Raw genomic sequence first — 57,279 nt, forward strand, 5'->3', positions numbered from 1 at the left:
CCGGCGAGCGCGCGGCCACCCCCTGCCCGGCACCCACGCCCCGGACAGCCGTCCCCCGCGGGGACGCCACACACAGAGCAGCGACACCGCCACCCGGCGAGCGCGCGGCCACCCCCTGCCCGGCACCCACGCCCCGGACAGCCGTCCCCCGCGGGGACGCCACACACAGAGCAGCGACACCGCCACCCGGCACGCGCGCGGCCGACCCGTGCCCGACCGACGCCGCCCGGTCGGCCGTTCGTGAAACCGGGGCGGTCATGGGCGTTCGGGGTGGCAGCGGTCCGTGGCGGGTCGGGCGTGCGGGGACGTGGTCGGCGTGAGTCTCGTCGTTTATCTGGCGGCTGGGATCTTCGGACTGTCCGCGACCGTGTTGCTGCGGCGGCCGCGTACCGCGGTGCGGAATCCGCTGACCATGTCCACGTGTGCGGCGATCGTCCTCGGCTCGCTGGTGTTCGTCTGCTCGGCGCCGCTGACGCTGGCCACCGTCAACGACCTCACGGGCATCCCCAACTTCGGTGCCCCGCTGACCTACGGGATGCTCTCCGCGTACAGCTGCTCACTGCTCATCCTGCTGATCAACTGGCGGGGCGGCCCGCGCGAGCGGGTGCGGCGCACGGTGCTGCGGAGCATCGCCGCCTACGCTCCGCTGATCGTCGTCATCGTCGCGCTGTTCATGCTGGGCGACGCCCGCACCGAGCGGCTGACCGACCTGGACACCTACTACGCCAACACGCCGTACCTGCGCGAGATGATCCTGCTCTACCTGCTCGGGCACAGCGCCGCGACACTGGCGGCGTGCGCGCTGTGCGTCAAGTGGAGCCGCGAGGTCACCGGGCTGCTGCGGGCCGGGCTGCGGCTGATCCTGGCCGGCTCGGCGCTGGACGTGGTGGGCTTCCAGCTGACCAAGTACACGGCGATCGTGGCACGTTGGACGGGCCACGACCTGGACGTGCTGTCCACGAAGGTCGCCCCGCCGATGGCCTCGCTCGGCGCGCTGCTGTGCTCGGCCGGCTTCGTGCTGCCCAGGCTGCTCCCGGTGGTCCTCGCCCAGGCGCGCGGCCTGCGCGACCACCGGCGGCTGGGCCCGCTGTGGTCGCGGGTGCGGTTCGTGTCCACCGCGCCCAAGCCGCCGAGCCCGTGGTGGCAACTGCCGCTCGCGCGCCTCCAGTGGCGGGAGGTGTCCATCCACGACGCGCTGCTGGGCCTCGCCCCGTACTTCGACGACGAGGTCCGCGAGCGGGCGCTGGCCGCCGCCCGGCGCGCGGGCCACGGCGCCCACGAGGCGCGGATCGCGGCGGAGGCGGCGATGCTCGCCGACGCCGCGCGCCGCGCCGCCGCCCGCGAGGAGCCGCTCGCGGCGCCGAGCGGATACCGCCTCCACGCCACGGAGGTGTCCGGAACCAGCGGTCTCGTGGAACTGGCGCAGGCGCTGGTCCCCACGCCCGCCGAAACCGCCGTACGAGCAGGAACGGTGAGGACCTCCCATGGCTGAGGCCATGGCCGACTCCGAGGAGCCCCATGCCCCGTAGAGCTGTCGTCATCGGTGCCGGACTGGCCGGCATGCTGGCCGCCGCCGTGCTCTCCGACGTCGTGGACGACGTGGTCGTAGTGGACCGCGACGACCTGCCCGAGGGGCCGGAGCACCGCCGGGGGCTGCCACAGGGGCGCCACGCCCATCTGCTCCTGGCCGGTGGCCTGGCCGCCATGGAGGAGCTGATGCCGGGCGGGAGCATCCGGGCGCGGCTGCTGGCCGCGGGCGCCCGGGAGATACCGCTGGGCCACGGCATGGTGGCCCTGACCCCCGAGGGCTGGCTGCGGCGCTGGCGGCACGACGGACCGCGGATGCTCAGCTGCACCCGCGCCCTGCTGGACTTCACGGTCCGCTCCACCGTCCTCGCCCACACCGGGACGGTGATCCGCAAGGCGCAGGCGGTCGGCCTGGTGGGCGACGCGCGGCGCGTGCGCGGTGTCCGCGTCGCCACCCCCGCCGCGGAGGAGGTGCTGGCCGCGGACTTCGTGGTCGACGCCGGCGGGCGCGGATCGCGGGTGGTGACCTGGCTCCGCGAGCTCGGGCTCTCCGGGGTGCGGGAGCGCGGCGTGGACGCCGGGCTGGTCAACGCCACACGCGTGTACCGCACGCCCGCCGGGGCCGAGCAGTTCCCGCTGACGATGGTGCAGGCGAACCCGTACGTGGGCCGGCCGGGCCGCAGCGGCATGGTGCTGCCGATCGAGGGCGACCGCTGGATGGTCAGCCTCGCCGGCTCGCGGGGCGGTGAGCCGCCGGCGGACCCCGACGGGTTCCTGCGCTACGCCCTCGATCTGCCGTCCCCCATCGTCGGCCGGCTCGTCTCCGGCGCCGAACCCCTCACCGACGTGTACATCAGCCGCAGCACCAGCAACACTCGCCGTTACCTGGAGAAGCTGCCGCGGTGGCCGGAGGGCTTCGTGGCGCTCGGCGACGCGGTGGCCACCTACAACCCGGCCTACGGGCAGGGCATGTCGGTGGCCGCGCTCGGTGCGCGGCTGCTGCGCGACGAACTGCGCCGCTCCGGCCCGGACGCGCCCGGTCTCGCCCGCCGTGTGCAGCGCGGCGCCGCCCGTCCGGTCGACGCGGCCTGGGCGGCCGCGGTCGGCCAGGACGTCTGGTACCCGAACAGCCGCGGTGCCTCGCCCGGAGCCGCCGACCGCCTGGTCACCTCCTACAGTCGCCGTCTGACACGGGCGGCCACCGGCTCCTACCGGGCCGCGGCCGCCCTCTGGGAGGTCACCAGTCTGCGCACCGGGCCGCAGCGCCTCCTCCGCCCCGACACCCTCCTCGACGTACTGAACGGCCCTCTACTCCCCCCGCTGGCGGGTCCCCCGCTGACCCCGGCCGAGCGCAAGATCCTGGAGGGTCTGGACCGGACGAACACCTGACCAGGCCCGACCGCCGAAGCGGGCCGACGGTGTCAGCCCGCGAAGGCGGGTTGGACCAGGCCCTGGCCCGCGTCGGGGACGACGAGGAGTGAGCCCGCCAGGGGATGGGGGGCGGCCAGGCCCGTACGGGCCGTGGTGACGTAGAGGTCGGTCAGGCCGGGGCCGGCGAAGGCACAGGCCGTCGGGCGGGAGACGGGGAGGGCGAGCACGCGGTCCAGGGTGCCGGCGGGGGTGTAGCGGCGGATCGCGGCCCCGTCCCACAGGGCCACCCAGACACAGCCGTCGGCGTCGACCGTGAGGCCGTCCGGGAAGCCGGCGCCCTCCTCCACCAGGGCCAACTGCCGCCTGCCCGTGATCCGTTGGCCGTCGAAGTCGAAGACGTCGACACGGCGGGTCGGTGAGTCGACGTAGTACATCAGGCGGCCGTCGGGGCTCCAGCCGGTGCCGTTGCTCACCGCCACGGCGGGCAGCACCACCTCGGCCGTGCCGTCGCCGGTCAGGCGGGACAGGGTGCCGCCGCCGGGGGCCTCGTCGTAGCGCATGGTGCCGGCCCACAGGGAGCCGTCGGGTGCCACGGCGGCGTCGTTGCCGCGCCGGCCGGGAACCGGGTCGCGGTGCAGCCAGCGGAAGGCGCCGTCGGGGTCCACCAGGCCCACCCCGTCCCGGAGGTTGAGGACGAGCCCGCCGCCCGCGCGGGGCTTCGCCGCGCCCACGTGCTGCCCGGTCGTACGGACCGTGCACCGGCCCGAGGAGGGGTCGTAGCCGTGCACCCGGGAGGAGAGGATGTCGACCCAGATCAGCCGCCCGGCCTCCGGGTCCCAGGTCGGGCCCTCGCCCAGTTCCGCCCGTGCGCGGACGGCGACCTCGTACCCCGTCATGCCGTGCCCCGGTGGCCGAGCCGCTCCGACAGCTCGGCGGCGCCCTTCACGGCGAGCCGCTCCAGCTCCGCCCGCCGCTCCTCGCTCCAGCGGATCATGGGCACCGAGATGGACAGGGCCGCGACCACCTGCCCGGTGCGGTCGCGCACCGGCGCGGCCACACAACTGACGTCCGGGTTGGATTCACGGCGCTCCACCGCCATGCCCCGCCGCCGGATCTCGCGCAGGGCCTCGCGCAGCGCGGCCGGGTCGGTGATGCTGTTCGGCGTCATCGCGACCAGTTCGGCGTCGTCCGGGACGCGCGCGCCCAGCTCCTCCTCGGGCAGGGAGGCGAGCAGCATCTTGCCGACCGAGGTGCAGTGCGCCGGGAGGCGGCGACCGGCCGCGGAGACCATGCGCACCGCGTGCGTGGAGTCCACCTTGGCGATGTAGATGACGTCGGTGTCCTCCAGGATCGCCACGTGCACGGTCTCGTCGCAGGTCTCGGCGACCGAGCGGGCGACCTGCCGGCCCTCGGCGGCGAGGTCCAACTGCTCGGCGTAGCGGCTGCCGAGCTGGTAGGGGCGTACACCCAGCCGGTAGCGTCCGGGCTGCCCGGTCACGGGGACGATGTACTGGCGGGCGGCGAGCGTGGTGACCAGCTCGTGCACCGTGGTGCGCGGCAGTCCCAGCCTGCGCACGATGTCGGGGGCGGAGAGCGTCCCGTCCCCGTCGAGGAAGAGCTCGAGAATGTCCAGAGCCCGGGTCACGGCAGGTACGAGACGTCCCACGACCGGCCCCCTCCCTTGATCCGAGTGATCCGATTGATCCGAGTGATCCAAGCCTGTGTTCGAAATATCAAAAGACGGTCGGAATGACGAACACAGGCTAGTCACAGCGGAATGCGCGGGCAATGGGCGGGCGCACGGGCATGAGGTGGGCGCACGGGCATGAGGTGGGAAAGGGCCGGGCGGAACGGGGTGGGCGACGATGGATCCCATGACCACGCCCTCCGGAAGGCGCCCCGTCGGCCCCTTCACCCCGCTGGACTTCCAGTTGGTGCTGCTGCGCCGCATGGCCGACCACAACCCGGACCTGGTGGAGGACGCCCGTCGCACGCTGGGCGCCTCCCGCGCGCAGATGCGCGAGGCCAACAAGCGCTGGCAGGCGATGGCCCGCACACCACGGTCCCGCTCGGCGGCGTCCCGGTACCGCTCGATCCTCGGCGAGCCCGAGTCGACGACCGTCCGCCGCATCGGCGACCTGGACTGCGAGGCCCGCAGCTGGCCCGTCCCGCTCTGGCCCGACCTGCGCCTGGAGGTGCTGGCCGCCCCGGACGGCCGGGTCTGGAACGAGTGGCTGGTGCGCGCCCCGGGGGCCGAGGCACCCGACCTGCGGACCGTGGCCGACCTGACCCCCTGGTCCTGCACGGTCGACGAGGCCGCCCGCGCCTTCGCCCCGGCCCGCCCCCTGGAGGGCACCGCCCCGACCCGCTGGGGCCTGTCCTTCCAGGCCCCGGACGGGGAGGGCGTCCGCCGGGAGGTCGTGGCCGAGTTCACCTGGGGCCTGCTGCAACGGATACGGACCGGCGGGTGACTCCGCGGGGGCGGCCGCCCGGCAGCGGCTCAGCCCGCGGCGGCCAGGATCGCCTCCGTCACCGCCGCCACCGACTCCGGATGCAGCCACAGGAACAGGTTCGGTTCCACCAGCTCCAGCTCCATGAGACAGGGGTCGCCGTCCTCCCCGTCCACCAGGTCGACCCGGGCGAAGAGCAGCTCGGGGGCGCCTGGAACGGCGGCCAACGCACGCTCGGCGACGGAGAGTTCGGCCGGGGTCGGGGTCCAGGGCGCGATGCCCGGGTGGGCGGACTTGCGCTCGTCGTAGGCGATGCCGGGGGCGAGGACGGCACCCTTGCGGCCGGCGTGCAGCAGGCGTCCGCCGAAGAACTGGAGCGCCCGCTCCCCGCCCGCGTCGATGCGCCGCATGTACGGCTGCACCATGGCCGTGAGCCCTTCGGCGTGCATCCGCGCGAGCTGCCGTACGGCGGTGTCACGCTCGTCGGGCGTGTACCGGGCGGCGAAACGCGCTCCGGCCCCGGACGCCGGTTTGATCACGTACTCGTGGTCGTCGGGCAGGTCGGCCGGGTCTCCGGGAGCCAGGTACCGGGTCGGTACGACGGGCACACCGGACGCCCCGAGCTGCCCGAGGTACCGCTTGTCGACGTTCCACCGCACGACCTCGACGGGATTGGCCAGCCGCGTCGCCTTCGCGCACCGCTCGGCCCACTCCGTGAACTCCCCCACGCGCCAGCTGTAGTCCCACGTCGACCGGATCACGGCGAGATCGAACCCGCCCCAGTCGGCCGCGGGGTCGTCCCACGCCACGACCCGTGCCTCGGCCCCGGCCGCCTCCAGCGCCTCCACCAGCACCGGAAGGTCCGGGTCGTCGCTGATACCGGGCGCGGGCCGGCAGGTGACGAGCGCGATGCGGGGCACGGCGGAGCTCCATCCTCGTAGTCCCTCGTAGATCCGCGAAGATCCGCGAAGATCCTGGTACGAGGCTTCGAACAGTGACGGGCCCGCAGGCTAACAACCTCCCGCGTCGGCGCGTACGGTCGCCCCTGGTGTAGGAACGGAGTCACCGGTCCCGGCCAGTCGGTCCGTACGAGAGTCGCAGAGTCGCAAGGAGTCCCTTACGTGTCCTCCCTCTTCCCCGCCCTGACGAAGGACCCCGGTGAGCGGCCGGCGCTGCGGTTCGGTGACCGTTCGTCGACGTACACGGAGCTCGCGGCGGCGGCCGGCGCCGTCGCCGGCCGGGTGCGCGGCAGGACGCGGGTCGCGGTGTGGGCGACTCCGGGGTTGGAGACGGCCGTGGCGGTCGTGGGCACGCTACTGGCCGGCGTGGCCGCCGTGCCGCTCAACCCGAGGTCGGGCGAGAAGGAGCTGGGGCACATCCTGGCCGACAGCGCGCCGCCCGTGGTGCTCGCCGCACCCGGGGACGAACTGCCCGCCGCGCTCGCCGGGTTGGAACGGCTCGACGTCGATGTGCGGGACACGGGTCCCGTTCCCGAGGACCGGGCCGGCGACGGCGACCCGGCGCTCGTCGTCTACACCTCCGGTACGACCGGTCCGCCCAAGGGCGCCGTCCTCCCCCGCCGGGCGCTCGCCGCCACCCTGGACGCGCTGGCCGACGCCTGGCAGTGGACGGGTGACGACGTGCTGGTGCACGGGCTGCCGCTGTTCCATGTGCACGGGCTGGTGCTGGGCGTCCTCGGGCCGCTGCGGCGCGGCGGGGCGGTACGGCACCTGGGGCGGTTCACGACGGACGGCGTGGCGCGCGAGCTGAACGGCGGGGCGACCATGCTGTTCGGCGTGCCGACCATGTACCACCGGATCGCGGAGGCGCTGCCCGGCGACCCGGAGCTGGTGAAGGCCCTCGCCGGGGCCCGGCTGCTGGTCTCCGGGTCGGCCGCGCTGCCCGTGCACGACCACGAGCGGATCACGGCCGCGACCGGGCGGCGGGTGATCGAGCGGTACGGCATGACCGAGACGCTGATGAACACCAGTGTGCGGGCCGACGGCGAGTCCCGCGCCGGGACGGTCGGGGTGCCGCTGCCGGGCGTGGGGCTGCGGCTCGTGGAGGAGGACGGTACGGAGATCACGGCGTACGACGGGGAGACGGTCGGCGAGATCCAGGTGCGCGGGCCGAATCTGTTCACCGAGTACCTCAACCGGCCCGACGCGACGGCCGCCGCGTTCACCGCCGACGGCTTCTTCCGCACCGGGGACATGGCGGTGCGCGACCCCGACGGCCAGGTCCGCATCGTCGGCCGCAAGGCCACCGACCTGATCAAGAGCGGCGGTTACAAGATCGGCGCGGGCGAGATCGAGAACGCGCTCCTGGAGCACCCGGGGGTCCGCGAGGCCGCCGTCACCGGGGAGCCGGACGCCGACCTCGGTGAGCGGATCGTCGCCTGGATCGTCCCGTCCGATCCGCAGTCCCCGCCGGACGCCGAGGAGTTGGCCGATCACGTGACCCGGCGGCTGGCCCCGCACAAGCGGCCCCGGGTCGTCCGTCTCCTCGACGCCCTGCCCCGCAACGACATGGGGAAGATCATGAAGCGGGCGCTGGCGCGGGACTGAACGGCGGCCGGGAGGGCCCTGCCCCCGCCGGCCCCTCGCGGGCTCTTCTCCCGCCTGCCGTCCCCCGGCCCGATCAGGACGGGGGACGGTCCTCCTGCCCGACCCCCACCGCCCGGACGACCTCCTGCCGTACCGAACCGCCCCGGTCGTCGCCCGCGGTAGCCCGCAGCGAGACGGACGCGGCGCCGCGCGGCACCGACAGGGTGCCGTGCCAGGAGGCGTGCCCGCCGGTGAGCGGGACCGGCCGCCAGGTCGCGCCCTCGTCGTAGGACACCTCGAGGCTGCCGTCGCCGATGGTGCCGGTGCCGGTCGCGCCCGCCACGTACCGCGCGCGGACGCCGACCGGCACCCGGCCGCCGCCCCGCAGGTCGCCCGCGAGGTCGGTGCCGACGTCGAAGGCGAGGTTGATCAGGGGCAGGGTGGTCCAGTGGTCCTCGGGGGTGGCCGACGAGCGGAACGTCCACTCGGCGTGCCCCCGCGTGGCGAGCCGCCACCTGCCGGCGTCCAGCGCGGTGTCCGTGACGAGCCGGTACGTGTGCTCGGCCGGGGGCGCGTCCGTCACGTACACGGCCGCGCCCGTGCGCCGGTCGGCCAACTGCCCGTCCAGGTGGACCGCCGTCGTCTGGGACATGCCGCTGTCCGCGCTCCACACGTCCCCGAAGCCGGTGTGGTCGGGCCCGGAGTCGCCCCAGCCGGGCACGTTGAACTGGAGCCGGCCGCCGGCCCGTTGCTGTCCCCAGTCGAGTCCGGTGCCGAGCCACGGGTGCCAGACCGGCTTGAACCAGTCGAGCACGGGGTGCGTTCCGCCCTCGTAGCGGACCCGGCCGCCGCGCTGCTCCAGCGTGCCGTCGCCGATCGTCACCGACTCCTGCCAGCGCTCGCCGGGCCCGGTGGACACGTAGTCGGTGCGCTCGGCCGGGAGGTCGATCCGCTCCTGGAAGCCGATGCCGACGGGGAAGGTGTCGGTGACCGCGTACCGGACCTCGCTGCCGCTCGTCGGCCGCGCGGCGTGGAACCTGGTCCGGATCGCGGCCAGTTGGCGAGGGCCGGGCGCGTACGTCAGCTCCGTGTCGGGGATCGCCCCGCGGTGCCCCTGCGAAAGGTCGTACACGTACGGGGTGTTGCGCGTCCCCGTCATGTCGACGCGACCCGCCGTCCGCAGCCGTGCCGCGTCGGCGGCGTCGACCGTGGCGATCTGGAGGGGGCGGTCGGCGTTGTCGTCGGTGCCCCACCAGGCGCTCAGCCGGCCGGGCAGGTCGTCCGTCACGAACAGGGCCTTCACGCCCGCGTCCTGGGCCGCCTGGGCCAGTGCGGCCGGTTCCACGGAGTCGGCGAGCCGGGCCAGGACCGCCTTGCCGCGTACGTCCGCGCCGGTGAAGTCCCCGTCGCCGACGTCGACGAGCGGCAGCCTGCTGCGGCCCTCGATCAGCGTGCCGCCGGGCTGGACGAGCGCCTCGGCGACGCCCTTGACCTCCAGCGGCGCCTTGCCGAGCCGCCACACGGTCCGGTACTCGAAGGTGCCCCGCGTGACCGATCCGGTCGGCGCGGCGAAGACGCTGTCGTACGCCACGGGCACCTGGACGGCGCCGAACAGGTCGGAGCCGTCCGCCGTCCGGTCGTACTCCATGAGCAGTTGCCGGGTCTCCGTCCGCCGTCCGGTCTCGGCCCTGATCTCGCGCAGCCGGCGCCCGTCCAGGGTGACCTCGCGGTCCCGGTCCAGCGTGATCTCGGGCGCCGCGAGGAAACCCAGGCCGAGGGAGTCGGCGCCGTGACCGCCGCGTACGTCGAGGAAGGAGGTCAGGCTGTACGTGCCCGGCTCGAGGCGCAGGCGCAGGGTGCCCGAGTCGCCGACGTGCGCGGGGTACGGATCGGCGCCCGCGGCGAGCCGCTGCACGGTGAGGTCGGCGGGCACGGGAGCGCCGTCGCGGTCCTTGACGCGCACGGTGAGCGTGTACCGCTCGTCCTCCTTGACCAGCCCGAACACGGTGTGCGCGACCGGGGTGCCGGACGCGGAGGCCACGATCCGCCCGCTCGTCCCGCCCACCGGCGCCTCGGCCGCGTCTCCGGTCACGGTGGTGGTGGCGGTGCCGTGGGCGGGCACGGTGAGCGAGGAGTCGGCGAGGGTGGCGACGCCGTCCGGGGCGCCCTGGACGGCGAGACTCAACTCGACATCGGTGTCGGAGGAGTTGGCATAGGTGAGTGTCCTGGTCACTGGCTTGTCCGTGTCGTGGGGCCAGCGGTGGAACCCGAGGTCGGCGCTTCCGGTGGCGGTGATCCGCGCGTGCACGGCGTCCGGGACGCTCACCCGGCCCGCCCCCAGCAGGTAGGCGGACGCGTCGAGTTGCCTCGACGTCGACATCAGCGCGTCCTTGATCCGTTCGCCGCTCCAGTCGGGGTGCCTCTGGGCGAGCAGTGCGGCGGCACCGGCGACATGGGGCGTCGCCATGGAGGTGCCGCTCATGGAGGTGTAGGCGCCGTTGCCGGGGGCGAGTCGGGAGCGGGCGGCGAGGATGTCGACGCCGGGTGCCGCGAGGTCGGGTTTGAGGGCGTTGTCGCCGATGCGGGGTCCGGCGCTGGTGAAGTAGGCGGCCCGGTCGGACGGGTCGACCGCGCCGACGGTGAGTGCGGCGTCGGCGGAGCCGGGCGAGTCGATGGAGGAGGGGGCGCCGGTGTTGCCCGCGGCGACCACGAAGAGGGCGCCGGTCTCCCGGGAGAGGGTGTCGACGGCCCGCGCCATCGGATCGGTCCCCTCGCTGGGCTCGCTGGAGCCGAGACTCATGGAGACGATCCGCGCGCGCACGTCCCGGGCGGCCCACTCCATCCCGGCGATGATCTGCGACTCGCTGCCCGACCCCTGGTCGCCGAGCACCTTGCCGACGGCGAGGGTGGCGTCCGGGGCGACCCCCTTCTCCTCACCGCCGGAGGCCGCGCCGCTGCCGCCGACGGTGGACGTCACATGGGTGCCGTGGCCGTTGCGGTCGGCGTCGTCCTCGCCGTCGACGAAGTTCCTGGTGACGGCGACCCGCCCGGCGAGGTCGGGGTGGGAGGCGTCGACGCCGGTGTCGAGGACGGCGACGGTGACGCCCTTGCCGGTCAGACCGGACGCCCAGGCCTCGCGGGTGCCGATCTGCGCGTTGCTCTCGGCCATGTCGGCGGTGACCCGCCCGTCGAGCCACACCTTGTCGATACCGCCGGACGGGGTGCCGTGCCCGGTGAACTCCCGCCAGAACACCCGCCCCTTGGCGGCCTCCACGGCGGCCCCGCGCACACTGGCGAGACTCCGCGTCCGCTCCGTCCCGCGCGGGGTCGCCGCCCGGACGCCCTTGCCGTAGGTCACGATCAGCGGCAGCTCGCCGGTGCGGGCGTCCGCGAGCCCCTGCCGTAACAGCGTGTCCACGTCGAACAGCCGGCGGTCCAGCCGGCCCGCCCGCAGATACGGCAGGGCCTCGTCCGGTACGACGCTCAGGGCGCCGCCCGCCATCTGCGTGCGCACGGCACCCGTGGCGCCCTGGGGCCGGCGCACCGTGACGGTCCTCCTGCCGCCGCCGAGGTCGGTGACGGTGACCTTGTCGCCGGTGACGAGGGTGACGGTGCGGGCGCCGCCCGGGGTGGCCACGGGGGGACCGGGCGGCCCCGCGGGCTGCCGCGCCGCCGCCGGTCCGGCCGGCAGCAGGGCGATCACGAGCCCGGCCGACACAAGGGCCGCTCTCCGTCCGGAGGGTCCTGCGCGCATCCTGCCTCTCCTCTCCGCGCCACACGTCCTCGGTGCTGCGAAGAGTGGCAGAACCCTTGTGCGGCAGGGGAGTTGGAAGACGACAGCGAGTCGGCGCCTGGCGGGTTCCCGCCAGCGGGACAGGCCCCGGACATCCGGCGGCGGGAGCCGTCCATGTGTCCTTGACTCTCACTCCTTACGCACGGAGCGCCGGAATCCACCCGGCCGGCGGCACCCCGCGCGGCCCCCTTGAACAGGCGCCCGTTCCGCCGCGCCCGCACGATGCCAGGGAGGCCTCCGCCCGGTGGCCGCCACGGTCCGCGCTCTCAGGAGGCTCCGCCATGTCCGCCAGTCTGGAGCAGTTGCGCCGCTGCCACTTCGCCGTCGACCTGGGAGCGGCCCGGACCCGTGTCTACGTCAAGGGCCCGGGGCTCGTCGTCGACCAGCCTTCGGTCGCGGCCGTGAACACCCGTACCGGAGCCCTGATCGCGGTCGGCGAGTTCGCGGAGAGGATGACGGGCCGCACCCCCGCCTACATCCGGGTCGTCCGCCCGGTCTCCGGCGGCACGGTCGTCGACATCGAGATGGCGCAGCGTATGCTGCGGCACCTGCTCGGCGACGGGATGCGCCGCGCCCTGCGCCGCAAGGCGCCCCGGCTGCGGGCCGCCGCCTGCACCCCGCACGACGCCGATCCGCTCGCCCAACGGGCCACGATCGAGACGCTCGTCGGGCTCGGCGCGCGCCGCGTGGAACTCGTCGACACGCTGATCGCCGCCGCCGTCGGCTGCGGGCTGCCCGTGGAGCGGGCCGAGGCCACCATGATCATGGTGTGCGGGGCCGCGGCCACCCAGGTGGCCGTCCTCTCGCTCGGCTCGATCGTCACCGCCGAGCGCATTCCCGTCGGCGGGGAGGCCGTCGACCACGCCATCGTGCAACACCTTCGCCTCGCACACGCGTTGACGCTGCCCAGCCAGTCCCTGCGGCCGCTCCAGATCGCCCTGTCCGGGAACGGGCTCACCCCGTCCGGCCCGGCGTCCACCGAGATCCACGGGCGGGACGTGGCCACCGGACTGGCCCGGTCCGTGCGGATCGACACCGCCGCCGTACGGGAGGCCATCCAGACGCCGCTGACCGCAGTGCTCGACGGCATCTACAAGGTGCTGCGCGTGTGCCCGCCCGATCTGGTGGCCGACCTCGCCGACCGCGGGATCATGATGGTCGGCGGTTCCGCGCTGCTGCCGGGCCTGGACCAGATGCTGCGCGAGGCGACCGGCATGCCGGTGCACATCGCCGAACGCCCCGACGTGTGCGCGATCCAGGGGCTGGGCGCGATGCTGGAGGGCGAGGTCGAACCGCTGATGCTGAACCCGTTGGGCGCGTAGGCGCGTTGACCGTCGGGTCACCGGGGCCCGGTGGCGGTCAGTCGGCGAACCAGCAGCGGACGGTGGTGCCCTCCGCGCCCGAGTGCACGCGGACCAGGTCGGCGACGAGGTTGACCAGCAGCAGACCGCGGCCGCCGCGCTGTTCGCGGGGGACGGGCCGGCGACCGGCCAGCGGATCGTCCAGGCGGCCCTTGTCCCGCACCTCGCACAGCACGCAGCCGTCCTGCGCCCACACCCGCAGCTCGCCCGAACCGCCGCCGTGCACCACGCTGTTGGTGGTCAGCTCGGCCACGGACAGCGCCAGGTCCTCCAGCCGGGTGGCCGCGGGCCCGAGCCGCGCGCCCTCGGCGACGGCGACGTGCCGGGCCTGCGACAGCGTCTGCTCCGTGAAGGAGAACGACAGCGCGTCCGGCACCGGCGGCAGCGGCTCGTTGTACCGGTCGACGACCTGCTCGGGGGAGTAGGCGGCGCTCTCCCGGTGCCCGGCGCCACCGGAGGGGATGACCACGGGATGGGTGGCGTGCGCGTCGGCGAGGGCCCGCCCGTCGAGGCGCGCGGCGTCGTACGGGCACAGGATGGTGACCTCGCGGCCCTGGAAGGCCGGGTTGATCAGTGCCTCGTGCTGGGCGCAGGCCGGGTATTCGACGGGCGTACGGCCGGCCCAGACCGGCTCACCGATGATCCGCACCCGGCGGCCGGGCGGCTGGGCGTCGGCGAAGGCGCGCAGCACCGCGGGGATGATCCGGCCGGGGTTGCGCCCGACCTCGCGCATGTCGAGCAGCCGTACGGACCGGGCGTCGGCGCCCAGACCGGTCTCGATCAGACGGAGGTTGTCGCCGGGGACGGCCACCGCGACCGGCTCGCCCGCCTCCAGTCCTTCACGCACGAAGGGCACGGTGCCCGCGAGGTACTCCCGCTCGTCCCGGTAGAACAGGGCGGGGTGGACGAAGGGTTCCGCGCTCGCGGTCATGACGTCGACACCTCCATCCCCGGCAGCTCGGGCCAGAACATCTCCGTTGCCCCCGGACGCGACGCCCCCTGTCCTGCGCCGTCCGGCAGCTACGCCTTACGCGTACCCACTGCATCCACGACAAGGCCTGTTTCCCGGGCGTGTGCAGTCGTCCGGGGAGCGGGCAGGCGCAGGGCAGCACCGCCGGGGTTCCGTGGCTCCGCAGCGCCGCGGCGTGCGTCGGGCACGGGCCGACCGGGGCGACGGGCCGGCCGGGGCAACGGGGCGACGGGGCAACGGGGCAACGGGGCGACGGGGCGACGGGGCGACGGGGCGACGGGGCGACGAGATGGGCGACGTCGCGAAGACGCGCGAGGGTTGCCGAGGACGGACGGGGCGGGGACATGGCCGCAGCGGCAACACGATCTCACTCACGACGGCGGAGCACCCCGGCCGAGACGCTCAGCGTCGACGTCCGCACGGACCCGGTGGCCGACCGGACGTCGCTCACCGCGCGCGGTGAGCTGGTGCACGGCTGCGCGGAGGCCCTGGCCCAGGCGCTGGCCGAGCTGCCGCCCGACATCGGCCGGGTCGATCTGGACGTGTCCGGGGTGACGTTCATGGACACCGCCGGACTGGAACTCCTGGACAGCCTCGACGACCACGGCCGCCGTCCCCCCGTCCGGGTGACCGCGACCGGCTGGACGGGCCAGCCGCGCCGCGTCCTGGAGCTGACCGCCCTGGACACCACGGACCCGCCGCACCCGTCGGCCGACACCGCGGGGCCGGAGCGGGCCGGGCCGCCGGTCACCTCCGCGGTGGCCCTGGAGCGGACGGAACGGCTGCTCCAGGGCCAGACGGAGGTCGAACAGCTCCGCCGGGCCATCTCCTCCCGCCCGGTGATCGACCAGGCCCGCGGCGTCCTGATGGCCACCCACGCGTCCACCGCGGAACAGGCCTGGAACGTCCTCCGGGAGGCCTCCCAGCGCTCCAACACCAAGCTGCACGTGGTGGCCGCCTCGATCACCGCGGGCGCGCGCGACGACGGCCCCGCACCGCCGCGGAAGATCCGCTCGGCGCTGCGCACCGCGCTCGCGCGCCACACCGGCCCCGGCCCGGACACATCGCGGCACGGAGGCGGCACGGAGCACCTTGGACACGGTGACGGCCCGGCTACCGGGGTACCCGATGTGCGGACGAGTGACCAGTCCCGTCCGCAGGAGTCACCACCATGAGAGAGCACACCCCATCCCAGGCCGAGGGCGAACGCGACGACGAGGACACGCAGCGCGCCGCAGGACCGCCGGACACGCCGTACCCGACCCCTTCCCAGGCCGAGGGCGACCGCGACGATCTGCCGGAGACCGCCGACCCCGCCGACGACCGTTCCTGAGCAGCCCGTCAGTAGCCCGTCCGCGCCTGCCGTTGCTCCGGCCGAGTGCAAAACGGGCCAACACGCGCCGATGGCCCCCGGATCCACTTCCGGGGGCCACAGACTTGCTGGGAGTGACCCGCGAAACCGCTGGTCACATCGATTCTGCGCGGGTAGCGCCTGGTGGGGCGGGTGGGACTCGAACCCACGGCCGACGGATTATGAGTCCGCTGCTCTAACCGGCTGAGCTACCGCCCCGTTGCGGCGCGTCGCGTACAAGTGTGCGCGCCGTCTGCCGCAGCATAGCCGCTCATACGATCTCCTGCTTCGGATGGTCGTCTTCCGCGGCTGTTCACGACCTTGGGGACTTCACCGCGGCCGCGGCGGTTCCCCGGGGACATGAAACCGGACATGAAAAAGGACCCCGGAGGGTCCTCATTCAGCATGCTCCCCCGACTGGACTCGAACCAGTAACCTGCCGGTTAACAGCCGGCTGCTCTGCCAATTGAGCTACGGAGGACCGAGCTCCCCCGACTGGACTCGAACCAGTAACCTGCCGGTTAACAGCCGGCTGCTCTGCCAATTGAGCTACGGAGGAATGCCTCGTTGCATCGAACGCACCTACCTGGGTATCCGCCAGGGGGCGCGCGCTCGCTGCGACACATACATTAGCGCAAGCAGGGGGGTGCTCCGCCAATCGGTTCTCCCCGGCTGTGACCTCGAGGCAAGGGAAGGGTGGCCGCCATGCGTTACCGGCTCACGTTCATCGCAGGGATCGCCGTGGGTTACGTGCTGGGCACGAGGGCCGGACGTGAGCGCTACGAGCAGCTGAAGAAGTCCGCCCTTCAGATCGCCCAGAACCCCGCCGTGCGCAACACCGCCGAGACCGCGGCCCAGCAGGGCCGGCAGTTCGCGGGCAAGGCCTACCACACGGTCAGCGAGAAGGTCGGCGACCACGTTCCCGAATCGGTCGCCCAGCGGGTGCGCTCCCTGCGCGCCCACGCCAACGGCAGCGGCGAGGACGACTGGGGCACCAGCAACACGTGAGCGGCCCGCGCCGGCGGGACCGCGCGCACCCACCGCGACGCCGGGGCGACCGCGGCCCGAGCAGGCGCGGCGGTACGGCAGAATTTTCGCCATGGGGATAGTCGCCGGGTTGGACAGTTCGCCCGATTTCACTCGTATCGTCGTTTGTGACGCGGACACGGGGTCCGTACTCAGGCAGGGATTTGCGCCACATCCGGTGGAGACCCCGGAGGGCGGGGGGCGCTCCGCCGACGTCGATCCGCAGGCCTGGCTGCTGTCCCTCGGGGAGGCCGCGGGCGGCGGGCTCCTGGAGGGCGTGCAGGCGATCGGCGTCTCGGCGCAGCAGAACGCGCTGATCCCGATCGACGCCCAGGGTGCCACCGTGCGGCCCGCTCTGGTCGGCGGCGACCGGCGGACGCAGGTCGCCGCGGCCGACCTGATCGACGCGCTCGGCAGCCGGGAGGCCTGGGCGCAGGCGGTCGGCTGTGTGCCGCAGGCCCCGTTGCCGGTGACCAAACTGCGCTGGTTCGCCAAGAACGAGCCCGAGGCCGCCGGGCGTACGGCGCTCCTGCTCCAGGCGCACGACTGGCTGGTGTGGCAGCTGCTGGGGCGGCCGATGCGCCGCACCACCGACCGCGGCGGCGCCTCCGGCACCGGCTACTGGTCCGCCGCCACCGGCGCCTACCGGCCCGACCTGGTCGAGCTGGCGCTCGGCCGGCAGGCCGCGCTGCCCGAGGTGATCGGTCCCGCCGAGGCGGCCGGCACCACCCCGGAGGGACTGCTGATCTCGGCCGGGACCGGGGAGACCATGGCCGCCGCCTTCGGGCTGGGACTGGGCCTGGGCGACGCGGTCGTCTCCCTCGGCGCCTCCGGTTCGGTGATGGCCGTTCACCCCGAGGCGCTTCTCGACCAGACGGGGATGATCACCTCACTCGCCGACGCCACCGGCATGCACCTGCCGGTCGTGACCACGCTGAACGCGGTGCGGGCGCTGCGCGGCACCGCCGAACTGCTGGGCGTGCCCGACCTGGAGGGCCTGTCGGACCTGGCGATGAAGTCGACGCCGGGCTCGCACGGACTCGTACTGCTGCCCTACCTGGAGGGCGAGCGGACGCCCAGCCTGCCGCACACCGCCGGGATGCTCGCCGGGCTCCGGCGCGAGTCGATGAAGCCGGAGCATGTGGCACGGGCCGCGTTCGAGGGCATGCTGTGCGGGCTCGCGGACGCGCTCGACGTGCTGCGCGGCCGGGGCGTGGAGGTGCGCCGCGTCTTCCTGCTCGGCCCCGCCGCGGAACTGCCCGCCGTACAGGCCGTCGCGCCCTCGGTGTTCGGCGCGCAGGTCGTCGTGCCGCAGCCGGCCGACTACGCCGCGATCGGCGCCGCCCGGCAGGCCGCCTGGGCGCTCGGCGCCTCCCAGGGCACCCTGGACCCGCGCACCCCGCCGGCCTGGCAGGGCGCGGTGGCCCAGATCCTGGAGCCCGGCGAGGATCTGGCGGTGGGCCAGGCGGTGCGCCAGCAGTACGTGTCGGTGCGTGAGCAGGTTCACCCGGGGGCCTTCCTGGGGTGACGACCGTCCTCACGAGCCCTTTTGTCCGCATAAGTCTTTTCCGGCTTGTCGGATATAAGGGTCGGCCATATCGCCCCCAACAAGCATCCTTACGGGGGCGTTTGGGACATAACGGTTCACTCGTGCGGCGGGTCCGACGACGTGAGGTCAAGGGACGACCCGGCCTCGGTCGTTGACCCGCGGTCGGGTTAATCGGTTGAGGTAACGCGGGTGGAGTGTTCGACGATAGGTGCCAGGGGACATCGACTGCCCCCACCGCCGACTCCGAGAGACCCAGCGTGCTCATACGACTCCTGCGGACCTATCTCAGGCCCTACAAGAAACCCATAGCCCTTCTGGTGCTGCTGCAGTTCCTGCAGACCTGCGCCACGCTCTACCTGCCCACCCTGAACGCCCACATCATCGACAACGGTGTGGTGAAGGGTGACACCGGCTACATCCTGACGTTCGGCGCCGTGATGATCGGCATCTCGCTTGCGCAGGTGGTCTGCAACATCGGTGCCGTCTACTACGGCGCCCGCACCGCCTCGGCGCTCGGCCGGGACGTACGGGCGGCCGTGTTCGACCGTGTGCAGTCCTTCTCGGCCCGCGAGGTCGGCGGCTTCGGGGCGCCCTCCCTCATCACCCGGACGACGAACGACGTGCAGCAGGTCCAGATGCTGGCCCTGATGACGTTCACCCTGATGGTGTCGGCGCCCATCATGTGTGTGGGCGGTGTCGTCCTGGCCCTCGGCCTGGACGTGCCGCTGTCCGCGGTGCTGGTCGCCGTCGTCCCCGTGCTCGGCATCAGCGTGACCCTGATCGTGCGCCGGCTGCGTCCGCTGTTCCGGTCCATGCAGACCCGCCTGGACACCGTGAACCGGGTGCTGCGCGAGCAGATCACCGGCAACCGCGTGATCCGCGCCTTCGTCCGCGACGAGTACGAGAAGGACCGCTTCCGCGGGGCCAACGGGGACCTGACGGAGATGTCGCTGGCCACCGGTCGGCTGCTCGCGCTGATGTTCCCGATCGTGATGACGGTGGTGAACCTGTCGTCCATCGCAGTGGTGTGGTTCGGCGCCCACCGCATCGACAGCGGTGGGATGCAGATCGGCGACCTGACCGCGTTCCTCGCCTATCTGATGCAGATCGTGATGTCCGTGATGATGGCCACCTTCATGTTCATGATGGTGCCGCGCGCGGAGGTGTGCGCCGAGCGCATCCAGGAGGTGCTGGACACCGAGTCCAGCGTCGTGCCGCCCGTCGCGCCCGTGACCGAGCTGCGCCGCCACGGCCATCTGGAGATCCGCGGCGCCGGCTTCCGCTACCCGGGCGCGGAGGAGCCCGTCCTGAAGACCGTCGACCTGCTCGCCCGCCCCGGCGAGGTGACCGCCGTCATCGGCTCGACCGGCAGCGGCAAGTCCACCCTGCTCGGCCTGGTGCCCCGGCTGTTCGACGCGACCGACGGGGAGGTCCTCGTCGACGGCGTGGACGTACGCACCGTGGAGCCGGAGCTGCTCGCCAGGACGGTCGGCCTGGTGCCGCAGAAGCCGTACCTGTTCGCGGGCACGGTGGCGACCAACCTGCGCTACGGCAACCCGGACGCCACCGACGAGGAGCTGTGGCACGCGCTGGAGGTGGCGCAGGCCAAGGACTTCGTCAGCAAGCTGGAGGGCGGCCTGGACGCGCCGATCGCCCAGGGCGGCACCAACGTCTCCGGCGGCCAGCGCCAGCGCCTGGCCATCGCCCGCACCCTGGTGCAGCGCCCGGAGATCTACCTCTTCGACGACTCCTTCTCGGCCCTCGACTACGCCACCGACGCGGCCCTGCGGGCGGCGCTGGGGCACGAGACCTCCGAGGCGACCGTCGTCATCGTCGCCCAGCGCGTGGCGACCATCCGCGACGCCGACCGGATCGTCGTCCTGGACGAGGGACGGGTCGTCGGCACCGGCCGCCACCGCGAACTGATGGCGGACAACGAGACCTACCGGGAGATCGTGCTCTCCCAGCTGACGGAAGCGGAGGCTGCCTGATGGCCGGGCCGATGGGGCGGATGATGTCCGGGGCCGGGCCCGACAACCGCTCGATGGACTTCAAGACGTCGGGCAAGCGGCTCATCACCCAGTTCAGACCCGAACGGATCACGATCGCCGCCCTGGTGCTGTGCGTGGTCGTGAGCGTCACGCTCAGCGTGATCGGGCCGAAGATCCTCGGCAAGGCCACCGACCTGGTCTTCGCGGGGATCGTCGGCCGGCAGATGCCGGCCGGGGCGACCAAGGACGAGGTCCTCGCCTCCATGCGGGAGCGCGGCGAGGGCTCGATCGCCGACATGCTGAAGAGCGCCGACTTCACGCCGGGCAAGGGCATCGACTTCGGTGCCGTCGGCGAGGTCCTGCTGTTCGCGCTGGGTACGTTCCTGGTGGCCGGCCTGCTGATGGCGGTGGCGACCCGGCTGGTGAACCGTTCGGTGAACCGGACCATGTTCCGGATGCGCGAGGACGTGCAGACGAAGCTGTCGCGGCTGCCGCTGTCGTACTTCGACAAGCGCCAGCGCGGCGAGGTGCTCTCCCGCGCCACCAACGACATCGACAACATCGGGCAGACCCTGAACCAGTCGATGGGCCAGCTGATCAACTCGGTGCTGACCATCATCGGCGTGCTCGTCATGATGTTCTACGTCTCCTGGATCCTCGCGCTGGTCGCGCTGGTGACCGTGCCGCTGTCGTTCGTCGTCGCCACGCGCGTGGGCAAGCGGTCGCAGCCGCACTTCGTGCAGCAGTGGCGCTCGACGGGCCAGCTCAACGCGCACATCGAGGAGATGTACACCGGGCACACCCTGGTGAAGGTGTTCGGGCGGCAGGAGGAGTCGGCGAAGCAGTTCGCCGAGCAGAACGAGGCGCTGTACGAGGCCGGGTTCAAGGCGCAGTTCAACAGCGGCGTCATGCAGCCGCTGATGATGTTCGTCTCGAACATCAACTACGTGCTGGTGGCCGTCGTCGGCGGTCTCCGGGTCGCGTCGGGCACGCTGTCCATCGGTGACGTGCAGGCCTTCATCCAGTACTCGCGGCAGTTCTCGATGCCGCTGACCCAGGTGGCGTCGATGGCGAACCTGGTGCAGTCCGGCGTCGCCTCGGCCGAGCGCGTCTTCGAACTGCTGGACGCCGAGGAGCAGACGGCGGATCCGGTGCCGGGCGTGCGGCCTCAGGAGCTGCGCGGGCGGGTCGCGCTGGAGCACGTGTCGTTCCGCTACGACCCCGACAAGCCGCTCATCGAGGACCTGTCGCTGACGGTGGAGCCGGGCCACACGGTGGCGATCGTCGGCCCGACCGGCGCGGGCAAGACCACGCTGGTCAACCTGCTCATGCGGTTCTACGACGTCACCGGCGGGCGCATCACGCTCGACGGCATCGACATCGGGAAGATGTCGCGTGACGAACTGCGGTCCGGGATCGGCATGGTGCTCCAGGACACCTGGCTGTTCGGCGGCACCATCGCGGAGAACATCGCCTACGGCGCCTCCCGCGAGGTCACCCGCGGCGAGATAGAGGAGGCGGCGCGGGCCGCGCACGCCGACCGGTTCGTCCGTACGCTGCCCGACGGCTACGACACCGTGATCGACGACGAGGGCTCCGGGGTGAGCGCCGGTGAGAAGCAGCTCATCACCATCGCGCGGGCGTTCCTGTCCGACCCGGTGATCCTCGTCCTGGACGAGGCGACCAGCTCGGTCGACACCCGTACCGAGGTGCTGATCCAGAAGGCGATGGCCAAACTCCAGCACGGCAGGACGTCGTTCGTCATCGCGCACCGGCTCTCCACGATCCGGGACGCGGACACGATCCTCGTCATGGAGAACGGCTCCATCGTCGAGCAGGGCGCCCACGACGAGCTGCTGGCCGCCGAGGGGGCGTACGCGCGTCTGTACAAGGCGCAGTTCGCGCAGGCGGTCGCCGAGGTGGACTGACCGTCGGTGTTTTTTGCCGGGGCCGCTCGCCCGCGGTGAGCAGCCCCAGGTCAGTCCAGGTAGCCGCGGAGCTGGTCGGCGAAGGCGTGGTCGCGCAGCTTGTTGAGGGTCTTGGACTCGATCTGGCGGATCCGCTCCCGCGTCACGCCGAAGAGGCGCCCTATCTCCTCCAGCGTGCGCGGGCGCCCGTCGACGAGCCCGTACCGCAGCTGCACGACCTTGCGCTCGCGCTCCCCCAGCGTGGACAGCACGGCCTCCAGGTGCTCGCGCAGCAGCAGGAACGCCGCCGACTCCACGGGCGAGGCGGCGTCGCCGTCCTCGATCAGGTCACCGAGGGCGACCTCGTCCTCCTCGCCGACCGGGGCGTGCAGGGAGACCGGCTCCTGGGCGAGCCGCAGGACCTCGCTCACCCGCTCGGGCGGCAGGTCGAGGTGGGCGGCGACCTCCTCGGGGGCCGGCTCGTAGCCCCGCTCCTGGAGCATCCGCCGCTGCACCCGTATGACCCGGTTGATGAGTTCGACGACGTGCACGGGCACGCGGATGGTGCGGGCCTGGTCGGCCAGGGCGCGGGACATGGCCTGGCGGATCCACCAGGTGGCGTAGGTGGAGAACTTGTAGCCGCGGGCGTAGTCGAACTTCTCCACGGCCCGGATGAGCCCGAGGTTGCCCTCCTGCACGAGGTCGAGCATGGTGAGCCCCCGGCCGACGTACCGCTTCGCCACGGACACCACGAGCCGCAGGTTGGCCTCGATGAGCCGGCGCTTGGCCATCCGGCCGAGGACGACGATCCGGTCCAGGTCCAGAGCGAGCCGGCTGTCCAGGTCCGGGGTGGTGGTCAGCTTCTCCTCCGCGAACAGGCCGGCCTCCACACGCCGGGCCAGTTCGACCTCCTCGGCCGCGGTGAGCAGCGGGATCCGGCCGATCTCCCGGAGGTACTGGCGGAACAGGTCGGAGGAGGGACTGCCGCTCTCGGTGCGGGCGGGAACCGGCTCGGGAACCTCGGACGGGGCCTCCGGCTCCACCTCGGGGTGGTGCGCGCCCCGGCCCTGCGGGGGTACGGCCGGGACGACGTCGGCCTCCCCCATGTCCGGGTCCGGTCCGGTGAGGCCCGGGCCGGTGGCGATGTCGGTCTGGGTGAGGGTCTGGGTCTGCACGGGGGCGACCTCCAGGATGATCGCTGCTGAGGTGTGCGGCAGCGGTACTAGGCGGGCGGAGTCGGCGGCCTCGCCACCGTCCGTCCCGTACGCGAGGAGCACAGCCGCTCAGGTGTGGGACCCGTGGGGGCGAAGCGCTCCGAGGACTCAGGCAACCGGACCCAGTGTGGGGTACGACACATCGCCGCCACGAGGGGCGTGCGATGACTTTTTGCGTCCGGTCCGTGACCGGCCGGTTACTCGGATCGTCCGACGTTCGGGCCGGCGCTCACAGCGCCGCCGTGCCGCGCTCCCGCAGAGCCTGGTCGTACTGCTGGAGGATCCACAACTCGTTCTGAGTGGAGGCCAGTTGGGCGGGGTCGCCGCCGGTGCCGAGGCGGGCGACCGTGCTCTGGAGGTCGCGGATGCGGCGTTCGACCGCACGGCGGCGGACCGTCACCAGCTGGGCACCCGCGTAGGCGTCGTCGACCTCCCGGCGGAGCAGGATCGCCTCCACCGCCAGCTCGGTGACCATCGCGCGGACCGTGTCGTCCGGGGCGGCCTCGCGGACGCGGGCCAGGTACTCCTGCGGGTCGCCCACGCCGTACTCGGCGCCGCCCGCGTCCAGGACCGCCTGGCGTACGGCGGCGTAGGGCGGGGCGGTGAACTCGTCCACGCCGTAGGCGTCGAAGGCCGGTGAGACCAGCTCCGGGCGTTGCAGGGCGAGTTTGAGCAGTTCACGCTCGGTGGCGAAGACCGGGTTGCGCAGGTTGAGCGCCGGGCCCCGGGACGCGGGACGCGTCGGCGCGTACTCCTGCTGCTGGCCCCGCTGCCGCTGGTCCGGCGCCGGGCCGCGGCCGCCGCGCTCGCGTGCCCAGCGGGCCAGCTGGGCCACCCGCTTGACCACGAACTGGGTGTCGAGGATGCCGAGCAGTCCGGCGAGCTGCACCGCGACCTCGTGCTGGGCGCCGCTGTTCTTGATCCGGGCGACGACCGGCGCGGCCTCGTCCAGGGCGGCGGCGCGGCCGGCCGGGGTGTCGAGGTCGTAGCGGGCCACGATCTGGCGCAGCGCGAACTCGAAGAGCGGGGTGCGCGGTTCGACCAGGTCGGCGACCGCCTCGTCGCCCTTGGCCAGGCGCAGGTCGCAGGGGTCCATGCCGTCCGGGGCGATGGCGATGTAGGTCTCGGCGGCGAACTTCTGGTCGTCCTCGAAGGCCCGCAGGGCCGCCTTCTGTCCCGCCGCGTCGCCGTCGAAGGTGAAGATCACACGCGCCGAGCCGTTGTCCATCAGCAGCCGACGCAGGATCTTGATGTGGTCGCCGCCGAACGCCGTGCCGCAGGTGGCGATGGCGATGGGCACGCCGGCCAGGTGGCAGGCCATGACGTCGGTGTAGCCCTCGACCACCACGGCGCGGGAGGTCTTCGCGATCTCCTTCTTCGCCAGGTCGATCCCGTACAGCACCTGGGACTTCTTGTAGATCGCCGTGTCGGGGGTGTTGAGGTACTTCGGTCCGTTGTCCGCCTCGTACAGCTTGCGCGCGCCGAAGCCCACCACGTCGCCGCCGATGTCGCGGATCGGCCACATCAGCCGGCCCCGGAAGCGGTCGATGGGGCCGCGGCGGCCCTCCTGGGCGAGGCCGGAGAGGATCAGCTCCTTGTCGGTGAAGCCCTTGCCGCGCAGAAAGCGCGTGAGGTGGTCCCAGCCCTGGGGGCTGTAGCCGACGCCGAAGTGGACGGCGGCGCCCTGGTCGAAGCCGCGTTCGGCGAGGAAGACCCGGCCGGTCTCGGCCTCGGCGGAGTTCGCGAGCTGTTCGGCGTACCAGTCGGCGGCCAGCTTGTGCGCCTCCACCAGGCGGATGCGCTCGCCGCGCTGGTGGGCGGGGTTGTACCCGCCCTCCTCGTAGCGCAGGGTGATGCCGGCCTGGGCGGCCAGCCGCTCGACCGTCTCCGAGAAGGAGAGGTGGTCGATCTTCATCACGAACGCGATGGTGTCGCCGCCCTCCTGGCAGCCGAAGCAGTGGAAGAGTCCCTTGCTCGGGCTGACCTGGAAGGACGGCGACTTCTCGTCGTGGAACGGGCACAGGCCCTTGAGGTTGCCCCCGCCCGCGTTCCGCAGCTGGAGGTACTCGGACACCACGGCGTCGATCGGGACCGCGTCCCGTACCGCCTTCACGTCCTCGTCGTTGATCCGTCCTGCCACGCCAGAAGTCTACGGTGGTCCGGCGAGGCTCCCGCTCGGCTACGGGGTCAGGCTCTCCAGCGGCACGTGCGGGTCCGCGAGCGCCTCCGTGTCCACCCGCGCCCTGGTACGGATCAGGTGCTGGATCGGGTCCGTGACGTCCCACACGTTGACGTTCATCCCGGCCAGGACGCGGCCCTCCTTCACCCAGAACGCGATGAACTCGCGCTTTCCGGCGTCCCCGCGGATCACCACCTCGTCGTAGGAGCCGGGGGGCGCCCAGCCGCTGTACTCCATGCCCAGGTCGTACTGGTCGGTGAAGAAGTAGGGCACGCGGTCGTAGAGGACCTCCTGGCCGAGCATCGCGCGGGCCGCGGCCGGACCGCCGTTCAGCGCGTTGGCCCAGTGCTCCACCCGCAGCCGGGTGTCGAACAGCCCGTGCGGGAAGGAGGCCACGTCGCCGGCCGCGTAGATGTCCGGGTCGGACGTGCGCAGCCGCTCGTCCACCTTGATGCCGCCGCCGTGGGCGCGGTCGGCCAGCTCCAGGCCCGCCGACTCCGCCAGCGCGACGCGCGGCGCGGCGCCGATCGCGGCGAGTACGTCGTGGCAGGGGTGCTCCTCGCCGTCGTCGGTCCGCACGGCGAGCACCATGCCGTCCTGCCCGACGATCTCGGTGAGCCGAGCGCCGAAGTGGAAGCGGACGCCGTGCTCGCGGTGCAGATCGGCGAAGAGCTGGCCGAGCTCGGGGCCGAGCGCGCTGTGCAGCGGGGTGGCGGCCGTCTGAACGACGGTGACCTCCGCGCCGTACTCGCGGGCCGCCGCCGCGACCTCCAGGCCGATCCAGCCGCCGCCCGCGATCACGAGGTGGCCGTTGTTCCGGCCCAGGTGGGTCAGGACGTGCTTCAGGCGCTCGGCGTGGGCGAGGCGGCGCAGGTGGTGGACGCCGGCGAGGTCGGTGCCGGGGATGTCCAGGCGGCGCGGTTCGGCGCCGGTGGCCAGCAGCAGCTTGTCGTAGCGCACATGGGTGCCGTCGTCCCCGTAGTGGACGGTCCTGGCGGCTCGGTCGATCGCGACGACCGTCTGGCCGAGGTGCAGCTCGATGTCGTTCTGCGCGTACCAGGCGGGCTCGTGCACGAAGACGCTGTCGCGCTCCTCCTTGCCGAGCAGGTAGCCCTTGGACAGCGGCGGCCGCTCGTAGGGGTGGTCGCGCTCGTCGCACACGAGGATCACGCGGCCGCTGAAGCCCTCCGCGCGCAGGGTCTCGGCCGCCTTCGCGCCGGCCAGACCTCCTCCGACGATGACGAATGTCTGATCCGCGTCGACCACTTGATGCCTCCTCGTAAGGGTGCCGCCACATGGGAGCGTCCCGCACGGAGCGTGGTGCGGGAAGAGGGAGTGGCCCGATCAGGCCACGGAGGGTCACCTGGGGGCCCGGTCGGGGCCACTGGGTTCACTCGGGTCCCACCCGTACCACGGGTGTCCGTAAACGTGCTGTCAATGTCATGCGCGCTCCCTCGAAGTCATGCGTGCCCTCTCAGACGCGCGTGAAGCGAAAGGGCCGAGGCGTCGGTGAGGGAGGCGATCTGGTCGACGAGCACGCGCTTGCGCGCACGGTCGTCGGCGGCCTGGCCGAACAGGGCGCGGAACTGGGGGTCGAGGCCGTAGGGGGCGCGGGCGGTCAGCGCCTCGGCCAGCTCGGCGACCACGATCCGCTGGTCGGCGCGCAGCCGCTCCTGCTCGGCGCGCTGCATGACATACCGGTCGGCGACGGCCTTGAGGACCGCGCACTCCATTCGGGTGGTCCGGGGGACGACGAGCTCCGCGCCGTAGCGCGTGAGACCGCCGCTGCCGTACGCCTGCCGGGTGGCACCCTCGGCGGCCAGGCAGAAGCGGCCGATGAGCTGGCTGGTGGCGTCCTTCAGCCGGGCCTGGGCGACGGCCGACCCGTCGTATCCGTGCGGCCACCACTCCTGGTCCAGGAGGCGGTCGAGGGCCTCGGCGAGTTCCTCGGGGTCGGTGCCGGCCGGGACGTAGCGGCCGACGGCGACCGCGAACACCTCCTGCCGCTCGGGTTCGGCGTGCAGGCAGCCCGGGTCGATGTGGCCGGCGTGCAGCCCGTCCTCCACGTCGTGCACCGAGTACGCCACGTCGTCCGCCCAGTCCATGACCTGGGCCTCGAAGCAGGTGCGGGTGCCGGGCGCGTCCTTGCGCACCCAGTCGAAGACCGGCCTGTCGTCCTCGTAGACACCGAACTTGGGCGAGGCCGGGTCGGTGGGGTGGGCGCCGCGCGGCCAGGGGTACTTGGTGGCGGCGTCGAGGGCGGCGCGGGTGAGGTTGAGACCGACGCTGACGAGTTCGTCCGTGGCGGCGTCGACGACGAACCGCTTGGGTTCGATGCGGGTGAGCAGGCGCAGGGACTGGGCGTTGCCCTCGAAACCGCCGCAGTCCCGCGCGAACTCGTTCAGCGCCTGTTCGCCGTTGTGCCCGAAGGGCGGGTGGCCCAGGTCGTGGGAGAGGCAGGCCGCCTCCACCAGGTCGGGGTCGCAGCCGAGGGCGGCGCCCAGCTCACGGCCGACCTGGGCGCATTCGAGCGAGTGGGTGAGCCGGGTGCGGGGGCTGGCGTCCCAGGCATGGATGGGGGTCCCCCCTGTTCGAGCGAGGCCGAGGACTTGGGGGCGTTCGCCGGGCGTGACCACCTGGGTCTTGCCGGCCAGCCGTCTGAGGGCCGCGGAGTGCAGTACGCGCGCGCGGTCGCGCTGGAAGGCGGTACGCCCCGGCCGCTTGTCCGGCTCGGCGGCCCAGCGCTCGACGGCCGGTGCCTCGTAGCCGGCGGGCGGCACGTGGTTCTCGGGCGGCCGGGGGGCGTGCTCGCGCGGCCGGGCTGCTTCGGATGCGGTCCCTTCCATGATTCGACAGTAAGCGCAGGTACCGACAATCGGGATGTCACCGTCCGCCTCCGGTCCGCGACGGTGTGCGTGTCCCGCCCCGCCGGGCCGTGGCGGGCGCGGGGCCCTGCCCGGACTCCGTGCCGTGTCCGCCGTGTCCGCCTTCACGAGAATGGGGCAGGGGCGGGTGAACCGGGGTGGCGTGCGCCGCGTCCTTGCTGATCGAGGGCCGTGGGGCCGTCTGGGGAGGGGACTGACCGATGCGCCTGACAAATACGCCGCACATGCCGCGCCGACCGTCGTGGACACGTCCGCGCCTGCCGCGCACCCGTGCCGGGCGGCGGCTGCTGGTGCGGGCGGTGATGGCCGGGTGCGTGCTGGCCCTGCTCCCGGCGACCTGGATGTACGTCGTGGCCGGCGACCGGCTGCGCACCACGGCGGACGCGCCGCGCACCGACGTGGCCGTGGTCTTCGGCGCGGGCCTGTGGGACGGGGAACCGTCGCCGTACCTGGCGCACCGGCTGGACGCGGCGGCGAAGCTGTACCACGAGGGCCGGGTCAAGGTGCTCCTGGTGACCGGCGACAACAGCCGCGAGGACTACGACGAGCCGGACGCGATGCGCGCCTATCTGACCAGGCGGGGCGTGCCCGGTATCCGGATCGTGAGCGACTACGCCGGCTTCGACACCTGGAGCTCCTGCGTCCGCGCGAAGAAGATCTTCGGCGTCGACCGGGCGGTCCTGGTCACCCAGGGGTTCCACGTCCGGCGCGCGGTCGCCCTGTGCGACGCGGCGGGCATCGACTCCTACGGTGTCGGCGTCGACGCCAAGCACGACGTCACCTGGTACTACGGCGGCACCCGCGAGGTGTTCGCGGCCGGCAAGGCGGCCCTGGAAGCGGTGTTTCAGCCGGACCCGAAGTTCCTGGGCCGCACGGAGCACGGGGTGGCCAGGGCCCTGGCCGACGCCGGGTAGGGCCCGCGGCAGGGCGGGCGGACGCGGCAGGACCGAGCGCGTGCCGGCCGGCGCCGAGACGGACTTCCCGCACGCCGTGCTCCTGCCCACGGCAGGCGGTCTTCGCGGCCGGAAGGTCGCCGACTCGGCCCCCGGCCGCGTCGCCGCCCGTCAGACCCGGTGCCGCGCGTGCCGCGTTCGCCAGTCCCCGCCCTCGATGCGCGCGCCCTCGGTGCGCAGTTGCCGGGTGACGGACGGTCCGGCGACGTAGACCCAGGCGCGTACGGTCGCGCCGTCGGTCTCGCGGACCACCTCGCGCTCGATGCGCTCGTAGAGGCTGCGCGGGTCGCCGGCCACGTATCCCTCCAGCCGGTCCAGTGCGGTGAGCACCTCGCCGTACTCGTCCGGCCGGGCAGCCACGAGGTCGCCCCGCACCAGCCCGCCGGGCTCCTCCACGGCGTAGGGATAGCCGGGTCCGTCGTAGAGCACCACGCCGGACAGCCGGGCGGGCTCCTCGGAGTGGGTGCGGCCGCGCAGGAACAGGCCGTGGTTGCCCTCGCCGGGGCGCAGGGTGCCGTAGACGAAGAACGGAAGCGCTGCGGGCGGCGGCGTCGGAGCAGTCGAAGTCGTCACGGAAACGATTCTCTCCCCCTGCACACCCATCCTGTGGACGCTATGGACATGACATGTCATGAGCACTTAAATCTCTGGGCAACGCCAGCGCAACCCCCAAGCGCCCCCCGGGGCGCCCGCGCTCAAGGAGACCGATGAGTCGGACACGGCACATCCGAGCTTCCCGCCTTGCCACGGCAGGCGTGGCCGCCACCACCGCCACCCTGCTGGCCGCCGCCCTCTCCCCCGCCGCGCACGCGGAGGGCAGACCCGACCGGGCCGCCGCGATCCACAACGCCGCGTCGGCGCTCGTGAACCACTCCACGGCCCTGGGCCTCACCTCCGTCGAGGCCACCACCGTACGGGACGTGATCGTCGACAAGAACGGCGCGCAGCACGTCCGCTACGACCGCACATACCACCAACTTCCCGTACTGGGCGGTGACTTCATCGTTCATCTGGCTGCGGACGGAAGCTACCGCGGCGCCAACCGGGCCTCGAAGGGCACGGTTTCCCTCGCGAGCACCACGCCCCGGCTCTCCGCCCCGAAGGCGGCCGACCTCGCGGTGAACGCGCTGCGCGCGGAGAACCTGAGCACGAAGCTGCAACAGGTCAAGGCCAAGCCGGAGTTGATCGTCGACGCCCTGCACGGCGCCCCACGCCTGGCCTGGCGCACCAACGCGGTCGGGCTGGACACGCTCGGCAACCCGGTGGCCCGTACGGTGCTGACCGACGCCCGCACGGGCGCGCAGATCGACGCCTGGGACAGCATCGAGACGGCGACGGGCGACGGCCAGTCGCTCTACAGCGGAACGGTGTCCCTGGAGACCACGCTCTCGGGCTCGACGTACCAGCTCAAGGACCCGACGCGGGGCAACACGTACACGGGCGACGCGGAGAACAAGACCGACCTGTGCTTCTTCGGCATCTGCTTCCAGCGCGCCCCCGCCACGCTGTTCACGGACGCCGACAACCACTGGGGCACGGGCACGACCGCGGACCGCGCGACGGCGGCGGTCGACGCGCAGTACGGCACCAACGAGACCTGGGACTACTACAAGAACGTCCACGGCCGCAGCGGCATCGCGGGCGACGGCAAGGGCTCGTACAACCGCGTCCACTACGGCAGCAACTACAACAACGCCTTCTGGGACGACAGTTGCTTCTGCATGACGTACGGCGACGGTGACGGCACCACGTTCGGCCCGCTGGTCGCCCTCGACGTGGCCGGCCACGAGATGAGCCACGGCGTGACGTCGAAGACGGCGGCACTGACGTACTCGGGCGAGTCCGGCGGTCTGAACGAGGCCACCTCCGACATCCTGGGCACGCTGGTGGAGTGGTACGCCGACAACCCCTCGGACCCCGGGGACTACCTGATCGGCGAGAAGATCGTCCGCTCCGGCTTCGGCAAGTCGGCCCTGCGCTACATGGACAAGCCCTCCAAGGACGGCAGTTCGGCCGACTGCTGGAGCAGTTCGGTGGGCAACCTCGACGTCCACTACTCCTCCGGCGTCGCCAACCACTTCGCCTACCTGCTCGCCGAGGGCAGCGGCACCCGGACCGTCAACGGCGTCGCCTACGACTCCCCCACCTGCGACAACTCCACGGTGACGGGCATCGGCCGCGACAAGCTCGGCAAGATCTGGTACCGGGCCCTGACGGTCTACATGACGTCCTCCACGAAGTACGCGGGCGCGAGGACGGCGACCCTGAACGCCGCCAAGGACCTCTACGGCGCCGGCAGCGCCGAGTACAACGCGGTGGCAGCGGCCTGGACCGCGACCAACGTGAACTGACCGCCCCGTCCCCAACCGTTACGGCCGCCCTCGCCTTCCGGGCCGGGGCGGCCGCAGCCGGGTGCCCCCCAGGCGGACGGGCGTCAGGGCCTGTCCGGAGTCGGTCAGGCCCTGGTGATGTTCCTGCCCGGCATCGGCTCCGCGAGTGCCGTCCGCCAGTCGGGTGCGCCGAAGGCGTCCGCGAAGTACTGCGTCTCGTGCGCGACCTGTCCGTGGGCGAACTCCATGATGCTCACCGAGTAGGTGGGCACCCCGTCGTAGGTGATGACACACTCGCTCACCCACAGAGCCCCGCTGCCGGAGATCCGGTGGACGGTGAAGTGCCGACTCGCGGGGTGCCCGCCACGTTGCGCCGAGATCGTCGCGCGGCCCCGGAATCGTTCACCTGACTGGGGGTAGTCGAGGATCGCGTCCGCGGCGTAGATGGCGTGCTCGGCTTCGGTGTCCCCACGTTCCGACGCCCGCCAGTGTTCCTCGATCGCGGCCCTGGTCCGGATATCAGGATCCATCGCATCGTCCCTTCCTCGGGCGGCCGGAGCGACCGGGTACCCGGAGACGCTTCGAGGCTTACTCCCGGGGCGCTCGGCCGTCGAACGTCATGGGCAACGGTGGCAGCGTAGACCGCCCGACGCGGCGACTCGGGGACCCTGCCCGTGGCGCTGGGAGTCAGGGGGTCACGACGCCCTTGGGCGGCACCCGTTCACCCTCACGCCCCGCGCCCTTCCGGGTGGTCTCCGACGTGCCCTCAGTAAGTCGGCCCTGACCTGCGGAGATGCCGACCGTGGGACGGTCCGGGGCGGGTGGTCCGGCCACCCGTTCGTCGCATTTCTGACAGACCTTCAGCAAGCGGGAGCGGCGCCGGGCCACTTACCTCGTCAGGACAGGGGCACGGCCGACGGCGGCACACGCGGGTGTCGCGGGCCGTGGCCCCACCGCAGAGTCCGGAGGAGCACCGATGCGACGTATCGCCCGCCGGCCGGCCAGGGCCATGGCCGGGGCCGTGCTCACCGTGGCCGCCGTGGGCGGTCTGACCGCGCCCGCGTACGCTGCGGCCGGCGGCAGCCTGGAGGTGAATCCGTACTCGGTCCAGCCGGGCGGTCAGGTCACGGTGAACACCACGGGGTGCGGCAAGAAGGCCTCCGCGGCGGGTGACGCCAGCGCGGTCGGCGCGGGTCCCTTCACGCTGGCGCCCAGCGCGCGCGCGGGCGAGGCGGTCGGGCGGTTCCGCGTTCCGGAGAGCGCGCAGCCGGGGACGTACGAGATCGTCGCGCAGTGCGCCGAGGGCGACCAGGAGGTGAGGGGCGACCTGGTCGTGACGCTGATGGCCGCGCAGGAACAGGTGGAACCCCGGGGAAGCATGAAGACAGGGGTCGGCGGCGCACAGGACCGCGACCCCGTGAAGACCGCGGCCGGTGTGGCGGCTCTCGCCGTCGCCGCCGCGGGCGGTACCTGGCTCCTGCATCGCCGGGCGAGAGGCGACGGGATCTGACGGACACCCTCCGCTGTCCGTCCGCCGGTACCGCATGTCCCCGCCCCCTTCCGGGTGCGACGCCCCTCGCGGCCCGGAGGGGGGTGCGGGGCACCGAGTCCGGGAGGGGTCCCAGAGGGGCCGAAAGGGGGGCCGGAAGGAATCCCGCGGGGTTCCGAGAGGGGTCGTCCGTATGCACATAGGTAACGCCGCGATAGCGACCGTCACCGTGGTCGCCTTCTGCTCCGGCGCCTGGTTGCTGCACAGCGGCGCCGAGACGCACGCCCCGCCCCAGCCCGGTGCGGCGGAGGGCATGCTCGACCCCGGTGAGGAAGCCCGCGCCGCCCCCGCGCTGCCGCCGTCCCCGCCCCTGCGCATACGCATCCCCTCCATCCGGATCGACGCCCCCCTGACCGGCCTCGGTCTGACGAAGTCCGGCAGCCTCAACGCCCCTCCCGCCGACAACAAGAACCTGGCCGGCTGGTACGAGGCCGGCACCACCCCCGGCGAGCGGGGCACCGCGATCGTCGCCGGCCATGTCGACAACGCCCAGGGGCCGGCCGTCTTCTACACCCTCGGCGCCCTGAAGAAGGGCAGCACCATCGAGGTGGACCGCCGCGACGGCGGGGTCGCCGTCTTCACCGTGGACGCCATCGAGGTCTACGAGGCCAAGGACTTCCCCGACGAGAAGGTCTACGGCGCCGCCAAGCGCCCGGAACTGCGCGTCATCACCTGCGGCGGCGGCTACTCGAGAACCACCGGCTACCAGGGCAACGTGGTCGTCTTCGCCCACCTGACCGGCAGCCGCTGAGCCCGGCGCCATGCGCCGGCCAGTGCCCCGACGGGCAACGCTTGCCCCGTCGCGTCGCCCGGCCCTTTACGGGCGAACGTTGCCTGCCGCGGCACTAGGCCACCCACTGCTGGTAGGCCATGTTCGCCACCAGCGCGAACACCACCGTCAGCAGCACGATCCGGACGAAGCCGCTGCCCTTCTTCAGCGCGGTGTGCGCGCCCAGGGCGCCGCCCGCCAGGTTGAACACCGCCAGGACGGCCGCCAGTTGCCACAGGATCGCGCCCTGCCAGGCGAAGGTGGCCAGGGCGCCCGCGTTGGTGCAGCAGTTGACGATCTTGGCGGTGGCGGAGGCGGTCACCAGGTCCAGGTGGAGTACGGCGGTCAGCGCCAGGACGAGGAACGTGCCGGTGCCGGGGCCGATGAGGCCGTCGTAGAAGCCGATGCCGAGGCCCGCGAGGCCGATCGCCGCGAGGATCCGGCGGCGGGTGGCCGGCCCGGGCGCCGGGGCGGTGCCGAACGAGGGACGCAGGATCACGAAGGTTCCCACCCCGAGCAGCACCACCATGATCACCGGCTTGAGCACCTCGGTGCTCATCCCTGCCGCGAAGAACGCGCCGGCGGAGGACCCGGCGAGCGCGGCCAGCCCGATGCGGACGGCGGTGCGGACGTCCACGGGCGCCCGGCGGACGTAGGTCACGGCCGCGCCGGTGGTGCCGACGATGGCGACCGCCTTGTTGGTGCCGAGCGCGGCCGCGGCCGAGGTGCCGCCGGGCAGTCCCAGCAGCAGCGCGGGCAGCAGCAGGAGCCCGCCCCCGCCGACCACGGCGTCGATCCACCCGGCCGCGAACGCGGCGAGGCACAGGAGGACGACCACGGTCAGCGATATGTCGGGCATGATCGCGACCCTAGGCAGGGATCCGTGCGCGGTCCACGTATCTGAGGGTCTTTTGAGGTCCGAGGGTCATGTGAGGTGCGGCCGGCTCAGTCCTCCAGGACGCCTCGACTCCTCGGAGCGTCTCAGTCCCTCAGGACGCCTCGACCCCTCGGAGCGTCTCAGTCCCTCAGGACGCCTCAGTCCTTCAGGGCGTCGTACGACACCCCGGTGAGCCGCTCGGACGTCTCCCAGAGCAGCCGGCCGCCCCTGTCGTCGAGGGTCCAGGGCGCCCGCCAGGACGGGGCCGGGGCGCCGCGCCACATGGCGAAGGACGGGCCGTGGAAGGAGTCGGGGCGCACTCCGGGGGCGGTGGCCGCGTACAGCGTGGGCAGGGCGCCCGCCTCGGCCGGCTGGGCGAGGACCCGGTTGCCGGCCTCCATGAGCCGTTCGGCCGTCCGGCGGCCCTCCGCCCGGGGTCCCGCGGTCTGAAGGTTGGTGGCGGCGTAGCCGGGGTGGGCGGCGGCCGCGACCACGTCGGACCCGGTGGCCGCGAGCCTGCGCGCCAGCTCGTGCGTGAAGAGCAGGTTCGCGGTCTTGGAACGGGCGTAGGCGATCCAACGCCGGTAGCGACGCTCGCTGTTGAGGTCGTGCAGATCGACGTTGGCCAGCGCGTGCATCATGCTGGAGACGGTCACGACGCGGGCGCCCGGCGTGTCGAGCAGCCTGGGCAGCAGCAGCCCGGTGAGGGCGAAGTGCCCCAGGTGGTTGACCCCGAACTGGGTCTCGAACCCGTCCGCCGTCGTCCCGTACGGCGGCGCCATCACCCCGGCGTTGTCGACGAGCAGATCGAGCCGCTCGTACGGGTACGCGTCCGCGAACTCCCGTACGGAAGCGAGGTCCCCGAGATCCAGCAACGCGAACTCGACCTCCGCGTCCGGCACTTCACGCGTCACCCGATCGGCAGCCGCACTCCCCCGCGCCTCGCTCCGGCACGCCAGCACCACCCGGGCACCCTTGCGCGCCAGTTCCCGCGCGGTGACGAGCCCGAGCCCGCTGTTGGCCCCGGTGACGACGGCCGTACGGCCGCTCTGGTCGGGTATGTCGTGCGTGTTCCAGCCGGGCATGGACGGCTCCCTGGTGACGGAGGGGCGGCGGACACCTGAGATCCAACGTAGGAGAGGGGCGGCATCCCCGCACGGGATGCCGCCCCTGCTTCTTTCGTGAACCGGAGTCCTCGTCGCAATCGGTAATGAGGGTCGGGGACCACGACGAGGACTCCGGGGTCTTTACCGGTGGTCGCTGCCCTCCGCCTCGACCGAGGCCCGGCCGGCCTCCAGACGTGCCACCGGGATCCGGAAGGGGGAGCAGGAGACGTAGTCCAGGCCCACCTCGTGGAAGAAGTGGACGGACTCGGGGTCGCCGCCGTGCTCGCCGCAGACGCCGAGCTTGAGGTCCGGACGGGTGGCCCGGCCGGCCTCGACGGCGGACTTCACCAGGGAGCCGACGCCGTCCTTGTCGATGGTCTCGAAGGGCGACACCCCGAAGATGCCCTTCTCCAGGTAGGCGGTGAAGAACGACGCCTCGACGTCGTCGCGGCTGAAGCCCCACACCGTCTGGGTCAGGTCGTTCGTGCCGAAGGAGAAGAACTCCGCCGCCTCGGCGATCTGGCCCGCGGTCAGCGCGGCGCGCGGCAGCTCGATCATCGTGCCGATCGCCAGCTTGAGCTGCGTGCCGGTCGCCGCCTCGACCTCGGCGATGACCTGGTCGGCCTCCTCGCGGACGATCTCCAGCTCCTGGACGGTGCCGACCAGCGGGATCATGATCTCGGCGCGCGGGTCGCCCTTGGCGGCCCTGCGCTCGGCGGCCGCCTCGGCGATGGCGCGGACCTGCATGGTGAACAGGCCGGGGACGACCAGTCCGAGGCGTACGCCGCGCAGTCCGAGCATCGGGTTCTGCTCGTGCAGGCGGTGCACGGCCTGGAGCAGGCGCAGCTCGTTCTCGTGCGGCTCCTGACGGGACTCGGCGAGGGCCACGCGCACCGACAGCTCGGTGATGTCGGGCAGGAACTCGTGCAGCGGCGGGTCGAGCAGGCGGACCGTGACCGGCAGGCCGTCCATGGCCTCGAACAGCTCCACGAAGTCCCGCTTCTGCAGCGGGAGGAGCTGCTTGAGGGACTCCTCGCGCTCGGCCTGGGTGTCCGCCAGGATCAGTCGCTCCACCAGCTCACGGCGGTCGCCGAGGAACATGTGCTCGGTGCGGCACAGGCCGATGCCCTGGGCGCCGAAGCGGCGGGCGCGCAGCGCGTCCTCGGCGTTGTCGGCGTTGGCGCGCACCCGCAGGCGGCGCTTGCGGTCGGCGAAGGCCATCATCCGGTGGACGGCCTCGACGAGTTCGTCCGCGTCGTCGGCGCCCGGGTGCATCCGGCCCTCGAAGTACTCGACGACCGGGGACGGGACGACCGGGACCTCGCCCAGGTACACCTTGCCCGAGGAGCCGTCGATGGAGATCACGTCGCCCTCCTCGACGACGTGCCCGCCGGGGACGGTCATCCGGCGGCGCTTGGTGTCGACCTCCAGGTCCTCCGCGCCGCAGACGCACGTCTTGCCCATGCCGCGGGCGACCACGGCCGCGTGGGAGGTCTTGCCGCCGCGGGAGGTCAGGATGCCCTCGGCCGCGATCATGCCGTCCAGGTCGTCGGGGTTGGTCTCCCGGCGGACCAGGATGACCTTCTCGCCCGAGCGGGACCACTTGACGGCGGTGTACGAGTCGAAGACCGCCTTGCCGACCGCCGCGCCCGGGGAGGCGGCGATGCCGCGGGCGACCTGCTCGACCTTGGCCTGCTCGTCGAACCGCGGGAACATCAGCTGCGCGAGCTGGGCCCCGGTGACCCGCTTCAGCGCCTCGGCCTCGTCGATCAGGCCCTGGTCGACGAGCTGGGTGGCGATGCGGAACGCGGCGCCGGCGGTCCGCTTGCCGACGCGGGTCTGCAGCATCCACAGCTGGCCGCGCTCGATGGTGAACTCGATGTCGCAGAGATCCTTGTAGTGGTTCTCCAGCGTCTCCATGATCTGCATCAGCCGGTCGTACGACTTGCCGTCGATCCGCTCCAGCTCCGCCAGCGGGACGGTGTTGCGGATGCCCGCGACCACGTCCTCGCCCTGCGCGTTCTGAAGGTAGTCGCCGTAGACGCCCTGCTGGCCGGAAGCGGGGTCGCGGGTGAAGGCGACGCCGGTGCCGGAGTCGGGGCCGAGGTTGCCGAACACCATCGAGCAGATGTTGACGGCCGTGCCGAGGTCGTGCGGGATGCGCTCCTGACGGCGGTAGAGCTTGGCGCGCTCGCCGTTCCAGGAGTCGAAGACCGCCTTGATGGCGAGGTCCATCTGCTCGCGCGGGTCCTGCGGGAAGTCCCGGCCGGCCTCCTTCTTGACGATCTTCTTGAAGGTGGTGACCAGCTTCTTCAGGTCGGCGGCCTCGAGCTCGGTGTCGACGGTGACCTTCTTGGTCTCCTTGGCCTTGTCGAGGGCGTCCTCGAACAGCTCGCCGTCGACGCCGAGGACGGTCTTGCCGAACATCTGGATGAGGCGACGGTAGGAGTCCCAGGCGAACCGGTCGTCGCCGGCCTGCTTGGCCAGGCCCTGGACGGACTTGTCGGACAGGCCGATGTTCAGGACGGTGTCCATCATGCCGGGCATGGAGAACTTCGCGCCGGAGCGGACGGAGACCAGCAGGGGGTCGTCGGGCTGGCCGAGCTTCTTGCCCATCTTCTGCTCGAGCGCGTCGAGGTGCGCGCTCACCTCGTCACGGAGTGCCGCGGGCTCCTCGCCGCTGTCGAGGTAGACCTTGCAGGCCTCGGTGGTGATCGTGAAGCCCGGCGGGACCGGAAGGCCCAGGTTCGTCATCTCGGCCAGGTTCGCGCCCTTGCCACCGAGGAGGTCCTTGAGGTCCTTGTTGCCCTCGGTGAAGTCGTAGACGAACTTCACGCCCTCAACACTGTTGCCGCGATCGGCTACCTGGAGATCTTTGTTTTCCGACACGGGTCTCGACTCCTCGAGGACGCGGTGGCTGCCCTGACGGCGAGGAACATACCCAGATCGAAGGCCGATGGGTACGTCCACTTGTGGGTCATGCGCCCGTAACCAGTCGTCCGCCAGCGGATCGAAAGTCAAGGCTTGGCAAGCCGTCGGGTGCAGATGTTTTCACTTCTTGAACGAATCAACGCTCGTAGACCCGCCTAGCCGCCCAGATGAGCGACTCTCGGCACGTCTGTTTTCGATCGATGAACGATCAAGGTGTGGCACTGAGTGCCACACCTTGGAGAAGTGCAGCCGCTCAAGATCCGCTCATCTGAGCGCAACCCTTATCAAGGGTGGCGAGAATCACGCTGCCACAGGCGCTCGGATTTCACCATGCGGACGACTCCCCGGCCCCTCGGTCGGGGCTCCGTTTGCCGGGTGTTTGCGCGGCACCGGTGAACACGGGTGAGGGCCCGGCCGTACGGGAGTGCGGCGGGCCCGAGCGTGGCCCACCTCCTCAGCGACGCCGCGCACGGAAGGACCTTCGGGTGCCTCAGCACACGGATACACGCCAGTCATCGGGTGCACCATCGGACGCGGCCGGGGAACCGGCGTCGCACGGGGGCGGGACCGAGGCCGCCGCTCTGCACCCGGCGGAGCCGGGGGCGGGCGCGGAGGCCGGCGCGCAGGCGGACGCGGGCACTGAGTCGAGCGCGGGCGCGGAGACGGGCGCTGAATCGGGGGCCGGCCCTGAATCGGGGGCGGACGCGCACGTCGAACCGGGGTCCGAGGCGCCCGCAGCCGCACCGACCCGGACCGCCGGGTCCATCCCCGTCCCCGCCGCGCGCAGGCCGGAGGCAGCGAAAACCACGTCCCGCGCCGGGGACAGGCCCGCCTCGACCACTCCTCCGGTGGACGGCGCCCCGCAGGCGGTGGCGGCGACGGCCGAGGGCACCTCCGTCGGCACCGGTATTCCTGGGGACGACGAATCCCCAGCTGCATCCGGGACCGGCGAACCCGCCCCGGCCGCCACGTCTGCGCAGGCCCGCGAATCCGCCCGGACCGCCAAGCCCACCAAGGCCCCCGAACCCGCCCTGGCCGCCGGACTTGCCCAGCGCGCCGAACCCACCGAACCCACCCAGCCCACCGAACCCGCCGAATCCGCCGAATCCGCCCAGCCCACCGAACTCACCGAACCCGCCCAGCCCACCGAACCCGCCGAATCCGCCCAGGCCACCGAACCAACCGAACCCACCGAGCCGACCGAACCCACCGAGCCGACCGACGCCGCCGAACCCGCCGAGGCCTCCGCATCCGGCGCGACCCCGGCAGGGGCCCTCGCCTCTCCGTCCCGCCCCCTCCCCCTCCCCCTCCTCCTCCGCGTCCTGCGGGCGATACGGCCCCGGTCCGTTCGCGGAGTCTGGCGTGGCTGGAAGGGGGCGCATCCCGTGGCCGCGCGAAGGGTGTCCCACGGGGGCACCCTTCTCGCGTTCCTGCTCGTCGCCGTCGCGCTTCTGCTGCCGAACAAGGAGGCGCAGTTCCAGGTGACGGCGTTCACGCGGCTGCCGGTGGAGGGGCTGCTCCTGGCGGCCGTGCTGCTGGTGCTGCCGCGCCGGCCGCGGGTGGCCGTGGCGGTGCTCGGCGGGCTGGCGCTCGGCGTGCTGACCGTGCTGAACCTGACGGACATCGAGTTCAACCAGTACCTGGGCCGCAGCTTCAACGTGGTCCTCGACTGGGAGCTGCTGGACGACGCCCAGTCGTACCTCGCGGACACCCTCGGCGGAACGACGGCCCTGCTCGCCGCCGTCGGGGTCGTCCTCCTCGTACTGGCGGTGCTCGCCGTGACGGCCCTCGCGGTCGTGCGCGTCGGCGACTTCCTGGGCCGCGACAAGGCCCGCTCGACGCGCGGACTGCTGCTCGCCAGCGTGGTGTGGATGACGTGCTCGGCTCTGGACGTCCAGGTCTCCGGCGTCCCGGTGGCCTCCGAGCACACGGTCGTCATGGTCAAGTACCACGAGGAGGCGCTGCGCTCCACGATCCGGGACGAGCGGGAGTTCGCGAGGACGGCGGAGGCCGACCCGTTCCGCGACACCCCCGGCAGCGAGCTGGTGCCGGACCTGCGTGGGAAGGACATGATCTTCACGTTCATCGAGAGCTACGGCCGCACAGCGATCGAGGACCCGATCACGGCGCCGGGCGTCAACAAGACCCTCGACGCCAGTACGCGGGCCCTGGCCGAGGCGGGCTTCCACGCCAGGAGCGGCTGGCTGACGTCGGCGACGTACGGCGGCGGCAGCTGGCTCGGCCACTCCACGTTCATGTCGGGCCTGTGGGTCGACAACCAGAACCGCTACCGCACGGTGACCTCCGGCGACCACCTCACGCTGACCGATGCGTTCAAGAAGACCGGGGCCTGGGACACGGTCGGCGTCATGCCGGGCGTGCAGAAGGGCTGGCCGGAGGCGAAGTGGTATGGCCTGGACAAGGTCTACAACGCCTTCGGGATGGGTTACGAGGGGCCGAAGTTCAGCTGGTCGACCATGCCCGACCAGTACGCGCTGGAGGCCTTCCAGCGTCTGGAGCACGGCAGGAAGCGCGACAAGCCGCTGACCTCGTTCGTCATCCTGACCTCCAGCCACCAGCCCTGGGCGCCGGTGCCGGAGATGGTCGCCTGGGACCAGCTCGGTGACGGCTCGGTCTTCAAGGACATCGAGGCGGCAGGCACCAGGCCGGCGGACATCCTCACCAGTTCCACCCGCTCCCGCGAGGGGTACGGCAAGTCGATCGAGTACTCGGTGACCGCCCTGACCCAGTGGATGGAGCGCTACGGCAAGGACGACACCGTGCTCGTGGTCCTCGGCGACCACCAGCCCAACGCCCGGGTCAGCGGCGACCACGCCAGCCGTGACGTGCCCTGCGCGATCCTCGCCAAGGACCCCGAGGTCCTGGACAAGATCGACGACTGGGGCTGGACCGAGGGTCTGCGCCCCGACCACGACGCGCCGGTGTGGAAGATGAGCGCCTTCCGCGACCGCTTCCTGACGGCGTACGGCTCCACCCCGCACCCGTCGAAGGGCTGACGACGGGCAGGGCGCGTCGGCGCGGGCGGTCGCGGCTGCCGAGACCGCCTCAGCCGCCGGAGGTGTCCAGTTCGGCGTCCTCGCCGACGCCCGTGCAGTCGTAGGGGTCCTTCAGCCAGCCGTCCGGCAGTACCACCCGGTTGTTGCCGGAGGTGCGGCCGCGGGGCCCGTCGGCGCCGACGGGCCAGGGCTGGTCGAGGTCCAGTTCGTCCAGGCCGGCGCGCAGCTCCTCCAGCGAGGAGGTGACCGCCAGCCGCCTGCGCATCTCGGAGCCGACCGCGAAGCCCTTCAGGTACCAGGCGACGTGCTTGCGGAAGTCGACGACACCGCGCGACTCGTCGCCGATCCACTCGCCGAGCAGCGTGGCGTGCCGGACCATCACGTGCGCGACCTCGCGCAGGGACGGGCGGGCCAGGTCCTGGACCCGCCCCTCGAACGCCGCCATCAGGTCGGCGAACAGCCACGGCCGGCCCAGGCAGCCGCGGCCCACGACCACACCGTCGCAGCCGGTCTCCCGCACCATTCGCAGCGCGTCCTCGGCCGACCAGATGTCGCCGTTGCCGAGCACCGGGATCTCGGGCACGTGCTCCTTGAGACGCGCGATGGCGTCCCAGTCCGCCGTGCCGCCGTAGTGCTGGGCGGCCGTGCGGCCGTGCAGCGCGATCGCCGTCACGCCCTCCTCCACCGCGATCCTTCCGGCGTCGAGGTAGGTGAGGTGGTCGTCGTCGATGCCCTTGCGCATCTTCATCGTGACCGGCAGGTCGCCGGCCCCGCTGACCGCCTCGCGCAGGATCGCCCGCAGCAGGTTGCGCTTGTAGGGGAGGGCCGAGCCGCCGCCCTTGCGGGTCACCTTGGGCACCGGGCAGCCGAAGTTGAGGTCGATGTGGTCGGCGAGGTCCTCCTCCGCGATCATGCGGACGGCCTTGCCGACCGTGGCCGGGTCCACGCCGTACAGCTGGATGGAGCGTGGGCGCTCGCTCGCGTCGAACCGGATGAGCTGCATGGTCTTGTCGTTGCGCTCGACCAGTGCCCGGGTCGTGATCATCTCGCTGACGTACAGGCCCTTGCCCTGGCTGAACTCCCGGCACAGGGTGCGGAAGGGCGCGTTGGTGATACCGGCCATGGGGGCCAGCACCACGGGCGGCCGGACGGTGTGCGGGCCGATCTGGAGGGGGGATTCGGGCTTGGGCATTCCCTCATTGTCGCGTATCGGCACAGATCATGTAACAGTCATTAGTTAACCGCACTATTGAAATCCCCTACCATGGAACGCATGCCCGAGCTCAGCCACCGACGACGGCTCCTGGTTCTCGCGATCTGCTGCATGAGCCTGCTGATCGTGAGCCTCGACAACACCGTTCTGAACGTCGCTCTGCCCTCGATGCAACGCGAGCTGCACGCGAGCACCTCCGGCCTTCAGTGGACGATCGACGCGTACACGCTGGTGCTCGCCTCGCTGCTGATGCTCGCCGGTTCCACCGCCGACCGGATCGGCCGCAAACGCGTGTTCATGGCGGGTCTGGTCGTCTTCGGCATCGGCTCCCTGCTGTGCTCCCTCGCCCCGGACCTGGAACTGCTGGTCGTGTTCCGCATGGTGCAGGCGGTCGGCGGCTCGATGCTCAACCCGGTCGCCATGTCGATCATCACCAACACCTTCACCGACCCGCGCGAGCGCGCCCGCGCCATCGGGGCCTGGGGCGCGGTGGTCGGCATATCCATGGCCGCCGGCCCGCTCGTCGGCGGTCTGCTGGTGGAGTCGGTCGGCTGGCGCTCGATCTTCTGGATCAACCTGCCGGTGGCCCTGGCCGCGCTGGTGCTCACCGCGCGCTTCGTCCCCGAGTCCCGTGCCCCGAAGGCCCGTCGGCCCGACCCGGTGGGCCAGATCCTGGTCATCGCCCTGTTCGGCGCCCTGACGTACGCGATCATCGAGGCTCCGGTCTCCGGCCTCTCCACGATCCTGCCCTTCGCCGTCGTCGCGCTCGCGGCCCTGCTCGGCCTGCTCTGGTACGAGCCGCGCCGCACCGAACCCCTCATCGACCTGCGCTTCTTCCGCTCGGCACCGTTCAGTGGGGCGACCGTCGTCGCGATCAGCGCGTTCGCGGCACTCGGCGGCTTCCTGTTCCTGTCCACGCTGTACCTGCAGAACGTGCGCGGTCTCGACGCCCTGCACGCCGGTCTGTGGATGCTGCCGATGGCGGCACTGACCTTCCTGTGCGCGCCGCTGTCCGGACGGCTGGTCGGCACCCGGGGGCCGCGACTGCCCCTGCTGATCGCCGGAACGGCCATGACGGTGAGTTCGGTGCTGTTCGCCGCGTTCGAGGCCGAGACCTCCGACGTCACGCTCGTCATCGGATACGTCCTCTTCGGCATCGGCTTCGGCTTCGTCAACGCGCCGATCACCAACACGGCCGTCTCCGGGATGCCGCGCGCCCAGGCCGGGGTCGCCGCCGCGGTCGCCTCCACCAGCCGCCAGCTCGGGCAGACCCTCGGGGTCGCGGTGGTCGGCGCGCTGCTGGCCGCGGGCATCGGCTCCTCGTCCTACCGGGACGCGTTCGTCCCGGCGGCCCGGCCCGGATGGTGGGTGCTGGTGGTGTGCGGCGCCGCGGTGCTGGCACTGGGCGCGGTCACCAGCGGCCGGTGGGCCAGGCGGACCGCCGAGCGCACGGCCGAACGGCTCCATGAGCACGAGGTGCGGCAGGCGGGGGCGTCGGCGCCCGAGCTCCCAGGACGCGCGAAGGAGAGGCCGGCGGTCGCACCGAAATAAGGCCCCGGGAATTGCTCACCTATCGCACACGGATGTTTACGAGGCGTGAGAGTGGATTCGGAGCGGGGCGCCGCCGGAGAGCTTGGTAAGAAAGAAGTAAGCCCGATCATGGCCGCTGAGCTGCGGATTCTCATCAAAGCGCCGCTCGCTCACAGCCCCGCGTTACTCCTCCCGAGTCGCCGCGCGGGCGATCAGAGGCAAATCTGGATGAGCGCGATGAGCCCCCCTGCGGGGCACGCGTGACACAGGGGGGAACCACCAACGGGAGACCACCATGCATCTCACACTGCGCCGCTGTGCCCGTGGAGTCGCCGCGGGCGCCCTGTCCGCCGCGCTGGTGTCGGCCGGTTCTGCCGGAGCCTTCGCCGCGACCAGTCCGAGCCCGATGCCCACCCGCACGCACAAGGCCATGCCGACCAAGGCGGCCGCGTCGATCACGGTCAGGGCCAGTCACTCCTCGATCAGGTCCGGGCAGAGCGTGACACTCACCGGGCGCACCGCGCACCTGGCGGCCGGCACGAAGCTGACCATCCAGCACCTGAACAACGGCAAGTGGACCACGCTGCGCGAGACCACCGCGGTCAAGAAGGGCGACACCTTCACGGTGTCGACGAAGCTCGCGGTCAAGGGCAAGCAGGAGCTGCGAGTGGTGCACGGCGACACGCACTCCAAGACGGTCACCGTGAACGTGACCTGACCCGGGAGATGACGGTGCTAACGGGCTCGTAGCCCGCCCAGCACCAGTTCGAGCACCGCCTCGAACTCCTCCTCGATCACCGGCCGCTTCCACTCCCGGGCATGCCCCGGGTCGTGGAAGCGGCCGGTGGCATGAAACAGGGCCCGGGCCGCGACGGCCGGGTCGGCGGCCGTGAAGGCACCGGCCGCGACGCCGTCCTGGACGATCCGGGTCAGCTGGCCGGTCAGGTCGGCGATGTGCTCGCCGACCGCCACGCCGTTCTCCCCGGTGAGTACCGAGTACGTGGCGAACAGCTCGGGGTCGTCGCCCGCCTTGCGGCGCTTGGCCTCGAACAGCCCGCGCAGCCAGTCGCGCAGCCGCGCCTCCGGGTCACGGTGCTCGGCGGCGATGCCGGCGAGGGCGTCGGACGTGCGGTCCAGCCACCGCTTGGTCACCGCCTCGCGCAGCGCCGCCTTGGTACGGAAGTGCCGGTAGACGCTGCCGTGACTGACACCGAGCGCGCGGGCCACGTCCACCACGGTGGCCTTGGCCGGCCCGTGGCGGCGCAGCACCTCCTCGGTCGCCTCGAGGATGCGCTCGGCGGTCAGGGTCTCGGTGGTGGGTGGCATGCCCTAGACCGTACCCGGCGGCCGGGTCAGCTCTCGCTGTCCAGGTGGGCCATCTGCGCCTCGGGGTAGCGCGCGCCCGCGGCCGCGTCCGCCGGGACGGCCTCCTCGATGGCCGCCAGGTCGGCCTCCTCCAGCGTGACGGCCGTGGCGCCCAGCGTCTCCGCCAGCCGCTCCCGGGTGCGGGCGCCGATCAGCGGCACGACGACCGTGTCGTGCCGCGGGCCCCGGGAGAGCACCCAGGCGATGGCGATCTGCGCGACCGTGACGCCCTTGCCCTCGGCGACCTTGCGCAGGGCCTCGACGAGGTCCAGGTTGTGCTGGAGGTTCTCGCCCCGGAAGCGGGGCGAATGGGCCCGGAAGTCGTTCGCGGCGAGCTTCCGGTCACGGGCGAAGTGCCCGGAGATCAGACCGCGTGAGAGCACCCCGTACGCCGTGATGGCGATGCCGAGTTCGCGGGTGGTGGGCAGGATCCGGTCCTCGACGCCACGGGAGACGAGCGAGTATTCGATCTGGACGTCCGAGATCGGCGCGGTGGCGGCGGCCCGGCGGATCGTGTCGGCGCCGACCTCGCTGAGGCCGATGTGCCGGACGTGTCCCTTCTCGACGAGTTCCGCGATGGCGCCGACCGTCTCCTCGATCGGCACGTCCGGGTCGACCCGGGCGATCCGGTAGACGTCGATGTGGTCGACGCCGAGGCGCTGGAGGGAGTAGGCGGCGAAGTTCTTCACGGCGGCCGGACGGCCGTCGTAGCCGGCCCAGTTGCCGTCCGGATCGCGCAGGGCGCCGAACTTCACGCTGAGCAGGGCCTGTTCGCGGCGGGCCGCGGGGGCGGTGCGCAGCGCCTCGCCGACCAGCATCTCGTTGTGGCCCATGGCGTAGAAGTCGCCGGTGTCGAGCAGGGTCACGCCCGCTTCGAGAGCGGCGTGCACGGTGGCGATGGACTCGGTCCGGTCCGCCTCGCCGTACAGCGCGGACATGCCCATGCAGCCGAGGCCGAGGGCGGAGACCTGGGGGCCGGTGGTTCCGAGGTGGCGGGTGTCCATGAGGGAGGGCTCCTTCGGGGCTCGGAGTGCGGGTGGGACGGGTACCCCGAAACAGCCTGACATGACGGCTGACAGATTTCAATATCTGTCAGCTGTCATTTGTCACGCCAATGACCCCCGGCGATCGGCGATTTGGTCCAGACCTATTGACGAGAGGTCTGGACCACGAGCACTGTCATGCCTACGACACCTCACCGCACCCCCACCGGGAGGCTCCGCATGATCCGCCGCAGACTGCGTCTGCTCGCCGCCGCCCTGGCGGCCGCCTGTCTCACCCAGCTCTCCATCGCCCTGGCCCCCACCGCCTCCGCCGCCGACACGTGCGCCGTCAAGTCCAGGCCCGCCGGCAAGGTGCTCCAGGGTTACTGGGAGAACTGGGACGGCTCCGCCAACGGCGTCCATCCGCCCTTCGGGTGGACACCGATCACCGACTCGCGCATCGCCGCGCACGGCTACAACGTGATCAACGCGGCCTTCCCGGTCATCCGCTCCGACGGAACGGCCCTGTGGGAGAACGGCATGGACGCGGGCGTGAAGGTGGCGACGCCCGCGGAGATGTGCGCGGCCAAGGCGTCCGGCCAGACGATCCTGCTGTCCATCGGCGGCGCGACGGCCGGTATCGACCTCAACTCGACGGCCGTGGCGGACCGGTTCGTCGCGACGATCGTCCCGATCCTGAAGAAGTACAACTTCGACGGCATCGACATCGACATCGAGACGGGCCTGACCGGCAGCGGGAACATCGGTCAACTGTCCGCGTCCCAGGCCAACCTGATCCGGATCATCGACGGCGTCCTCGCGCAGATGCCGTCGAACTTCGGCCTGACGATGGCCCCGGAGACCGCCTACGTCACCGGCGGCAGCGTCGCCTACGGCTCGATCTGGGGCGCGTACCTGCCGATCATCAAGAAGTACGCCGACAACGGCCGCCTGTGGTGGCTGAACATGCAGTACTACAACGGCAGCATGTACGGCTGCTCCGGCGACTCCTACCAGGCCGGCACCGTGGCCGGCTTCACCGCCCAGACCAACTGCCTCGCCAAGGGCCTGGTGATCCAGGGCACGACGATCAAGGTCCCCTACGACAAGCAGGTCCCGGGCCTGCCCGCCCAGCCCGGCGCGGGCGGCGGCCACATGGCGCCCGCGCTGGTCTCCGAGGCCTGGCGCCACTACGGCACGAGCCTGAAGGGACTGATGACCTGGTCGATCAACTGGGACGGGTCGAAGAACTGGACCTTCGGCGACAACGTGAAGGCCCTGCAAGGCCGTTGAGCAACGGCGAACGCCGGACGGCCGCCGAATGAGGTCTCGGCGGCCGTCCGGCGCTGAGGGACTGCCGGGTTACCGGGTCAGCAGCCGACGAGGCGGCCGGCCAGGTAGCCCTCGATCTGGTCGAGGGAGACGCGCTCCTGCTTCATGGTGTCGCGCTCGCGGACGGTGACCGCGTTGTCCTCGAGGGTGTCGAAGTCGACCGTGACGCAGTACGGCGTGCCGATCTCGTCCTGGCGGCGGTAACGGCGGCCGATGGCGCCGGCGTCGTCGAACTCGATGTTCCAGTTCTGGCGCAGGGCCTGGGCCAGGCCCTTGGCCTTGGGCGACAGCTCCGGGTTGCGCGACAGGGGCAGCACCGCGACCTTCACCGGGGCCAGGCGGTGGTCCAGGCGCAGCACCGTGCGCTTCTCCATCTTGCCCTTGGCGTTGGGCGCCTCGTCCTCGACGTAGGCGTCGAGCAGGAAGGCGAGCATCGCCCGGCCGACACCGGCCGCCGGCTCGATGACGTACGGCGTCCAGCGCTCGCCGGCCTCCTGGTCGAAGTAGGAGAGGTCCTGGCCGGAGGCCTTGGCGTGGGAGGAGAGGTCGTAGTCGGTGCGGTTGGCGACACCCTCCAGCTCGCCCCACTCGCTGCCGCCGAACTGGAAGCGGTACTCGATGTCGGCGGTGCGCTTGGAGTAGTGGGAGAGCTTCTCCTTCGGGTGCTCGTACCAGCGCATGTTCTCCTCACGGAGACCCAGGCTGGTGTACCAGTTCCAGCGCTGCTCCATCCAGTACTCCTGCCACTTCTCGTCCTCGCCCGGCTTGACGAAGAACTCCATCTCCATCTGCTCGAACTCGCGGGTGCGGAAGATGAAGTTGCCCGGCGTGATCTCGTTGCGGAACGACTTGCCCATCTGGGCGATGCCGAACGGAGGCTTGCGGCGCGAGGTGGTCTGCACCTGGGCGAAGTTGGTGAAGATGCCCTGGGCGGTCTCCGGACGCAGGTAGGCGACGGAGCCGGAGTCCTGGGTGGGGCCGAGGTGGGTGGAGAGCAGGCCCGAGAACTGCTTCGGCTCGGTGAACTGGCCCTTGTTGCCGCAGTTGGGGCAGTTGATGTCCGCGAGGCCGTTCTCCGGGGCGCGGCCCTTCTTCTCCTCGTAGGCCTCTTCCAGGTGGTCGGCGCGGAACCGCTTGTGGCAGGAGGTGCACTCCGTCAGCGGGTCCGTGAAGGTGGCGACGTGACCGGAGGCGACCCAGACCTCGGGCGCCAGGATCACGGACGAGTCGATGCCGACCACGTCCTCGCGGGACGTCACCATGTAGCGCCACCACTGGCGCTTGAGGTTCTCCTTGAGTTCGACACCCAGAGGCCCGTAGTCCCAGGCGGCACGCTGGCCGCCGTAGATCTCACTGCAGGGGAATACGAAGCCACGGCGCTTGCTCAGGCTGACGATGGTGTCGATCTTGTCGGCGGCCACGGTGCTCTCTTCATTACGACGACGGGCGACGAAGCGAGACGCTTCACGAGCGAATGCTTCAGGGTACCGGCGGTGGCTCCCCCTCGACCAAATCGGTGCCGGGTAAGGGCCCTTTTCGGGCTTGTCGCCAGGCTTGTTGACAACGGTTTCCATCTTCGTTGAAAATGACTGTCATGAACGTACGACGACGCCTCATAGCCGGTTCCGCCACCCTGGCGGCCACCGCCCTCGGTCTCGGAGCCCTCTCCGCCTGTTCCTCCTCCGACGCGGCCACAGGAGGCAGCAGCGGCACGTACGACGTCGTCGCGTCGTTCTACCCGATGGCCTTCCTCGCCGAGCAGATCGGCGGGAGCCACGTGCACGTCACCAGTCTCACCCAGCCCGGCCAGGAGCCGCACGACCTGGAGATCAGCGCCCAGCAGACCGCGCGGCTCGAGAGGTCCGACGTGGTGCTCTACCTCAAGAACCTCCAGCCCTCCGTGGACAAGGCCGTCGCCCAGTCCTCGATCAAGACGAAGATCGACGCGACCTCCCTGACCACGCTGGAGGAGCACGGCAACGAGGTGGGCGGCCACGCCGCCGCCCACGACAGCCACCCGGGCGAGGAGTCCGGCGGCCTGGACCCGCACGTCTGGCTCGACCCGGTGCGCTACGCGCAGATCGCCGAGGGCGTCGGCAAGGCCTTCGAGAAGGGCGACCCGGACCACGCGGCCGACTACCGCAAGAACACCGAGGCCCTGGTCAAGAAGCTCGACGCGCTCAACACCCGGTACGAGACCGGGCTGAAGAACACCAGGAGCAAGGTGTTCATCACCACCCACGCCGCCTTCGGCTACCTCGCCGAGCGCTACGGCCTGACCGAGGAGGCCATCAACGGCCTCGACCCGGACTCCGAGCCCAGCGCCGCCCGGGTGAGGGACCTGGAGAAGATGGCCAAGGCCGACGGGGTCACGACGGTCTTCTACGAGACGCTGGTCAGCGACAAGACCGCGAAGACCGTCGCCGAGGACGCGAACCTGAAGACGGACGTCCTCGACCCGATCGAGGGCATCACCGACAAGTCCCGGGGCACCGACTACTTCCAGGTCATGGACGCCAACCTCAAGGCGCTGCAGACGGCCCTGGGCGCCAAATGACCCTTACGGAGGGCGTCATGGACGTCAGGAGCGAGCCCGAGCCCGTCGTATCCCTGCGCGGGGTGCGTGCCGACCTGGGCTCACGCCCCGTCCTGCGTGGCATCGACCTCACCGTGCGCCGGGGCGAGGTCGTCGCGCTGCTCGGCGCCAACGGCTCCGGCAAGTCGACGGCCGTGCGCAGCGTCATCGGCCAGGTGCCGGTGAGCGCCGGTGAGATCGAACTGTTCGGCACCCCGCACCGCCGCTTCCGCGACTGGGCCCGCGTCGGCTACGTACCGCAGCGCACGACCGCCGCTGGCGGCGTCCCGGCGACCGTCACCGAGATCGTCTCCTCGGGCCGGCTCTCCCGTACCCGCTTCGGGATCTTCCGCAAGGCCGACCACGCGGCCGTACGGCACGCCCTGGAACTGGTCGGCATGGCGGACCGCGCGAAGGACTCGGTGGACGCCCTGTCCGGCGGTCAGCACCAGCGCGTGCTGATCGCCCGCGCCCTCGCCGCCGCGCCCGAGCTGCTGATCATGGACGAGCCGATGGCCGGCGTCGACCTGGCCAGCCAGGAGGTGCTGGCGAGCACGCTCAGGGAGCAGGTGGCGGCCGGTACGACGGTGCTGCTCGTGCTGCACGAGCTGGGCCCCCTGGAGCCCCTGATCGACCGGGCGGTGGTGCTGCGCGACGGCTGCGTCCTGCACGACGGGCCGCCCCCGAAGGCCGTGGGCCAGCACGCCCTGCCCGGCCACGACCACGTACACCCGCACGACGCCTCGGGCGCCGATCCGATCCGCACGGGACTGCTGAGCTGATGGACCTGTTGAACTACGCCTTCATGCAGCGGGCCCTGCTCGCCGCCGTCCTGGTCGGCATCACCGCCCCCGCCGTCGGCATCTACCTCGTCCAGCGCCGCCAGGCCCTGATGGGCGACGGCATCGGCCACGTCGCCATGACCGGCGTCGGCCTGGGCTTCCTGCTGTCCACCTCCCCGGTGTGGATGGCGACGGCGGTCTCCGTCCTGGGCGCGGTCCTCATGGAGCTGATCCGCTGGTACGGCCGCACCCGCGGCGACATCGCCCTCGCGATGCTCTTCTACGGCGGCATGGCGGGCGGCGTCATGTTCATCAACCTCGCCCCCGGCGGCTCCAACGCGAACCTGACGTCGTACCTGTTCGGCTCGCTCTCCACGGTCTCGCAGTCCGACGTCACCGCGATCTGCCTGCTGGCCGCCTTCGTCGTACTGGTCACCCTGGGCCTGCGTCGCCAGCTGTTCGCGGTCAGCCAGGACGAGGAGTTCGCCCGGGTGACCGGGCTGCCGGTGCGCGCCCTGAACCTGCTGACGGCGGTCACGGCGGCGGTGACGGTGACGGTCGCGATGCGCGTGGTCGGGCTGCTGCTGGTCAGCGCGCTGATGGTGGTCCCGGTGGCCGCGGCCCAGCAGCTCAGCCGCAGCTTCGCCGCGACCTTCGCCATCGCCGTCGCCATCGGGGTGAGCGTGACGATCGGCGGCACGGTCACGTCCTACTACCAGGACGTGCCGCCCGGCGCGACGATCGTGCTGCTCACCATCGCCGCGTTCATCGCGCTCACCGCACTGGCCACGCCGCTGGCCCGGCGACGCGCGCGGGCGCTCGCCGCCGCGCGGCCCGCCGGGGACCCCGCGGAGTGCGCGATTCCGGCCACCCGGGCCGCCGGCGACGGGGCCGGCGCCTGACCGCGCACGGCCCGGGCTGGCACAATGGCCCGCAGGCGAGACGTGAGGAGGCCGACCGGTGACCACCGCTGGACCGCCCGTGAAGGGCCGCGCCACCCGGCAGCGCGCCGCTGTCGCGGCGGCCCTCGACGAGGTCGACGAGTTCCGCAGCGCGCAGGAGCTCCACGACATGCTCAAGCACAGGGGCGACTCGGTGGGCCTGACGACGGTCTACCGCACCCTTCAGTCCCTCGCCGACGCGGGCGAGGTCGACGTCCTGCGCACCTCCGACGGCGAGTCGGTCTACCGCCGCTGCTCCACCGGCGAACACCACCACCACCTCGTCTGCCGCGTCTGCGGCAAGGCGGTCGAGGTGGAAGGGCCGATGGTGGAGAAGTGGGCGGAGGCGGTCGCCGCGGAGCACGGCTACGTCAACGTCGCCCACACGGTGGAGATCTTCGGCACCTGCGCGGACTGCGCGGCGGCCTCCGGCGGCTGAGCCAGATCCTGTGCGGGTGGTCTGGGGTGGCCGGCCCTGGGGGCTGCCGCCCCCAGACCCCCGCTTTTCGGCCTGAACGGCCACGTCCTCAATCTCCCCCAAGCTCTACGAGCAGGGGGCACCCCCAAGCGGGCTGATTTACTCGTCGTCGCCCTTCATGGCGAGGAGTTCCTCGTTCGGGATCGCGCCGCCGAAGCGGCGGTCGCGGGAGGCGAACTCGATGCAGGCCCGCCACAGGTCGCGGCGGTCGAAGTCGGGCCACAGGACGTCCTGGAAGACCATCTCCGCGTACGCGCTCTGCCAGAGCAGGTAGTTGGACGTGCGCTGCTCACCGCTCGGGCGCAGGAACAGGTCGACGTCCGGCATGTCCGGGTAGTACAGGTACTTCTGTATGGTCTTCTCGGTGACCTTGGCCGGGTCGAGCCGGCCCGCCCTGACGTCCTCCGCGAGCGCCTTGGCCGCGTCCGCGAGTTCGGCCCGGCCGCCGTAGTTCATGCAGAAGTACAGCGTGAGCCGGTCGTTGTCCTTGGTCTGCTCCTGGGCGACCTGGAGCTCCTTGGCGACCGACTTCCACAGCTTGGGCATACGGCCCACCCAGCGCACCCGGATGCCGAGTTCGTCGAGCTGGTCGCGGGTCTTGCGGATGAAGTCGCGGTTGAAGTTCATCAGGAAGCGCACCTCGTCGGGCGAGCGCTTCCAGTTCTCGGTGGAGAAGGCGTACAGGGAGATGTTGCCGACACCGATCTCGATCGCGCCCTGCAACACGTCCAGCACCCGCTCGGCACCGACCTTGTGCCCCTCGGTGCGGGGCAGCCCGCGCTCCTTGGCCCAGCGCCCGTTCCCGTCCATGACGATCGCCACATGCTCGGGGACCAGCTCTCCGGGGAGCTTCGGCGCGCGGGCACCGGACGGATGCGGCTCGGGTGCCCTGTACTCCGGGCGCCGGCGCCCCAGGATCCCGCGTACGGCCATGTGCTTCTCGTCTCCCTTGTTTTCGGGCGTACTGACGTACTGCTTGGTGGGCGTACTACTTTTCCACGTACCGAAGTGAGCGCAGCCCGCGCTCCAGGTGCCAGTGCAGGTAGGCGGAGACCAGCCCGCCGCCCTCCCTGACGTACCGCGGCTCGCACGCGTCCGCGGTCTCCCAGTCCCCCGTGAGCAGCGCGGCGAGCAGCGCGAGCGTCTGCGGCGAGGGTACGACGCTGCCGGGCACCCGGCAGTCGGCGCAGACCGAGCCGCCGGAGGCCACCGAGAAGAAGCGGTTCGGACCGGGCATCCCGCACCTGGCGCAGTCGCCGAAGCTGGGCGCGTAGCCGTTGACGGCCAGCGACCGCAACAGGAAGGCGTCGAGCACGAGGTGCGGGGCGTGCTCGCCCCGGGCGAGGGTGCGCAGGGCGCCCACCAGCAGCAGGTACTGCTGGACGGCCGGCTCGCCCTCGTGGTCGGTGAACCGCTCGGCGGTCTCCAGCATGGCCGTCCCGGCGGTGTAGCGGGCGTAGTCGGTCACGATCCCGCCGCCGTAGGGGGCGATGGTCTCGCTCTGCGTGCACAGCGGCAGCCCCCGCCCCACCAGCTCACTGCCCCGGGCGAAGAACTGCACGTCCACGTGCGAGAACGGCTCGAGCCGGGCCCCGAACTTCGACTTCGTCCGCCGTACCCCCCGCGCCACGGCCCGCACCCGCCCGTGCCCGCGAGTGAGCAACGTGATGATCCGGTCCGCCTCACCCAGCTTCTGGGTGCGCAGCACGATGCCGTCGTCGCGGAACAGACTCATGGGGTCCATTGTCGCTCACGGCGGATGCGGGCGTGGCCGCGCCCGCGCCCCGGTGCGGCTCCCGGCGCGGCGCAACCGCGATGTCCGCGGCGGCGTCGGTCACTGTGGAGATCGTCCTGTCCGCACCGACCGATCGTTCCGTCCGCACCGACCGGAGGAGAGCGTCATCCGAGCCCCGAGGAAGTCCGCCCCGACCCGACGTGCCTTACTGACCGCCGCCGCCGCTCTCGCCGCGGCGACGGCGGCCACCACGGCCACGCCCGCGCACGCCCTGCCGGACGACGGCACCACCGCGCGCCTGCGCGCCCTGGAGCAGGGGCACGGCACCCGGCTGGGCGTGTTCGCGCACGACCCCGCCACCGGCCGGACCGTCCGGTACCGCGCCGACGAACGCTTCCCGATGTGCTCGGTGTTCAAGACCCTGGCGGCGGCAGCGGTCCTGCGGGACCTGGACCACCACGGCGAGGTCCTCTCGCGCCGCGTCCGCTACACCGAGGCCGACCTGGTGCCGGATGGCTCCGACCAGACCCGTGCGCACCTGGCCACGGGCATGACCATCGCCGAACTCGCCGACGTCGCCATCCGCTTCAGCGACAACACCGCCGGCAACCTGCTCCTGCGCGAGCTCGGCGGACCTACCGCCATCACCCGCTTCGCCCGTACGCTCGGCGACCCGGTGACCCGCCTGGACCGCTGGGAGCCGGACCTCAACACCGCCGAGCCCTGGCGGCTCACGGACACCACGAGCCCGCGCGCGAGCGGCCGCACCTACGCCCGTCTCGTCCTCGGGGACGCGCTGAACCGTCACGACCGCCGGCTGCTGACGCACTGGCTGCTGAACAACACCACCAGCACGAACCGCTTCCGCGCGGGCCTGCCGCCGACCTGGACGGTCGGGGACAAGACGGGCTCCGGTGCCCACGGCACCACCAACGACGTGGGCGTCGCGTGGACCGGGTCCGGTTCCCCCGTGGTCCTGGCCGTGCTGTCGACCAAAGCGGCCCGGGACGCCCCGTACGACGACGCCCTCGTGGCCCGGACCGCCGCCGCGGTGGCGGAGGCACTGGGATAGGCACGGTGCTCACGGCACCTCGCCGCGGGCGTTGGCGTACGCCGTCGCGTGAGCCGCTGGGTCGGGGGCGCGATTCCCCGGGAACGCCCGCCGGCGCAGGAGCAGCCACAGCGACGGTCACAGCGGCGGCGTGAAGTGCCGTACGTACCGCTTCTGCCAGGGTGTCTCCACCGCGTGCCGGTCGTAGTGGGATAGGCACGGTGCTCAGGGCACCTCGCCGAGGGCGTTGGCGTACGCCGTCGCGTGAGCCGCTGGGTCAGGGGCGCGATTCCCCGGGAACGCCCGCCGGCGCAGGAGCAGCCACAGCGACGGTCACAGCGGCGGCGTGAAGTGCCGTACGTACCGCTTCTGCCAGGGTGTCTCCACCGCGTGCCGGTCGTAGTGGGTTCTGACGTAGGCGACGGCCTCGTTCGCCGGTACGCCGTCGAGGACCGCCAGGCAGGCCAGGGCCGTTCCGGTGCGACCGCGGCCGCCGGCGCAGGCCAGTTCGACGCGTTCGGTGGCGGCGCGGGCCCAGGCGTCGGCGAACACCGAGCGGGCCGCCTCACGGTCCGCCGGGAGGCGGAAGTCGGGCCAGCGCAGCCAGCGGGACGCCCAGGGGGTCGCGGGCGGCTGTTCGCCGAGGAGGTAGACGCCGTACGACGGGGGCCGCGCCGACGGGTCGAGGGCGTGGCGGAGCCCTCTGCCTCGTACCAGCCGTCCGGACGGCAGTCGCAGGACGCCCGGGGCCCGCTCGTCCCACGGCTCCTCGTGTCCCGTGGTGTGCTCCTCGTTCATGGCGCCGCGTCCCCCTTCCGGCCTGTCTCCTGCGGCGCGGCGACTGTACCCGGCGAGGGCCGCCTTACGACGGTGTGCGCGCCGCCGTCAGTAGCCGGGTCACCTCGTCCGTGCAGATGGTCAGGGCCGCGCCGACGGTGCTGAGGGTGTCGTGTTCGGCGGGGGTGTAGGGGCCGTCGGCCAGGGCGATGCGGGCGGCCTGGAGAAGGATCGACTCCCGGCCCGCGGGGGCCAGGTGCGGGGCGAGCGGGTCGAGGGCCTCGTGCAGCTCTATGGCCAGGCCCGCGCCGCACGGCTGGTCGTCGTAGGCGCGCCCGGTGTCCGCGGCCAGTGCCTCGACCAGGGCGGCCAGCTGCTCCTCGGTGCAGTCGGCCAGGCCGGCCGCGCGGACGGTGGCCGCGGCGGTCTCCAGGGCCGTACGGGAGCCGGTGCCGCCCGCGGACAGCACCGCCAGGGCGACCGTGTGCACGGCGTCGCGGAGCATCGCGGAGAAGCGGGTGGTCGTCGGATGGTCCAGGGCGTCCGTGCCGAAGTGGCCGCCGCAGGCGGCGCACTCGACGACCGGCCCGGCCGTGCCGCGCGGCAGCAGCGGTACGCCGAGGACGGTGAAGCGCCGACGCCCGCTCAGCCGCTGGTAGTTGCGGTCCCCGCCGCAGCCGGGGCAGAAGAACTCGCCGTCGCCGACCGGCGTCCACGCGGTACGGGTGCCCAGCAGTCGGGCAAGCCTGGTGACACGGCCGTTTCGTCCCCGTACTGGCAGCACGTCCCACCTCCGTAACGGCACGGCAACATCGCCGCACTGGCGTGATGTTAGCCACATTGTCGAGGTGTCGTCAGCACCCCG

The 57,279-nt window shown here is 72.1% G+C and carries 47 protein-coding genes and 3 tRNA genes; 25 read left to right on the forward strand and 25 right to left on the reverse strand.

Going from position 1 to position 57,279, the window contains the following annotated elements; all coding sequences use genetic code 11:
* The 3 genes from ACFY3J_RS00740 to ACFY3J_RS00750 form a co-directional block, all read left to right on the forward strand.
* Positions 1-244: hypothetical protein (locus tag ACFY3J_RS00740; RefSeq protein ID WP_390839682.1), on the forward strand; the 244-nt coding region annotated here is incomplete at its 5' end.
* Between the two features lie 72 nt (positions 245-316).
* The gene (locus tag ACFY3J_RS00745) at positions 317-1,492 is read left to right on the forward strand and encodes an MAB_1171c family putative transporter (protein WP_384173533.1); all 1,176 of its coding nucleotides are present in this window, start codon (positions 317-319) and stop codon (positions 1,490-1,492) included.
* Between the two features lie 26 nt (positions 1,493-1,518).
* Positions 1,519-2,916, forward strand: coding sequence for an FAD-dependent monooxygenase (locus tag ACFY3J_RS00750; RefSeq protein ID WP_384173530.1), 1,398 nt, complete (start codon positions 1,519-1,521; stop codon positions 2,914-2,916).
* Between the two features lie 32 nt (positions 2,917-2,948).
* Here ACFY3J_RS00750 and ACFY3J_RS00755 read toward each other — a convergent pair whose 3' ends face one another.
* Together ACFY3J_RS00755 and ACFY3J_RS00760 are read right to left on the reverse strand one after the other, a co-directional pair.
* Positions 2,949-3,794: an SMP-30/gluconolactonase/LRE family protein gene (locus tag ACFY3J_RS00755; protein WP_384173527.1), complete on the reverse strand. Its 846-nt coding sequence runs from the start codon at positions 3,792-3,794 to the stop codon at positions 2,949-2,951.
* On the reverse strand, positions 3,791-4,564 hold the full coding sequence (locus ACFY3J_RS00760; RefSeq protein ID WP_390839684.1) for an IclR family transcriptional regulator: 774 nt from the start codon (positions 4,562-4,564) through the stop codon (positions 3,791-3,793). The genes ACFY3J_RS00755 and ACFY3J_RS00760 overlap by 4 nt, the downstream gene beginning before the upstream one ends.
* A gap of 199 nt (positions 4,565-4,763) precedes the next feature.
* Between ACFY3J_RS00760 and ACFY3J_RS00765 the strand changes: the two genes are divergently transcribed.
* Complete coding sequence (locus tag ACFY3J_RS00765; protein ID WP_390839686.1) at positions 4,764-5,369, forward strand: hypothetical protein; 606 nt, start codon at positions 4,764-4,766, stop codon at positions 5,367-5,369.
* Between the two features lie 29 nt (positions 5,370-5,398).
* Here ACFY3J_RS00765 and ACFY3J_RS00770 read toward each other — a convergent pair whose 3' ends face one another.
* Positions 5,399-6,268, reverse strand: a complete 870-nt coding sequence (locus tag ACFY3J_RS00770) for a RimK family alpha-L-glutamate ligase (protein ID WP_384173518.1) — start codon at positions 6,266-6,268, stop codon at positions 5,399-5,401.
* Between the two features lie 201 nt (positions 6,269-6,469).
* Between ACFY3J_RS00770 and ACFY3J_RS00775 the strand changes: the two genes are divergently transcribed.
* Positions 6,470-7,915, forward strand: coding sequence for an acyl-CoA synthetase (locus tag ACFY3J_RS00775; protein WP_390839690.1), 1,446 nt, complete (start codon positions 6,470-6,472; stop codon positions 7,913-7,915).
* 73 nt (positions 7,916-7,988) lie between these two features.
* On the opposite strand, the gene ACFY3J_RS00780 is transcribed toward ACFY3J_RS00775, so the two are convergent.
* Entirely contained in the window at positions 7,989-11,648 is a 3,660-nt protein-coding gene (locus ACFY3J_RS00780) for a S8 family serine peptidase (protein WP_390839692.1), read from the reverse strand.
* Between the two features lie 320 nt (positions 11,649-11,968).
* Here ACFY3J_RS00780 and ACFY3J_RS00785 point away from each other — a divergent pair, with 320 nt between their 5' ends.
* Complete coding sequence (locus ACFY3J_RS00785; protein ID WP_384173509.1) at positions 11,969-13,009, forward strand: rod shape-determining protein; 1,041 nt, start codon at positions 11,969-11,971, stop codon at positions 13,007-13,009.
* 37 nt (positions 13,010-13,046) lie between these two features.
* On the opposite strand, the gene ACFY3J_RS00790 is transcribed toward ACFY3J_RS00785, so the two are convergent.
* Positions 13,047-13,979: an anti-sigma factor RsbA family regulatory protein gene (locus ACFY3J_RS00790; RefSeq protein WP_384173506.1), complete on the reverse strand. Its 933-nt coding sequence runs from the start codon at positions 13,977-13,979 to the stop codon at positions 13,047-13,049.
* A 383-nt stretch (positions 13,980-14,362) separates the two neighbouring features.
* On the opposite strand from ACFY3J_RS00790, the gene ACFY3J_RS00795 reads away from it, so the two are divergent.
* Entirely contained in the window at positions 14,363-15,193 is an 831-nt protein-coding gene (locus ACFY3J_RS00795) for an ANTAR domain-containing response regulator (RefSeq protein WP_390839694.1), read from the forward strand.
* A complete protein-coding gene (locus tag ACFY3J_RS00800; protein WP_172632976.1) occupies positions 15,190-15,351 on the forward strand; it encodes a hypothetical protein in 162 nt (53 codons plus the stop codon). The genes ACFY3J_RS00795 and ACFY3J_RS00800 overlap by 4 nt, the downstream gene beginning before the upstream one ends.
* Positions 15,352-15,511: 160 nt before the next feature.
* Here the strand turns inward: ACFY3J_RS00800 and ACFY3J_RS00805 are convergent.
* The 3 genes from ACFY3J_RS00805 to ACFY3J_RS00815 all read right to left on the reverse strand — a co-directional run bounded on the left by ACFY3J_RS00805 (position 15,512) and on the right by ACFY3J_RS00815 (position 15,928).
* Positions 15,512-15,588 (reverse strand) — tRNA-Ile (locus ACFY3J_RS00805).
* Between the two features lie 189 nt (positions 15,589-15,777).
* Positions 15,778-15,850 (reverse strand) — tRNA-Asn (locus ACFY3J_RS00810).
* Positions 15,851-15,855: 5 nt separating this feature from the next.
* Positions 15,856-15,928: transfer RNA gene (locus tag ACFY3J_RS00815), tRNA-Asn, on the reverse strand.
* Between the two features lie 146 nt (positions 15,929-16,074).
* On the opposite strand from ACFY3J_RS00815, the gene ACFY3J_RS00820 reads away from it, so the two are divergent.
* From ACFY3J_RS00820 to ACFY3J_RS00835, 4 genes are all read left to right on the forward strand, one after another.
* Positions 16,075-16,377 carry a YtxH domain-containing protein gene (locus tag ACFY3J_RS00820; RefSeq protein ID WP_384173500.1) on the forward strand — a complete coding sequence of 101 codons (303 nt, stop codon included), beginning with the start codon at positions 16,075-16,077 and terminating at the stop codon, positions 16,375-16,377.
* 91 nt (positions 16,378-16,468) lie between these two features.
* Positions 16,469-17,923, forward strand: a complete 1,455-nt coding sequence (locus ACFY3J_RS00825) for an FGGY-family carbohydrate kinase (protein ID WP_390839696.1) — start codon at positions 16,469-16,471, stop codon at positions 17,921-17,923.
* 278 nt (positions 17,924-18,201) lie between these two features.
* The gene (locus ACFY3J_RS00830) at positions 18,202-19,935 is read left to right on the forward strand and encodes an ABC transporter ATP-binding protein (RefSeq protein ID WP_384173494.1); all 1,734 of its coding nucleotides are present in this window, start codon (positions 18,202-18,204) and stop codon (positions 19,933-19,935) included.
* A complete protein-coding gene (locus ACFY3J_RS00835) occupies positions 19,935-21,863 on the forward strand; it encodes an ABC transporter ATP-binding protein (RefSeq protein ID WP_390839698.1) in 1,929 nt (642 codons plus the stop codon). Before ACFY3J_RS00830 ends, ACFY3J_RS00835 begins: the two co-directional genes overlap by 1 nt.
* Before the next feature lie 50 nt (positions 21,864-21,913).
* On the opposite strand, the gene ACFY3J_RS00840 is transcribed toward ACFY3J_RS00835, so the two are convergent.
* From ACFY3J_RS00840 to ACFY3J_RS00855, 4 genes are all read right to left on the reverse strand, one after another.
* Positions 21,914-23,119: an RNA polymerase sigma factor gene (locus ACFY3J_RS00840; RefSeq protein WP_384173489.1), complete on the reverse strand. Its 1,206-nt coding sequence runs from the start codon at positions 23,117-23,119 to the stop codon at positions 21,914-21,916.
* A 166-nt stretch (positions 23,120-23,285) separates the two neighbouring features.
* The gene (dnaG, locus tag ACFY3J_RS00845) at positions 23,286-25,196 is read right to left on the reverse strand and encodes a DNA primase (protein WP_384173486.1); all 1,911 of its coding nucleotides are present in this window, start codon (positions 25,194-25,196) and stop codon (positions 23,286-23,288) included.
* A gap of 39 nt (positions 25,197-25,235) precedes the next feature.
* Positions 25,236-26,501, reverse strand: coding sequence for an NAD(P)/FAD-dependent oxidoreductase (locus ACFY3J_RS00850; protein ID WP_384173483.1), 1,266 nt, complete (start codon positions 26,499-26,501; stop codon positions 25,236-25,238).
* Positions 26,502-26,695: 194 nt separating this feature from the next.
* Positions 26,696-28,081, reverse strand: coding sequence for a deoxyguanosinetriphosphate triphosphohydrolase (locus ACFY3J_RS00855; protein WP_384173480.1), 1,386 nt, complete (start codon positions 28,079-28,081; stop codon positions 26,696-26,698).
* Positions 28,082-28,320: 239 nt separating this feature from the next.
* Between ACFY3J_RS00855 and ACFY3J_RS00860 the strand changes: the two genes are divergently transcribed.
* Entirely contained in the window at positions 28,321-29,034 is a 714-nt protein-coding gene (locus tag ACFY3J_RS00860; RefSeq protein WP_384173477.1) for a vancomycin high temperature exclusion protein, read from the forward strand.
* A 150-nt stretch (positions 29,035-29,184) separates the two neighbouring features.
* Here ACFY3J_RS00860 and ACFY3J_RS00865 read toward each other — a convergent pair whose 3' ends face one another.
* A complete protein-coding gene (locus tag ACFY3J_RS00865) occupies positions 29,185-29,646 on the reverse strand; it encodes a gamma-glutamylcyclotransferase family protein (RefSeq protein ID WP_384173474.1) in 462 nt (153 codons plus the stop codon).
* A gap of 134 nt (positions 29,647-29,780) precedes the next feature.
* On the opposite strand from ACFY3J_RS00865, the gene ACFY3J_RS00870 reads away from it, so the two are divergent.
* The gene (locus tag ACFY3J_RS00870; RefSeq protein WP_384173471.1) at positions 29,781-31,424 is read left to right on the forward strand and encodes a M4 family metallopeptidase; all 1,644 of its coding nucleotides are present in this window, start codon (positions 29,781-29,783) and stop codon (positions 31,422-31,424) included.
* A gap of 104 nt (positions 31,425-31,528) precedes the next feature.
* Here ACFY3J_RS00870 and ACFY3J_RS00875 read toward each other — a convergent pair whose 3' ends face one another.
* Entirely contained in the window at positions 31,529-31,933 is a 405-nt protein-coding gene (locus ACFY3J_RS00875) for a nuclear transport factor 2 family protein (RefSeq protein WP_384173468.1), read from the reverse strand.
* Positions 31,934-32,379: 446 nt separating this feature from the next.
* On the opposite strand from ACFY3J_RS00875, the gene ACFY3J_RS00880 reads away from it, so the two are divergent.
* Entirely contained in the window at positions 32,380-32,913 is a 534-nt protein-coding gene (locus ACFY3J_RS00880; protein WP_390839701.1) for a hypothetical protein, read from the forward strand.
* A 172-nt stretch (positions 32,914-33,085) separates the two neighbouring features.
* Positions 33,086-33,703, forward strand: a complete 618-nt coding sequence (locus ACFY3J_RS00885) for a class F sortase (RefSeq protein ID WP_384173462.1) — start codon at positions 33,086-33,088, stop codon at positions 33,701-33,703.
* Positions 33,704-33,797: 94 nt separating this feature from the next.
* Here the strand turns inward: ACFY3J_RS00885 and ACFY3J_RS00890 are convergent, their stop codons facing one another.
* From ACFY3J_RS00890 to ppdK, 3 genes are all read right to left on the reverse strand, one after another.
* Positions 33,798-34,580: a sulfite exporter TauE/SafE family protein gene (locus ACFY3J_RS00890; protein WP_384173459.1), complete on the reverse strand. Its 783-nt coding sequence runs from the start codon at positions 34,578-34,580 to the stop codon at positions 33,798-33,800.
* 176 nt (positions 34,581-34,756) lie between these two features.
* Complete coding sequence (locus ACFY3J_RS00895) at positions 34,757-35,683, reverse strand: oxidoreductase (RefSeq protein ID WP_390839703.1); 927 nt, start codon at positions 35,681-35,683, stop codon at positions 34,757-34,759.
* A gap of 162 nt (positions 35,684-35,845) precedes the next feature.
* Positions 35,846-38,593, reverse strand: a complete 2,748-nt coding sequence (gene ppdK / locus ACFY3J_RS00900) for a pyruvate, phosphate dikinase (RefSeq protein WP_384173401.1) — start codon at positions 38,591-38,593, stop codon at positions 35,846-35,848.
* Between the two features lie 1,364 nt (positions 38,594-39,957).
* Between ppdK and ACFY3J_RS00905 the strand changes: the two genes are divergently transcribed.
* Positions 39,958-41,652: a CDP-alcohol phosphatidyltransferase gene (locus ACFY3J_RS00905; protein WP_384174087.1), complete on the forward strand. Its 1,695-nt coding sequence runs from the start codon at positions 39,958-39,960 to the stop codon at positions 41,650-41,652.
* Positions 41,653-41,701: 49 nt separating this feature from the next.
* Here the strand turns inward: ACFY3J_RS00905 and dusB are convergent, their stop codons facing one another.
* The gene (gene dusB / locus ACFY3J_RS00910; protein WP_390839705.1) at positions 41,702-42,844 is read right to left on the reverse strand and encodes a tRNA dihydrouridine synthase DusB; all 1,143 of its coding nucleotides are present in this window, start codon (positions 42,842-42,844) and stop codon (positions 41,702-41,704) included.
* An 81-nt stretch (positions 42,845-42,925) separates the two neighbouring features.
* On the opposite strand from dusB, the gene ACFY3J_RS00915 reads away from it, so the two are divergent.
* Positions 42,926-44,416 carry an MFS transporter gene (locus ACFY3J_RS00915; RefSeq protein WP_384173395.1) on the forward strand — a complete coding sequence of 497 codons (1,491 nt, stop codon included), beginning with the start codon at positions 42,926-42,928 and terminating at the stop codon, positions 44,414-44,416.
* Between the two features lie 274 nt (positions 44,417-44,690).
* Positions 44,691-45,113 (forward strand): hypothetical protein, encoded by a 423-nt coding sequence (locus ACFY3J_RS00920; protein ID WP_384173393.1) that lies wholly within the window; start codon positions 44,691-44,693, stop codon positions 45,111-45,113.
* Positions 45,114-45,130: 17 nt separating this feature from the next.
* Here the strand turns inward: ACFY3J_RS00920 and ACFY3J_RS00925 are convergent, their stop codons facing one another.
* Positions 45,131-45,721: a TetR family transcriptional regulator gene (locus ACFY3J_RS00925; RefSeq protein WP_384173390.1), complete on the reverse strand. Its 591-nt coding sequence runs from the start codon at positions 45,719-45,721 to the stop codon at positions 45,131-45,133.
* A 26-nt stretch (positions 45,722-45,747) separates the two neighbouring features.
* Positions 45,748-46,764, reverse strand: a complete 1,017-nt coding sequence (locus ACFY3J_RS00930; protein WP_384173387.1) for an aldo/keto reductase — start codon at positions 46,762-46,764, stop codon at positions 45,748-45,750.
* A gap of 219 nt (positions 46,765-46,983) precedes the next feature.
* On the opposite strand from ACFY3J_RS00930, the gene ACFY3J_RS00935 reads away from it, so the two are divergent.
* A complete protein-coding gene (locus tag ACFY3J_RS00935) occupies positions 46,984-48,036 on the forward strand; it encodes a chitinase (RefSeq protein WP_390839708.1) in 1,053 nt (350 codons plus the stop codon).
* Between the two features lie 77 nt (positions 48,037-48,113).
* Here ACFY3J_RS00935 and ACFY3J_RS00940 read toward each other — a convergent pair whose 3' ends face one another.
* Entirely contained in the window at positions 48,114-49,496 is a 1,383-nt protein-coding gene (locus ACFY3J_RS00940; RefSeq protein ID WP_384173381.1) for a glycine--tRNA ligase, read from the reverse strand.
* Between the two features lie 173 nt (positions 49,497-49,669).
* On the opposite strand from ACFY3J_RS00940, the gene ACFY3J_RS00945 reads away from it, so the two are divergent.
* The 4 genes from ACFY3J_RS00945 to ACFY3J_RS00960 are packed head-to-tail and all read left to right on the forward strand — an operon-like array spanning position 49,670 to position 52,812.
* Positions 49,670-50,632, forward strand: coding sequence for a metal ABC transporter substrate-binding protein (locus ACFY3J_RS00945; protein WP_384173378.1), 963 nt, complete (start codon positions 49,670-49,672; stop codon positions 50,630-50,632).
* A 17-nt stretch (positions 50,633-50,649) separates the two neighbouring features.
* The gene (locus tag ACFY3J_RS00950) at positions 50,650-51,432 is read left to right on the forward strand and encodes a metal ABC transporter ATP-binding protein (protein WP_390839710.1); all 783 of its coding nucleotides are present in this window, start codon (positions 50,650-50,652) and stop codon (positions 51,430-51,432) included.
* A complete protein-coding gene (locus tag ACFY3J_RS00955; protein WP_225075066.1) occupies positions 51,432-52,334 on the forward strand; it encodes a metal ABC transporter permease in 903 nt (300 codons plus the stop codon). Before ACFY3J_RS00950 ends, ACFY3J_RS00955 begins: the two co-directional genes overlap by 1 nt.
* Positions 52,335-52,392: 58 nt before the next feature.
* Positions 52,393-52,812: a Fur family transcriptional regulator gene (locus ACFY3J_RS00960; protein ID WP_384173372.1), complete on the forward strand. Its 420-nt coding sequence runs from the start codon at positions 52,393-52,395 to the stop codon at positions 52,810-52,812.
* Positions 52,813-52,950: 138 nt separating this feature from the next.
* Here ACFY3J_RS00960 and ACFY3J_RS00965 read toward each other — a convergent pair whose 3' ends face one another.
* Both ACFY3J_RS00965 and recO read right to left on the reverse strand, forming a co-directional pair.
* Entirely contained in the window at positions 52,951-53,784 is an 834-nt protein-coding gene (locus tag ACFY3J_RS00965; protein WP_384173369.1) for an isoprenyl transferase, read from the reverse strand.
* A gap of 55 nt (positions 53,785-53,839) precedes the next feature.
* A complete protein-coding gene (recO, locus tag ACFY3J_RS00970) occupies positions 53,840-54,586 on the reverse strand; it encodes a DNA repair protein RecO (RefSeq protein ID WP_384173366.1) in 747 nt (248 codons plus the stop codon).
* Here recO and bla point away from each other — a divergent pair.
* On the forward strand, positions 54,585-55,658 hold the full coding sequence (bla, locus tag ACFY3J_RS00975) for a class A beta-lactamase (RefSeq protein WP_390839713.1): 1,074 nt from the start codon (positions 54,585-54,587) through the stop codon (positions 55,656-55,658). The two genes, recO and bla, sit on opposite strands and share 2 nt — an antisense overlap.
* Before the next feature lie 312 nt (positions 55,659-55,970).
* Here bla and ACFY3J_RS00980 read toward each other — a convergent pair whose 3' ends face one another.
* On the reverse strand, positions 55,971-56,435 hold the full coding sequence (locus tag ACFY3J_RS00980) for a protein phosphatase (protein WP_384173360.1): 465 nt from the start codon (positions 56,433-56,435) through the stop codon (positions 55,971-55,973).
* Between the two features lie 64 nt (positions 56,436-56,499).
* Positions 56,500-57,198: a TerB family tellurite resistance protein gene (locus ACFY3J_RS00985; RefSeq protein WP_384173357.1), complete on the reverse strand. Its 699-nt coding sequence runs from the start codon at positions 57,196-57,198 to the stop codon at positions 56,500-56,502.
* Positions 57,199-57,279 lie beyond the last annotated feature (81 nt).

This window comes from Streptomyces sp. NPDC001231, from assembly GCF_042896885.1.
Classification (GTDB): Bacteria; Actinomycetota; Actinomycetes; order Streptomycetales; family Streptomycetaceae; genus Streptomyces.

Bases quoted from the DNA above. Each gene is read 5' to 3' on its own strand.
- ACFY3J_RS00750 (WP_384173530.1), top strand. From the start codon at position 1,519: ATGCCCCGTAGAGCTGTCGTCATCGGTGCCGGACTGGCCGGCATGCTG.
- ACFY3J_RS00755 (WP_384173527.1), bottom strand. From the start codon at position 3,794: ATGACGGGGTACGAGGTCGCCGTCCGCGCACGGGCGGAACTGGGCGAG.
- ACFY3J_RS00765 (WP_390839686.1), top strand. From the start codon at position 4,764: ATGGATCCCATGACCACGCCCTCCGGAAGGCGCCCCGTCGGCCCCTTC.
- ACFY3J_RS00780 (WP_390839692.1), bottom strand. From the start codon at position 11,648: ATGCGCGCAGGACCCTCCGGACGGAGAGCGGCCCTTGTGTCGGCCGGG.
- ACFY3J_RS00785 (WP_384173509.1), top strand. From the start codon at position 11,969: ATGTCCGCCAGTCTGGAGCAGTTGCGCCGCTGCCACTTCGCCGTCGAC.
- ACFY3J_RS00790 (WP_384173506.1), bottom strand. From the start codon at position 13,979: ATGACCGCGAGCGCGGAACCCTTCGTCCACCCCGCCCTGTTCTACCGG.
- ACFY3J_RS00795 (WP_390839694.1), top strand. From the start codon at position 14,363: ATGGCCGCAGCGGCAACACGATCTCACTCACGACGGCGGAGCACCCCG.
- ACFY3J_RS00800 (WP_172632976.1), top strand. From the start codon at position 15,190: ATGAGAGAGCACACCCCATCCCAGGCCGAGGGCGAACGCGACGACGAG.
- ACFY3J_RS00820 (WP_384173500.1), top strand. From the start codon at position 16,075: ATGCGTTACCGGCTCACGTTCATCGCAGGGATCGCCGTGGGTTACGTG.
- ACFY3J_RS00825 (WP_390839696.1), top strand. From the start codon at position 16,469: ATGGGGATAGTCGCCGGGTTGGACAGTTCGCCCGATTTCACTCGTATC.
- ACFY3J_RS00835 (WP_390839698.1), top strand. From the start codon at position 19,935: ATGGCCGGGCCGATGGGGCGGATGATGTCCGGGGCCGGGCCCGACAAC.
- ACFY3J_RS00855 (WP_384173480.1), bottom strand. From the start codon at position 28,081: ATGGAAGGGACCGCATCCGAAGCAGCCCGGCCGCGCGAGCACGCCCCC.
- ACFY3J_RS00860 (WP_384173477.1), top strand. From the start codon at position 28,321: ATGCGCCTGACAAATACGCCGCACATGCCGCGCCGACCGTCGTGGACA.
- ACFY3J_RS00870 (WP_384173471.1), top strand. From the start codon at position 29,781: ATGAGTCGGACACGGCACATCCGAGCTTCCCGCCTTGCCACGGCAGGC.
- ACFY3J_RS00875 (WP_384173468.1), bottom strand. From the start codon at position 31,933: ATGGATCCTGATATCCGGACCAGGGCCGCGATCGAGGAACACTGGCGG.
- ACFY3J_RS00880 (WP_390839701.1), top strand. From the start codon at position 32,380: ATGCGACGTATCGCCCGCCGGCCGGCCAGGGCCATGGCCGGGGCCGTG.
- ACFY3J_RS00885 (WP_384173462.1), top strand. From the start codon at position 33,086: ATGCACATAGGTAACGCCGCGATAGCGACCGTCACCGTGGTCGCCTTC.
- ACFY3J_RS00890 (WP_384173459.1), bottom strand. From the start codon at position 34,580: ATGCCCGACATATCGCTGACCGTGGTCGTCCTCCTGTGCCTCGCCGCG.
- ACFY3J_RS00895 (WP_390839703.1), bottom strand. From the start codon at position 35,683: ATGCCCGGCTGGAACACGCACGACATACCCGACCAGAGCGGCCGTACG.
- dusB (WP_390839705.1), bottom strand. From the start codon at position 42,844: ATGCCCAAGCCCGAATCCCCCCTCCAGATCGGCCCGCACACCGTCCGG.
- ACFY3J_RS00915 (WP_384173395.1), top strand. From the start codon at position 42,926: ATGCCCGAGCTCAGCCACCGACGACGGCTCCTGGTTCTCGCGATCTGC.
- ACFY3J_RS00920 (WP_384173393.1), top strand. From the start codon at position 44,691: ATGCATCTCACACTGCGCCGCTGTGCCCGTGGAGTCGCCGCGGGCGCC.
- ACFY3J_RS00925 (WP_384173390.1), bottom strand. From the start codon at position 45,721: ATGCCACCCACCACCGAGACCCTGACCGCCGAGCGCATCCTCGAGGCG.
- ACFY3J_RS00930 (WP_384173387.1), bottom strand. From the start codon at position 46,764: ATGGACACCCGCCACCTCGGAACCACCGGCCCCCAGGTCTCCGCCCTC.
- ACFY3J_RS00935 (WP_390839708.1), top strand. From the start codon at position 46,984: ATGATCCGCCGCAGACTGCGTCTGCTCGCCGCCGCCCTGGCGGCCGCC.
- ACFY3J_RS00945 (WP_384173378.1), top strand. From the start codon at position 49,670: ATGAACGTACGACGACGCCTCATAGCCGGTTCCGCCACCCTGGCGGCC.
- ACFY3J_RS00950 (WP_390839710.1), top strand. From the start codon at position 50,650: ATGGACGTCAGGAGCGAGCCCGAGCCCGTCGTATCCCTGCGCGGGGTG.
- ACFY3J_RS00955 (WP_225075066.1), top strand. From the start codon at position 51,432: ATGGACCTGTTGAACTACGCCTTCATGCAGCGGGCCCTGCTCGCCGCC.
- ACFY3J_RS00965 (WP_384173369.1), bottom strand. From the start codon at position 53,784: ATGGCCGTACGCGGGATCCTGGGGCGCCGGCGCCCGGAGTACAGGGCA.
- bla (WP_390839713.1), top strand. From the start codon at position 54,585: ATGGGGTCCATTGTCGCTCACGGCGGATGCGGGCGTGGCCGCGCCCGC.
- recO (WP_384173366.1), bottom strand. From the start codon at position 54,586: ATGAGTCTGTTCCGCGACGACGGCATCGTGCTGCGCACCCAGAAGCTG.
- ACFY3J_RS00980 (WP_384173360.1), bottom strand. From the start codon at position 56,435: ATGAACGAGGAGCACACCACGGGACACGAGGAGCCGTGGGACGAGCGG.